This window comes from Xylanibacter ruminicola (assembly GCF_900107775.1).
Lineage (GTDB): Bacteria > Bacteroidota > Bacteroidia > Bacteroidales > Bacteroidaceae > Prevotella > Prevotella ruminicola_C.
The window spans coordinates 1-57,671 of record NZ_FNRF01000003.1 but is presented as its reverse complement, the minus strand read 5'-3'; the positions used below and the strand labels follow the sequence as shown (position 1 = coordinate 57,671).

At 49.7% G+C, this 57,671-nt stretch carries 43 protein-coding genes (1 of these 43 running past the window's edge); 23 read left to right on the top strand and 20 right to left on the bottom strand.

Annotated elements, in window-relative coordinates:
• The 9 genes in view from BLU97_RS07750 to BLU97_RS07710 are tightly spaced (at most 41 nt apart) and all read right to left on the bottom strand, a layout consistent with a single transcriptional unit that may run on beyond the window.
• On the bottom strand, positions 1 to 586 hold the 5' end (the start) of the coding sequence (locus BLU97_RS07750) for a TolC family protein (protein WP_074761000.1). The gene continues 746 nt to the left of window position 1, outside the view; only the first 586 of its 1,332 coding nucleotides appear in the window; the start codon lies at positions 584 to 586; its stop codon lies off the left edge, out of view.
• A 6-nt stretch (positions 587 to 592) separates the two neighbouring features.
• Entirely contained in the window at positions 593 to 1,705 is a 1,113-nt protein-coding gene (locus BLU97_RS07745) for an efflux RND transporter periplasmic adaptor subunit (protein WP_074760999.1), read from the bottom strand.
• 32 nt (positions 1,706 to 1,737) lie between these two features.
• The gene (locus BLU97_RS07740) at positions 1,738 to 2,982 is read right to left on the bottom strand and encodes an ABC transporter permease (protein WP_074760998.1); all 1,245 of its coding nucleotides are present in this window, start codon (positions 2,980 to 2,982) and stop codon (positions 1,738 to 1,740) included.
• Positions 2,983 to 3,015: 33 nt separating this feature from the next.
• Positions 3,016 to 4,272: an ABC transporter permease gene (locus BLU97_RS07735; RefSeq protein WP_074760997.1), complete on the bottom strand. Its 1,257-nt coding sequence runs from the start codon at positions 4,270 to 4,272 to the stop codon at positions 3,016 to 3,018.
• A 5-nt stretch (positions 4,273 to 4,277) separates the two neighbouring features.
• On the bottom strand, positions 4,278 to 4,997 hold the full coding sequence (locus BLU97_RS07730) for an ABC transporter ATP-binding protein (protein WP_074760996.1): 720 nt from the start codon (positions 4,995 to 4,997) through the stop codon (positions 4,278 to 4,280).
• Between the two features lie 41 nt (positions 4,998 to 5,038).
• Complete coding sequence (locus tag BLU97_RS07725) at positions 5,039 to 5,401, bottom strand: GntR family transcriptional regulator (RefSeq protein WP_074760995.1); 363 nt, start codon at positions 5,399 to 5,401, stop codon at positions 5,039 to 5,041.
• Positions 5,385 to 6,227, bottom strand: a complete 843-nt coding sequence (locus tag BLU97_RS07720) for a hypothetical protein (protein ID WP_139208928.1) — start codon at positions 6,225 to 6,227, stop codon at positions 5,385 to 5,387. Before BLU97_RS07720 ends, BLU97_RS07725 begins: the two co-directional genes overlap by 17 nt.
• 5 nt (positions 6,228 to 6,232) lie before the next feature.
• Positions 6,233 to 7,033 (bottom strand): hypothetical protein, encoded by an 801-nt coding sequence (locus BLU97_RS07715; RefSeq protein ID WP_139208926.1) that lies wholly within the window; start codon positions 7,031 to 7,033, stop codon positions 6,233 to 6,235.
• 33 nt (positions 7,034 to 7,066) lie between these two features.
• Positions 7,067 to 7,882, bottom strand: coding sequence for an ATP-binding cassette domain-containing protein (locus BLU97_RS07710; protein WP_073047408.1), 816 nt, complete (start codon positions 7,880 to 7,882; stop codon positions 7,067 to 7,069).
• A 546-nt stretch (positions 7,883 to 8,428) separates the two neighbouring features.
• On the opposite strand from BLU97_RS07710, the gene BLU97_RS07705 reads away from it, so the two are divergent.
• Positions 8,429 to 9,841 carry a hypothetical protein gene (locus BLU97_RS07705; protein WP_074760992.1) on the top strand — a complete coding sequence of 471 codons (1,413 nt, stop codon included), beginning with the start codon at positions 8,429 to 8,431 and terminating at the stop codon, positions 9,839 to 9,841.
• 91 nt (positions 9,842 to 9,932) lie between these two features.
• Positions 9,933 to 12,542 (top strand): glycoside hydrolase family 3 C-terminal domain-containing protein, encoded by a 2,610-nt coding sequence (locus tag BLU97_RS07700; protein WP_074760991.1) that lies wholly within the window; start codon positions 9,933 to 9,935, stop codon positions 12,540 to 12,542.
• Here the strand turns inward: BLU97_RS07700 and BLU97_RS07695 are convergent, their stop codons facing one another.
• Positions 12,543 to 13,427 carry an NAD kinase gene (locus BLU97_RS07695; RefSeq protein WP_074760990.1) on the bottom strand — a complete coding sequence of 295 codons (885 nt, stop codon included), beginning with the start codon at positions 13,425 to 13,427 and terminating at the stop codon, positions 12,543 to 12,545.
• Between the two features lie 106 nt (positions 13,428 to 13,533).
• On the opposite strand from BLU97_RS07695, the gene BLU97_RS07690 reads away from it, so the two are divergent.
• The 6 genes from BLU97_RS07690 to BLU97_RS07665 all read left to right on the top strand — a co-directional run bounded on the left by BLU97_RS07690 (position 13,534) and on the right by BLU97_RS07665 (position 20,245).
• A complete protein-coding gene (locus BLU97_RS07690) occupies positions 13,534 to 14,106 on the top strand; it encodes a DJ-1 family glyoxalase III (RefSeq protein WP_074760989.1) in 573 nt (190 codons plus the stop codon).
• Positions 14,106 to 14,768 (top strand): 2-C-methyl-D-erythritol 4-phosphate cytidylyltransferase, encoded by a 663-nt coding sequence (locus BLU97_RS07685; protein WP_074760988.1) that lies wholly within the window; start codon positions 14,106 to 14,108, stop codon positions 14,766 to 14,768. The genes BLU97_RS07690 and BLU97_RS07685 overlap by 1 nt, the downstream gene beginning before the upstream one ends.
• A complete protein-coding gene (gene recG / locus BLU97_RS07680) occupies positions 14,768 to 16,861 on the top strand; it encodes an ATP-dependent DNA helicase RecG (RefSeq protein WP_074760987.1) in 2,094 nt (697 codons plus the stop codon). The genes BLU97_RS07685 and recG overlap by 1 nt, the downstream gene beginning before the upstream one ends.
• An 89-nt stretch (positions 16,862 to 16,950) precedes the next feature.
• Positions 16,951 to 17,499, top strand: a complete 549-nt coding sequence (locus tag BLU97_RS07675) for a C40 family peptidase (RefSeq protein WP_013064209.1) — start codon at positions 16,951 to 16,953, stop codon at positions 17,497 to 17,499.
• Positions 17,500 to 17,659: 160 nt separating this feature from the next.
• Positions 17,660 to 18,595, top strand: a complete 936-nt coding sequence (locus BLU97_RS07670) for a M23 family metallopeptidase (protein ID WP_074760986.1) — start codon at positions 17,660 to 17,662, stop codon at positions 18,593 to 18,595.
• A 75-nt stretch (positions 18,596 to 18,670) separates the two neighbouring features.
• Entirely contained in the window at positions 18,671 to 20,245 is a 1,575-nt protein-coding gene (locus BLU97_RS07665) for a helicase HerA-like domain-containing protein (RefSeq protein ID WP_074760985.1), read from the top strand.
• A 25-nt stretch (positions 20,246 to 20,270) separates the two neighbouring features.
• Here BLU97_RS07665 and BLU97_RS07660 read toward each other — a convergent pair whose 3' ends face one another.
• Both BLU97_RS07660 and rmuC read right to left on the bottom strand, forming a co-directional pair.
• The gene (locus BLU97_RS07660) at positions 20,271 to 20,831 is read right to left on the bottom strand and encodes a 4'-phosphopantetheinyl transferase family protein (protein ID WP_074760984.1); all 561 of its coding nucleotides are present in this window, start codon (positions 20,829 to 20,831) and stop codon (positions 20,271 to 20,273) included.
• 9 nt (positions 20,832 to 20,840) lie between these two features.
• Complete coding sequence (gene rmuC, locus BLU97_RS07655) at positions 20,841 to 22,142, bottom strand: DNA recombination protein RmuC (RefSeq protein ID WP_074760983.1); 1,302 nt, start codon at positions 22,140 to 22,142, stop codon at positions 20,841 to 20,843.
• A 653-nt stretch (positions 22,143 to 22,795) separates the two neighbouring features.
• Here rmuC and BLU97_RS07650 point away from each other — a divergent pair.
• The 7 genes from BLU97_RS07650 (at position 22,796) to BLU97_RS07620 (ending at position 34,985) form a co-directional block, all read left to right on the top strand.
• Positions 22,796 to 25,981 carry a SusC/RagA family TonB-linked outer membrane protein gene (locus BLU97_RS07650; protein WP_074760982.1) on the top strand — a complete coding sequence of 1,062 codons (3,186 nt, stop codon included), beginning with the start codon at positions 22,796 to 22,798 and terminating at the stop codon, positions 25,979 to 25,981.
• A 21-nt stretch (positions 25,982 to 26,002) separates the two neighbouring features.
• Positions 26,003 to 27,595, top strand: a complete 1,593-nt coding sequence (locus tag BLU97_RS07645) for a RagB/SusD family nutrient uptake outer membrane protein (protein WP_074760981.1) — start codon at positions 26,003 to 26,005, stop codon at positions 27,593 to 27,595.
• A 30-nt stretch (positions 27,596 to 27,625) separates the two neighbouring features.
• The gene (locus BLU97_RS07640) at positions 27,626 to 28,993 is read left to right on the top strand and encodes a hypothetical protein (protein WP_139208924.1); all 1,368 of its coding nucleotides are present in this window, start codon (positions 27,626 to 27,628) and stop codon (positions 28,991 to 28,993) included.
• A gap of 58 nt (positions 28,994 to 29,051) precedes the next feature.
• The gene (locus tag BLU97_RS07635; protein WP_081352919.1) at positions 29,052 to 30,017 is read left to right on the top strand and encodes a family 16 glycosylhydrolase; all 966 of its coding nucleotides are present in this window, start codon (positions 29,052 to 29,054) and stop codon (positions 30,015 to 30,017) included.
• An 83-nt stretch (positions 30,018 to 30,100) separates the two neighbouring features.
• Entirely contained in the window at positions 30,101 to 31,477 is a 1,377-nt protein-coding gene (locus BLU97_RS07630; protein WP_081352918.1) for a CotH kinase family protein, read from the top strand.
• Positions 31,474 to 32,715, top strand: a complete 1,242-nt coding sequence (locus BLU97_RS07625; protein WP_074760977.1) for a glycoside hydrolase family 5 protein — start codon at positions 31,474 to 31,476, stop codon at positions 32,713 to 32,715. Before BLU97_RS07630 ends, BLU97_RS07625 begins: the two co-directional genes overlap by 4 nt.
• Positions 32,716 to 32,759: 44 nt before the next feature.
• Complete coding sequence (locus tag BLU97_RS07620; protein ID WP_074761463.1) at positions 32,760 to 34,985, top strand: glycoside hydrolase family 3 C-terminal domain-containing protein; 2,226 nt, start codon at positions 32,760 to 32,762, stop codon at positions 34,983 to 34,985.
• A 264-nt stretch (positions 34,986 to 35,249) separates the two neighbouring features.
• On the opposite strand, the gene BLU97_RS07615 is transcribed toward BLU97_RS07620, so the two are convergent.
• The 4 genes from BLU97_RS07615 to gltB form a co-directional block, all read right to left on the bottom strand.
• Positions 35,250 to 37,463, bottom strand: a complete 2,214-nt coding sequence (locus BLU97_RS07615) for a glutamine synthetase III (RefSeq protein WP_074760976.1) — start codon at positions 37,461 to 37,463, stop codon at positions 35,250 to 35,252.
• 196 nt (positions 37,464 to 37,659) lie between these two features.
• Positions 37,660 to 38,463 (bottom strand): diaminopimelate epimerase, encoded by an 804-nt coding sequence (dapF, locus tag BLU97_RS07610; protein WP_074760975.1) that lies wholly within the window; start codon positions 38,461 to 38,463, stop codon positions 37,660 to 37,662.
• A 2-nt stretch (positions 38,464 to 38,465) separates the two neighbouring features.
• On the bottom strand, positions 38,466 to 39,821 hold the full coding sequence (locus BLU97_RS07605; protein ID WP_074760974.1) for a glutamate synthase subunit beta: 1,356 nt from the start codon (positions 39,819 to 39,821) through the stop codon (positions 38,466 to 38,468).
• 91 nt (positions 39,822 to 39,912) lie between these two features.
• Positions 39,913 to 44,442, bottom strand: coding sequence for a glutamate synthase large subunit (gene gltB, locus BLU97_RS07600; RefSeq protein WP_074760973.1), 4,530 nt, complete (start codon positions 44,440 to 44,442; stop codon positions 39,913 to 39,915).
• A gap of 746 nt (positions 44,443 to 45,188) precedes the next feature.
• Here gltB and BLU97_RS07595 point away from each other — a divergent pair.
• Positions 45,189 to 46,781 carry a CTP synthase gene (locus BLU97_RS07595; protein WP_074760972.1) on the top strand — a complete coding sequence of 531 codons (1,593 nt, stop codon included), beginning with the start codon at positions 45,189 to 45,191 and terminating at the stop codon, positions 46,779 to 46,781.
• A 3-nt stretch (positions 46,782 to 46,784) separates the two neighbouring features.
• Positions 46,785 to 48,533, top strand: a complete 1,749-nt coding sequence (locus BLU97_RS07590; RefSeq protein ID WP_074760971.1) for an amidophosphoribosyltransferase — start codon at positions 46,785 to 46,787, stop codon at positions 48,531 to 48,533.
• A gap of 33 nt (positions 48,534 to 48,566) precedes the next feature.
• Here the strand turns inward: BLU97_RS07590 and BLU97_RS07585 are convergent, their stop codons facing one another.
• A complete protein-coding gene (locus BLU97_RS07585) occupies positions 48,567 to 49,799 on the bottom strand; it encodes an LL-diaminopimelate aminotransferase (protein WP_028907010.1) in 1,233 nt (410 codons plus the stop codon).
• A 315-nt stretch (positions 49,800 to 50,114) separates the two neighbouring features.
• Here BLU97_RS07585 and BLU97_RS07580 point away from each other — a divergent pair, with 315 nt between their 5' ends.
• The 4 genes from BLU97_RS07580 (at position 50,115) to asnB (ending at position 54,284) form a co-directional block, all read left to right on the top strand.
• Complete coding sequence (locus tag BLU97_RS07580) at positions 50,115 to 50,462, top strand: P-II family nitrogen regulator (protein WP_013065263.1); 348 nt, start codon at positions 50,115 to 50,117, stop codon at positions 50,460 to 50,462.
• A gap of 75 nt (positions 50,463 to 50,537) precedes the next feature.
• Positions 50,538 to 51,794: an ammonium transporter gene (locus BLU97_RS07575; RefSeq protein ID WP_013064493.1), complete on the top strand. Its 1,257-nt coding sequence runs from the start codon at positions 50,538 to 50,540 to the stop codon at positions 51,792 to 51,794.
• Between the two features lie 60 nt (positions 51,795 to 51,854).
• Positions 51,855 to 52,562 (top strand): hypothetical protein, encoded by a 708-nt coding sequence (locus BLU97_RS07570; protein ID WP_074760970.1) that lies wholly within the window; start codon positions 51,855 to 51,857, stop codon positions 52,560 to 52,562.
• 57 nt (positions 52,563 to 52,619) lie between these two features.
• Positions 52,620 to 54,284: an asparagine synthase B gene (gene asnB / locus BLU97_RS07565; RefSeq protein WP_074760969.1), complete on the top strand. Its 1,665-nt coding sequence runs from the start codon at positions 52,620 to 52,622 to the stop codon at positions 54,282 to 54,284.
• 74 nt (positions 54,285 to 54,358) lie between these two features.
• On the opposite strand, the gene BLU97_RS07560 is transcribed toward asnB, so the two are convergent.
• Entirely contained in the window at positions 54,359 to 54,856 is a 498-nt protein-coding gene (locus BLU97_RS07560) for a hypothetical protein (protein ID WP_074760968.1), read from the bottom strand.
• Positions 54,853 to 55,575, bottom strand: coding sequence for a hypothetical protein (locus tag BLU97_RS07555; RefSeq protein WP_074760967.1), 723 nt, complete (start codon positions 55,573 to 55,575; stop codon positions 54,853 to 54,855). The genes BLU97_RS07560 and BLU97_RS07555 overlap by 4 nt, the downstream gene beginning before the upstream one ends.
• Before the next feature lie 205 nt (positions 55,576 to 55,780).
• Between BLU97_RS07555 and BLU97_RS07550 the strand changes: the two genes are divergently transcribed.
• Both BLU97_RS07550 and BLU97_RS07545 read left to right on the top strand, forming a co-directional pair.
• Complete coding sequence (locus BLU97_RS07550) at positions 55,781 to 56,635, top strand: LytR/AlgR family response regulator transcription factor (RefSeq protein ID WP_074760966.1); 855 nt, start codon at positions 55,781 to 55,783, stop codon at positions 56,633 to 56,635.
• Between the two features lie 25 nt (positions 56,636 to 56,660).
• A complete protein-coding gene (locus BLU97_RS07545; RefSeq protein ID WP_081352917.1) occupies positions 56,661 to 56,855 on the top strand; it encodes a GNAT family N-acetyltransferase in 195 nt (64 codons plus the stop codon).
• A gap of 73 nt (positions 56,856 to 56,928) precedes the next feature.
• On the opposite strand, the gene BLU97_RS07540 is transcribed toward BLU97_RS07545, so the two are convergent.
• Positions 56,929 to 57,648 carry an alpha/beta hydrolase gene (locus BLU97_RS07540; RefSeq protein WP_081352916.1) on the bottom strand — a complete coding sequence of 240 codons (720 nt, stop codon included), beginning with the start codon at positions 57,646 to 57,648 and terminating at the stop codon, positions 56,929 to 56,931.
• Between the last annotated feature and the right edge of the window lie 23 nt (positions 57,649 to 57,671).

Below are 57,671 nucleotides of genomic sequence, written 5' to 3'. Positions count from 1 at the left end.
TCAGCTTACTGTTAGCCAAAGTAGCTTTCTGCTGTGAGAGTTCAACACCACTGGCCTTACCATTATCCACAAAAGCCTGAAGTCGAGCCACCTGAGCAGAGTCGATTTCAATCTGGCGATGAGCCACATCAGCCATCTCCATATCGTACAGAATCTGCACATAAGCCTGAGCCACCTGCATGCGGATATCGTTCTTAGCCTTCTCCAAATCAGCTGTAGCTGCTTCGAGATTCAGCTGATTCAGCTTAATCTGATTGGGAATCTCGAAACCTGTGAACAATGGCATACTGGCAGTCAACTGCAGCGATGTGCTACTGGTATTCTTGTTGGTATAGGTATTATCCATTGTCAAACCACGTCCGAAAGAGAAGTTCTGACTGACACTACCGCTCAAATCTGGCAAACGCGAGTTCTTGGCAGTAGAGAGTTGAATTTCCTGCTGGCGGCACTGGTTCTGCTGCTGCTTAATGCCGATGTTATGCTCCACAGCATATTCACAGCATTCACGCAAGCCCCATGCCTTCTGGGCACTAGCTGTACCAAGGCCCAGCGAACCAATCATCAATGCAAAAACATATCTTTTCATAATCGCTTACTTTTCTTTATCATCTGCAATAATCTCTGGGCCACGAACCTTATCCTTGGTTGTAACGCCCTTCTTAATCTCGATATTCACACCATCAGAGAGTCCTGTCTCCACATAGGTACGATCGTAGGTCTTGTTCTTGCCTGCGCCCTTGATAACATAAACAAAGGTGCTATCGCCACTGAACTCGATGGCACTCTCGGGTACAGTAAGAACCTTATCGGCCTTAGCCAGCACAATCTCGGCATTGGCACTGTAGCCAGCACGAATCTTACCACCCTCGCTAAGCTTTACAGCAGCTTTAATCTCAAACTGGTTGGTACCATTGCTCTCAACAGCCTTTGGCGATACATACTCCAAGGCAGCATCAAATTTCAGGTCCTGAAGGGCACCGATAGTAATCTTCATGTTCATGCCGTTTACCAGCTGTCCAACCTCAGTTTCGTCGATATTTCCACGGAAAATCAGATCCTTCATATTTGCCACGGTAGCAATCGTGGTACCATCGTTAAAGGTATTCGACAGGATAACCGAATTACCCACCTTAACTGGGATATCGAGAATAATACCACTGATGGTAGAACGGATGAGGGTAGAAGAAGCCTTAGCATTCGACTTTGACACACCGTCGCGTACTACCTCGAGTGCATCCTGAGCAGCAATCTTCTCGTGCTTGGCCTGACTCAGGCTCATCTTAATCTTATCAAACTCATCTGCACTTACCAGTTTCTGGTTAAAGAGGTTCTGCTCGCGCTCAAAATCAGTCTGAGCCTGCTTCAGGTTGATCTCGGCCAGACGTACACGCATCTCAGCACTCGAGAGCTGGGCCATATCGGGTATCACCTTTACCTTAGCAATTACATCGCCAGCGTTTACATAGTCGCCAGGCTCCTTCAGCAGTTCGCTGATGATACCAGAGATCTGAGGCTTGATGTTAACCTCGTTACGAGGCTCGATTTTACCTGTGATAATGGTGGTTTTCTGGATGCTGTCGAGTTTTGGGGTGAACTCGTTGTAAACCACTTCCTTGGGTTGGCTCTTCTGCCACAGGAACACGAATGTTCCGATGAAAATCAGCGCTACGATAGCGGCGATAATCAGTTTGCTGTACTTTTTCATATTTTTATAGTTTTTATTTTGTTTCTAATTAATTACTCATCTCGCATGGCATCAACAGGTTTAATGCTCATGGCTCTGGCTGCTGGGGCTAAGCCTGCCAGCACACCCAGCGTACTTACCACTACGGCACAGAATATGGCTGTCCAGAATCCTACCTGGAAGTGGGTCTGTATGATGCCATCCTCGGTATTTGCCATCTCCAGCATCTGCAGTATCATTACCGCGAACAGGATGCCACTCATACCCGCCACTAAGGTTAGCACAATACTCTCTGAAATAATCTGCGAGAGGATCATCTTGGGGGTGGCACCTATGGCGCGGCGGATACCAATCTCGGTGGTACGCTCCTTAACGGTTACCATCATAATGTTCGACACACCGATGGCACCAGCCAACAGGGTTCCTAAACCTACCAACCAGATCAGGATGTTTACGCCCTTAAACACATTACTAATCATCTGGAACATCAGCTCGGTATTAAACATGCCCACACCTTGTTCGTCGGTAGGATCGATATAATGGGCTCGAGCCACAGTTTCGCGCATACGGTCGGTAATCTTACTCATCAGCACGCCAGGGCGACCAACGGCAGCAATCATATCAACCGAGTTTCCGCGATTATAGGCAGCCTGCATTAGGGTAAGTGGCATGGTTATGCGCTCCTCGGCACGACCACCTAACGAAATACCACCCGATCGATAATCAACACCTACCACCTCGTAGTAAGTAGAATCAACACGGATTTTCTTGCCGCAGGGGTCGCCACCTTCCTTAAACAGTTCCTTATATATCTTTTTACCAATCACACACACCTTGCGCTGCTCGCGTACATCCATATCGTTTATGTAACGTCCGTAATACATCTTAGGTGTTTCAATCTTGGTCATCTCAGGTAGCGTACCTTGTATTCTGGGTGTAGTCTTCTGGTCGCCATAGTAGGCGGTCGAACCACGTCCCATCAGTACTGGTGCCACAGCATCCAGTTCAGGCACTTGCTGCTTCAGGCGTTCTACATCCTTGTAATCCATATACCAGCTACGTCCCTTTTTAAAGCCTTTATAGGGCTTCGTAGTTTCCGATGCTCCCATCAGCACGGTGTTCTGCGCAAAGCCTTCGAAGTTGTTATACAGCATCTCCTTCATGCCTTGTCCCCCTCCCATCAATGCTACGAGCATAAACACGCCCCAGAACACACCGAATCCGGTGAGGAACGAACGCGACTTATTGCGAGTCAGCGTATCGATGATTTCTCTGTAACTATCTATATCTATTCTCATAATTATCTAGTATTTCTAGTGATTCTAGTATGTCTAGTCGGCGCGAAGCGCTTCAATAGGACGAATACGGCTTGCTTTATAGGCAGGGATGAGTCCTGCGATAGTACCAGCTATCACCATCACCAGCGTGGCCTCGATACATACATCCAGTCCTACTGTAGGATCAACAAACAGGGTTATCTTCTCCACACCCAGGTCGGTCACCTCGTGACCCAGTGTGGCATCCATATACTCGTTGGCAAATATGCCGAACAACATACCTAAGTAACCAAAGATGGTAGTGATAATCACACTCTCGATAATAATCAGTCGCAATATGCTCCATGGCTTGGCACCAATGGCCTTGCGGATACCGAACTCGTGGGTACGCTCCTTCACAGTAATGAGCATGATGTTTGATACACCTACGACACCTGAAAGCAACGTAAACAATCCGATAACCCAGAGGAAAGTATGGATGATGTCGATACCAGTATTCATTTGCAGGCTCTGTGTATAGTTGTTCCACATCCAGATGGCACGCTTATCGTCGGGATGAGCCTGATGTGCACCATTCAAACGTCTGCGATAGCCCTTTTCAAAGTCATCGTTTGCCTTATCGGTTTCCAGCCCGTGGAAGGTAAACTCAATGCTACCTATGCTAGGTGTATTGGCACCATAGATGCTCTTGATGGTAGTGTACGACGAAAAAGAGTTACCCCACCCCTCGTTGTTACCTTTATAGATGCCAACTACCTTAAACTGGATATCACCCACCTTCACATTCTTACCAAGCAGTGTCTTGTAATCCTTGGGCTCCAGCTCTTTAGCGTGACTATCGGCAAGCACCAGTACCTTACGACGCTCCTTCACGTCGATATCGTTGATGAATCGTCCACAAATCAGATGTGTTTTTACAATCTGGGTATGAACAGGCGTAACGCCTGCTATCTGAATACTCTTATAATTCTCGCCGTTGGTTACTATGGCGGTGGTATAATAACAGGTTCCCACTTCGTCGACATTCTCAGTAAACTCAGTTTCTGTAGCTTCCATATCGTGCCTGTTCAGCTGAATGTAACGCCCCTCCTTCATTCCCTTATAGGGCATCGTGGTGCATCCCCCATCCACCTCCATCGAATTGGTCAGGTAGTCGCTGTTCATCTTCATAGTGGCATTAATGAGGCCGTTTCCAGCTCCAAGCAGCACGATGATCATAAAGATGCCCCACGCCACAGCAAATCCTGTGAGCGTAGTACGCAGCTTATTGCGCCGTGCCGTCTGCCATATTTCTGTTAGTATATCATGCATAGTAATTACTTCATCATGCCGTTAATACCGAATGGACTGGCGTCGTGGTTCAGGTTCTCCTCAATCTGTCCGATGATGCCATCCTTAATGTGTACTATCTTATTAGTCTCGTTAGCCACACCGCTCTCGTGAGTTACCACCACGATGGTCATGCCATCCTCCTGGTTCAGCTTCTTCAGCAGCTGCATCACCTCCACAGATGTCTTCGAGTCGAGTGCACCTGTAGGCTCATCGGCCAGGATAATCTGTGGACGGGTGATGAGTGCTCTGGCTATCGCCACACGCTGTTTCTGTCCTCCCGACAGCTCATTGGGGTAGTGCTCAGCCCAGTCGGCCAAGCCCAGCTTATCCAGATACTCCATCGCCATCTGGTGACGCTTTTTCCTGGATACCCCTTGGTAGAATAATGGCAACTCAACGTTTTCCACGGCGGTCTTGAAAGAGATGAGATTAAAGCTCTGGAAAATAAAACCTATCATCTTGTTGCGATACTCAGCCGCCTTACGCTCTGAGAGGTTCCAGATGGGAGTTCCGGCGAGCTCGTAGCTCCCACTGTCGTAGTTATCCAGAATACCTAAGATATTCAGCAGTGTACTCTTACCTGAGCCCGAAGCACCCATGATGCTGACGAACTCACCCTTTTCAATATCGAGCGAGATACCCTTCAGCACATGTAGTGGCTGGGCACCCTGATAGGTTTTGTTGATGTCTTTTAAATGTATCATTGTTATTTTTACCTTAGTTGATTTTTACAGTTTGACGTAGCTTACTCGCCAAAAGTTGCATCATACGCATTTTTAACATCTTCTAACGTGATGCCTAACAGCTGCATCTGGCGGAACAATTCTGGCAGTCGCTCTTTCATAAACTCCTGCTTGCGCGCCTTCAGAATCTGCTGTTTGGCACCTGGAGTAACAAAGTATCCCAGTCCACGCTTGTTGTAGATGATTTCCTCGCGTGCCAATTGTTCGTAGGCTTTTACAGCGGTATTAGTATTCACCTCGAGCAGCACGGCATACTCACGTACGCTGGGGATGCGATCATCGTCTTTATATACACCCGAGAGGATCTCCTCGCAAAGGCGATCGGCCATCTGGATGTAAATCGGTTTATCATTTGTAAAAGTCATAATTCATCCACTTATTAGTAATTAACTCAAATCCTTTGAAGATACGGAACGATAACCAGTAATTTACAACAGAGAAGACAGCGAAGAATGCTGTAAGTACATAGGTCATGGCGCCAACCCCCTCTTCCATCACATCTGCTGTATAGTAAGTATAAAACATGCTTCCACCATGATGACGCTTAAACCATACAAATGCTGTAATGCCTGCCACAAGTACAATGCTACTGATTACGAATGCATACTTGCGAAACAGTGTGCCACCAAGGGTGTAGAAAGAGTGCACCCAAGTAAGACCGCATACCAAGAATACCAGTCCCATCAGGCGATAGCCCAAGGTGTGATGCACCCCTATACCATCAAACGTCATCATCTTTACAAACTCTGAAACCACGAAAGAATTCCACGATTCACCATAGAACAGGGCACGGAACGCTACACGCAGCGTATCGCCTACGATAAACGACAGGTGCATCATCACAAATCCTGATACGGTAGCAAAAACGGTTGCTGCCAAAAACTTCTCTAAGTTGGTAGCAGGCAGCATGAGGAATGCCTGGCGACGGGGTTTCTTATCCAGCTCAACAAACAGATTACAAACACTTACCGCAACACCAATTATCACGTAAATCACAAAGAATCCTGCCAAGACGTCAGTACTATGATTCATCTCCTGTGGCGTAGTAGCATGCATCATAGCGCGCACCATCATCTCGCCCATAGCAACACCCAGTGTGAGTCCCAAGGTCCACATCAGCAATGAGCGGAAGTTTACGCTAATCATCCAGCGCAAGGCCCTCCCAAATCTATTAATATCGAAACTATTCATAACCTTCAAATGTTTACAAATTTACCAATGTTCTGAGTTCTGCAGAATATCTTGTACGACAGCCAGTAGTTAACAATACCCCAAATACCGTAAACGGCATCAGAGATATAAAGCAGCGTAATAGCATCACCGTGAATCATATCAAACTGATTTTCGTAAGAAATAGGGAACAACCATGACTGTACCATCGACAAGAAGATGAGCACCAATAAGGTGAGAATCCACGAGTACTTGTGCGAACGGAAGAAGGTGGCACCAAGGGCGAAACACGACTGCGTCCAAAGAAATAAAATAATCAGGGCGTTAATAACCGTAACCTTCTTTGAACCAATGGCTTCCCAATTAACTATGGGAGGATTTAAGCGACCGAACAGAGCGCCTGTTACAAACTGCGGATTGTTACCTATCAGCCAGTTAAAAACATACTGCACCAAGTCGGCTCCAAAGAAAGCTACAAACGTAAGACCCAATACATATATCCAAGTGGTGTAGCGCATCAGGTATTTCTCGAAATTCGAGGCTGGCAACAACAACAGAGCATGCATATCGTGTTTCCCTTTCATGCTGTTAAACATCATCGCTGGGCCTAAGGCTACTTGAATAAAAAACATCATCACTACAACCACGCAACAGGGTCGATAGCCCGTATCAGCTCCTCTCAGCCAATAAAAACTTGTGGTAAAAAACAAGAACATCAGCGTAAGCAACACAAACATCTGGAGCAGCGTGCGCACGTAGAAACTCTTGTCGTTAGTGAGCGACCAGCGAGCCACCATGGCAAACCTATGTATATTAAACTGTATCATAAGATTTAATGTTTAATCTTTAATGTTTAATCTCTAAATTTTACCCTCGTTGACCGCATTAAACAGCAACTCCAAATTAACCTGAGTTTCAGCACTATCCTCCTTGCGTGGTGCAATCACGGCATTACCCTGAAGCGAAGGCTCGGCATAGAGCACATCGTCCATCTCGGCAGGTGTGCGATACTCAAAGGTAAACTTCTCCTGGATATCAGCCACACTGGCATTCAGCAACAACTTCTGTGGACTCAAGATAAGGATATGATCCAGCAACGATTCAACATCGTGTACCTGATGGGTAGAGATAATGAGCGTACGATCGCCAGTCATATACTGGGTAACCACCTTACGGAACTGACTCTTCGAAGGGATATCCAGTCCGTTGGTAGGCTCGTCCATCAGCAACACACGGGTGTTGGTAGCCAAGGCAAAAGCCATAAACACCTTTTTCTTCTGTCCCATCGAGAGGGCATTCAGCTTCAAGTCGCTACTCAACTCAAAATCCTTCAGACAGCCCTCCAGAACGGTTGTGCTGAACAAGGGATAGAAGGGACGGTTGATCTTTACATACTCATCGAGCGACATAGCAGGCAGGTCGAACTCCTCAGGAACGATAAAGATATCCTGCAGTGTTTCAGGGCGACGCAGTTTGGTCTCGATACCATCAAAGCTTACAGTACCCTTCTTGGGGCGCAGCAGTCCAGCAATCAGGTAAAGCAGTGTACTCTTACCTGTACCGTTCTTACCCAGCAGACCATAAATATTATCCTGCTTCAGTTCCAGACTGAAATCATCGAATACCAGGTTCTTACCACCTGCGTACTTAAAACTGATGTTGTTTACCTCGATCATAATTCTATTTAATTTTAATGTTCAATGTTACGTGTTATAGTGTACCACTTTAATAGTACACTGCAAAAGTAGGATAAAAACAAATACGCTCCAAGCTTTTATGCAAAAAACTTTGAATTGTTAACACTATTTAGCACTACAACCCTCACGCGTACATAACTAATAAACAGGGAGAAAGTACGGCACTATCTATGAGATACTCGTAACTTATCTGCCCACGAAGTTACGGCTATTATTAATGGTAGCGATTGCTACATTTAATGGTAGCAAAAATTCCCATTAATGGGAACAATGGCAGCACAATGTAACACTGTAACATACGACAGGAGAGAGAAAATATATGGTCAAGATAGAACAAGTAATAGCTTATAAGATTATTTATATATTATAATATATAAATAATTAATATATAATATTATTATAATAATAGATATTATACAACCATGACCAAACTTTTTTTCGTTCCTGTCGTAAAATTAACGTTACACTCTTGGTAGATTGAAATATTTTTTGTACCTTTGCAGTGTAATCTTAAAAGACTGAATAATGACAAAAGAGACTAACTTAAATGACCGTTCAATCATCGAACGACAGATGCTATTCGCAGGTAAAGAAATCGAGAAGCTGATGGATGTATATCCCTGCTTACGCGAGGTGTGCAAGGGCCTTAAAACCGAGGCCTACCCTGCTGCTATGTTTGCATCGTCGGCCTTTCTGGGCACACTCATGACGCGTTGCACCTATCGTTTTTACCATCGTCCTCAGGAGTTACGTCGCCTTAACTATAGCGTGTTCATCATTGGCGACCCTGGTTCAGGAAAATCGTTTGTAACCAATCTCTACGAACTTTTAGCCGGTCCTATCCGCAAAGTATCGAAGGAGGGGCAGAATGCCGAGAATCGCTATCGTCGCAAATACAAGGAGTGGCTGGACAACGGACAGAAAGGCGATGGTCCACAGAAGCCCCAGGTAATTATCCGTACCCACCCCGCCCGTACATCCAACAAGGTGTTTATCGAAGACATGAAGCATGCCGTTGAGATGGTGGATGGGCAGGAGATGCACCTGCACATGCTCTCGTTCGACACAGAGCTCGACAATGCCATCAATCAGCAGGGCGAGGCATGGAGCAACAAAACCTATCTGGAATTGAAGGCTTTCCACAACGAGGAGGATGGACAGTTCTTCTCGAACTACGACTCAGAGCTTTGCAACTTCAATGTGTATTGGAACTTTGTTTATACAGGCACACCCCACGCTCTGAAAAACAAGGTGAATGCCAACAACGTAGGCAATGGATTCTCAACCCGACTGGCAGCCATTCCCATGCCCTCAACCCACTTCGAGATGCTGAAACGTGAGGAGTTGGAAGATGCGAACGTAGAGCCTGAGGAGCACAAAACCCTGCGCATGTGGGCCGAGCGATTAGACTCTACCCATGGCGAACTGCCCATTGGCAAACTGGTAGAAAGCACCTACGAATGGGCCAAGGAGCACATGGAAGAAGCCGAGGAGGACCAGTCGAAAACCGACGAACTATTGCTTAAGCGTGTACCCTACTATGGCATCGCCGTAAGCGTACCTTTCATTATGATGCGCCATTGGGATGAGTGGCAGCAGCACCACACCCTCACTCTCGACGACACCGACCTGTACTTGTGCCGTTTGGCCATGAACATCCAGTTTGCATGCCAGCGCCATTTCTTTGGCAAGTATTGGGATTACTACTTTATGCAGCAGGCTAACTGCATTAGCTACCCCACCCGCAAGCGCCACACCAAACTGATGCGTTCGCGTTACAGTGTTCTACCTGATGAGTTCAGCGTGCCTTCCATGCAGATATTCCTAGGCGTGCCCCAGCGTACCGCCGAAAAGATGATAGAGCGCTGGCTCAGCGATGGCTACATCAAACGCATAGAACCCGGCAGGTATCAGAAATTATATCTCGAGCTAACATAATTGCTTATTGCAATTAAACTTTCTACCACTTACAACATCTAAGATTTACAGCATTATCTAACAATTACAACTATATCAAACAAACAGTGAAATGAAAAGGCTTTTAACTTTAACCATCGCGGCGATGATGGGGGCAAGTGCTTTTGCCCAGGTTAAGTATCCGTATCTGGATACAAAGTTATCAAACAAAGAGCGCGTTGAGAACTTGCTGAGTCTGCTCACGCCCGAGGAAAAGGTGGGACTGATGATGAACAAGTCGATCTCGATCGACCGTCTGGGCATCCCCAGCTACAACTGGTGGAGCGAGGCTTGTCATGGTGTGCGTCAGGATGGCTATACGGTTTATCCACAGCCCATCGGTATGGCAGCAGCCTTTAATTCGCAGCTGTTCTACGACGTATTCTCGCAGGTTTCTGACGAGGCACGCGCCAACTGGAACCGTACCGACCACAACGATCCTAAGCTGTTTAACGTGCCCATGGGTGTTACCTACTATCCTGGTAACCCTGAGCTTACGTTCTGGTGTCCGAATGTAAATATCTTCCGCGATCCACGTTGGGGACGTGGACAGGAAACCTGCGGCGAGGACCCCTATCTGAATGCCGTATTGGGTGTACAGACCGTGCTGGGTATGCAGGGCAACAACGACAAATACTTCAAGACCCACGCCTGCGCCAAGCACTATGCCGTACACAGCGGACCAGAGCCCTTGCGCCACTCTATGAACGTAGAGCCAACCAACCGCGACCTTTGGGAAACTTACCTGCCAGCCTTTAAGGCACTGGTAAAGAAAGGTAATGTACGCGAGGTGATGTGCGCCTACCAGCGTTTTGAGGGTAAGCCCTGCTGCACCAGCGACCGTTTGTTGATTGATATCCTGCGTAACAAGTGGGGCTACGATGCCATCGTACTGACCGACTGCGACGCTATCAACAACTTCTTTAATCGTGGTCAGCACGAAACCCACAAGGATGGTTTGTCAGCCTCGGTTGATGCTGTGCTGAACGGTACCGACCTGGAGTGTGGTAAGGTTTTCATGTCGCTGGTTGAAGGACTTAAGAAAGGTCTTATCAAGGAGAGCGACCTTGACAATCACCTGCGTAAGACCTTGATGGGCCGCTTTGAGTTGGGTATGTTCGATCCCGCCGACATGCTGCCTTGGGCCAAACTGGGTGCCGATGTAATCAGTAGCGAGAAGAACGATGCGATGGCTGTTCAGGCTGCACGCGAATCGATGGTGCTGCTGGAGAACAAGGCTGGTATCCTGCCACTCTCAAAGAGCATCAAGACACTGGCTGTGCTTGGTCCTAATGCCGACGATGTGAACATGCTGAACGGTAACTATGGTGGCACACCTACCGCCGCCCACCAGCACTCACTGCTCTCAGGCATCAAGGCAGCAGTGCCAGGCGCTAAGATTATCTACAACAAGGCCTGTGAGTTGAACGACGAATATACCACCATCCACCATCTGCAGGACTTTAACGATGGCAAGGGCGTGAAGGTGGAGTTCTGGAATAATCGTGAACTCGAAGGCGAACCCGCCAAGACTGATTACTACAACGAGCTTAACTTCTCGACCTTTGGCGCCTGGGGATTTGCCCAGGGCGTGAATCGCGACACCCTCAGTGTTCGCATCAGCGGTAAGTACACATCTACCTTTACTGGCGAGATGAAGTACACCCTGACCACCGACAATGGCTACGTGCTGAAGGTAAATGGCGAGGTAGTAGAAGAGGCTCAGGCAGGTGGCCGTCGTGGTTTCTTCGGATTTGGTCGCAAGCCCCAGTACAAGTCGTTCCCTGTTGAGGCAGGTAAAACCTACGACGTAGTAATCGAGTACAAGCATGGTAACGGACAGTTTGCTATGCTGCGTGGCGATATCTGCGAGCGCAACTTGGTTGACTTTACCGACCTGGCCAACCAGGTGAAGGAAGCTGATGCAATCGTGATCATCGGTGGCATCTCTGCCCAGATGGAAGGCGAAGGCGGCGACAAGCAGGACATCGAGCTGCCAAAAGTTCAGCAGATGTTAGTAAAGGCTATGCACAAGACTGGTAAGCCGGTTATCTTTGTGAACTGCTCTGGTTCAGCCATTGCCTTTGGTAGTGTTGAGGGCGAGTACGATGCTCTATTGCAGGCCTGGTATGCTGGTCAGGGTGGTGCTAAGGCTTTGGCCGAGGTGCTGTTTGGCGATTACAACCCTGGTGGAAAACTGCCCGTAACCTTCTATCGCTCTAACAACGATCTGCCCGATTTCCTCGACTACTCGATGAAGAACCGAACCTATCGTTACTTTACAGGTGTGCCTCAGTATGCATTCGGCTACGGTCTGAGCTACACCACCTTTGCGCTCGGCGATGCCAAAATCTCCGCCAAGCAGATGAAGAAGAATGGCAAGGTAACCCTGACTGTGCCTGTAACCAACACTGGCAAGCGCGAGGGAACTGAGACTGTTCAGGTATATGTAAAGCGTCTCGACGATGCTGGCGCACCAATCAAAGCCCTGAAGGGATTCCAGAAGTTGAACCTGAAGGCAGGCGAGACACAGAAGGCCACCATCACACTGGATGGCGAGGCATTCGAGTATTACGACGAGATGATCGACGAACTGGCCACAAAGGCAGGTCGCTATCAGATTCTTTACGGTACCTCATCAATGGATAAGGACCTGAAAACCATCGATTTTGTAGTTAAGTAATCAGCGTGTATCAGCACCCCACATCATTTTCTCACGAAGGGTATTGAAATAACGATGATCGGAACGCTTAACAACCTTGATATCATAGGGGGCACGACGGAGCACAATCCTCGTGCCCTCTTTGCATTTCTCCGATCGACCATCGATAGCCACCAGGAAGTTATGCGAGCGGCTCTCTACATCGAGCTCAATCACCGACGAATCGGCCAGCACAATGGGGCGCACATTCAACGAATGGGGCGCAACTGCCGTCATCGAGAACACCTTGGTACCTGGCACGATGATAGGGCCGCCATTTGAGAGCGAGTAAGCCGTTGAACCGGTAGGTGTTGAAATCACCAGTCCATCAGCCTGATAAGTATTCAGATACTGTCCGTTAACACTGGCACGTATCGAAATCATCGATGCCGTATCGCGTTTCAGGATGGCCACATCATTCAGGGCATAACTGCACTCACCCAGAGGTGCGCCATCAGCCTCAACCTGTATCAGTGCACGACTCTCAACAGCATAGTCGTCGTTATACAGCGCCCGCAAGCAATGCTCGATATCATCAGGACTGATATCGGCCAGGAAGCCCAAGCGTCCCATGTTTACGCCTAAGATGGGGATATTCTTCTTGCCCACACGGCAAGCCGCCTTCAGGAAGGTACCATCGCCACCCATCGAAATCACAAAGTCGGCATCAAAGTTATTGTCAGAGAAAACCTTAGTGGCCTTCACGTCCAAACGCTGATGATCCTTCAGGAAGTAATAGTACTCCATGTCTACGTAGAGCTCCGCGCCATAGTTGGCAATCGTTGAGAGCACCTTCTGGATACTGGCCGATTTGCGGGCCTGATAAATATTGCCCAATAGGGCAAACCTGAGTTTACGATGTTCCATTCTTGTATCTTTTGGGTGCAAAGATATAAAAATTCGTGCAATTCGTGTAATTCGTGCCAAAAAATTTGTATCTTTGCCGTCAGAATAACAAATTATCGTAAATATTATGGCTAAAGTTTATGTTTTCCTAGCAGAAGGTTTCGAGGATGTAGAGGCCCTGATTCCTATAGATGTATTACGTCGTGGAGGTGTTGATGTAACCACCGTTAGCATCTCTGAATTTCCTTTGGTAACGTCGGCCCACGGTGTGAATATCGAAGCCGATATTCTGTTTGAGCAGGGCGAGTTCGACAATGCCGACCTGCTGATGCTGCCAGGTGGCATGCCAGGCGCCAGCAACCTGTTCAACCATTCTGGTTTGTGCGAAGCCCTGAAGGCTCAGTACCAGGCAGGCAAGAAGATATCTGCCATCTGTGCTGCTCCAGGCGTAGTACTCGCCCCACTGGGTATTCTTGAGGGTAAGCAGGCTACTTGCTATCCAGGCTTTGAGAAAGCATTAGCCGAGAATGGTGCCCGCTATACAGGCGACCTGGTAACCGTAGATGGTAACATCACCACCGCCGAGGGTCCTGCAGCAGCTTTCCCCTACGCCTACGAACTGCTCGGACAGTTGGTTGACAAGCAAACTGCCGACCAGATTGCCGAGGGTATGCGCTTTAAACATTTAATGCAGAAATAATGGATTATATTATCATAGTAGCAGGCGGTAAGGGCTTGCGCATGGGGTCGGACATCCCTAAGCAGTTCCTGCCCATTGGTGGCAAGCCCGTGCTGATGCGCACACTGGAGCGATTCCGCGAGTACTCTAAGGACATCCAGATTATCCTGGTATTACCCGAAGCCCAGCAGGCCTATTGGCATCAGTTGTGCCAGGAGTACCATTTTGATGTGGAGTACACCTTAGCCAATGGCGGACAAACACGCTTCCACTCCGTACAGAACGGACTGGCCAAGGTACCCGATGACGCCATCGGCGTGGTAGGTGTGCACGATGGTGTGCGCCCCTTCCCCAGTATCGAGGTGATTCGTAACTGCTATACGACAGCAAGAGAAAAAAAGGCCGTCATTCCAGTCATCCCCGTTGTTGAGACCGTACGCCATCTGGAAGGCGAGCAATCCAATACGGTGCCTCGCGATGCCTACCGACTGGTGCAGACACCTCAGACCTTCGACATCCAGTTATTGAAGGCTGCCAATCGTCAGCCCTATAACGACGGTTTTACTGATGATGCCTCGGTAGTTGAAGCTTTCGGCTACGACATCACCTTGGTTGAAGGCAACCGCGAAAACATCAAGATTACCACTCCCTACGATTTAAAAATCGCAGAGGTTCTTATATAATGGACATACTCAATCAGGATATCAAATACCTACCTGGCGTGGGACCTAACCGTAAGAAGATGCTGAGCAACGAGCTTGGCATTGAAAGTTACGGCGACCTACTGGAATACTACCCCTACAAATACGTCGACCGCTCGAAGGTGTACACCATCCACGAGCTTACGGGCGACATGCCGTTTGTACAGGTGGTTGGTCATATCCTGAGTTTCGAGACCTTTCCGATGGGCCCGCGTAAGGAGCGCGTAGTGGCACACTTTACCGATGGCACCGGCATTTGCGACCTTACCTGGTTTAATGGCGGAAAATACGCCAAGCAGAATTATAAGATCGGTACCCAGTATCTGGTGTTTGGCAAACCCACTGTGTTTAACAACCGCATCAACTTCACCCATCCCGACTTGGATGATGCTTCTAAGGTTGATCTCACAGCGATGGGACTTCAGCCCTATTACAACACCACCGAGAAGATGAAGAAGAGCGGACTGAACTCGCGTGCCATCGAACGCCTTACCAAGACGCTCATCGAGAAACTTCCGCCCCAGCCCGAAACCATCCCCGATTTTATCTACCAACCCTTGCATCTGGTAGGTCGCGACGAGGCCTTGCGCACGGTACACTACCCACAGAACGCCAAGGACCTGGAGCGCGCCCGATTGCGTTTGAAGTTCGAGGAACTGTTTTTTATACAGCTTAATATATTAAGGTACGCGAGCGATCAGCGTCGCAAGTTCCGTGGGTATGTATTCCCCACCATAGGCGATGTGTTCAACACCTTCTACAGTCAGTATCTGCCCTTCCCACTCACAGGTGCCCAGAAGCGCGTAATCAAGGAGATACGCAAGGATATGGGTTCTGGCCGCCAGATGAACCGTCTGTTGCAAGGCGATGTAGGTAGCGGTAAAACACTTGTGGCACTGATGTCAATGCTGATTGCCATCGATAACGGCTATCAGGCCTGTATCATGGCCCCAACCGAAATCCTGGCCGAACAGCATCTGCAAACCATCATGGGATTCCTCAAGGATATGAACCTGCGCGTAGCCCTGCTTACCGGTATGGTAAAGGGGAAACGTCGCGAAGAGGTGCTCGAAGGTCTGTTGGATGGTACCATCAACATTCTGGTGGGCACCCACGCTGTCATCGAGGATACTGTGCAGTTTGCCCGATTAGGCTTTGTGGTGGTCGATGAGCAGCACCGCTTTGGTGTGGCCCAGCGCGCCAAGCTTTGGAGTAAGAGCACTAACCCACCCCACGTATTAGTGATGACTGCCACGCCTATCCCACGCACCTTAGCCATGACTCTGTATGGCGATCTCGACGTGAGTGTTATCGACGAGTTGCCTCCAGGCCGTAAGCCCGTACAAACCACACATGTTTTCGATTCGCGTATGACGTCGCTCTACGATGGCATCCGTCGGCAGATTAACGAGGGCCGACAGGTTTACATCGTTTTCCCCCTGATCGAAGAGAGTGCCAAGAGCGACCTAAAGAACCTTGAAGATGGCTTTGAGGTACTGCGCGAAGCCTTCCCCGAATTCAGACTCAGCAAGGTTCATGGACGCATGAAACCTAAGGACAAAGAGGAAGAGATGCAACGCTTTGTACGTGGTGAAACACAGATACTTGTGGCAACAACGGTGATCGAGGTAGGTGTGAATGTTCCTAACGCCTCGGTAATGGTTATTCTCGAGGCCCAACGCTTCGGACTGGCCCAGTTGCACCAGCTCCGAGGTCGTGTAGGTCGAGGTGCCGACCAGTCGTATTGCATTCTCGTCACCCCCTTCAAACTGAGCGAGGACACCCGCAAGCGTATCGACATTATGTGCGATACCAACGACGGTTTCCGTATAGCCGAGGCCGACCTGAAACTCCGTGGTCCTGGCGACCTGGAAGGCACCCAGCAGAGTGGTATGGCTTTCGATTTAAAGATTGCTGACATAGCCCGCGATGGACAGATTGTGCAGATGGCCCGCGACGAGGCACAAAAGATTATTGACGAGGACCCAGAATGTAACTCTGAGAAATTCAGCATGTTATGGAACCGACTGCGCCAATTACGTAAAACAAATATTAATTGGGCGGCTATATCCTAAAACTATGTTAACTTGTACTGTTATCGCGCACGTAGTTTAAAAAAAATTACTACCTTTGCAGCAGAAATCTTTTTCTATTGCAAACCATTATGAAGAAATTGTTTATATTTGCCCTGATGTTGATGCTTTCTATGAGCGACCTCGCTCTTGGAAAGGTTAACCCTGACCAGGCTCCAGACGAGGAGGAGATTGGCAACTTCGACTTCATTTATGGAACACAAGACGATTTGAACGAGGCATTCGAGAAGACCGAGATGATTATGAGCGAGGCTTTCTCACACATGGGTGCCCGCTACCGCTCAGGTGGTAAAGGTCCAAGCGCTTTCGACTGCTCTGGCTTTACCAGCTATGTTTACAAGCAGCAAACCGATTTGTTTATCGGTGCTTCATCAAGAGATCAGTATGCACGCAATATCCCCATCACCCGCGATGAGTTGCAGAGTGGCGACCTGGTATTCTTTACCAGTCCACGTTCTGGTCGAGGTGTTGGCCATGTAGGTATCGTGGTTGATGTAGATCCCATCAACAACACCTTTACCTTCATTCATGCCAGTACCAATAACGGTATTACTATCAACAGTTCTACCGATTCGGGTTATGCCCGTCGTTACATCGGTGCACGTAGAGTGCAGCAGTAAACGGAAATCGACACATTTAGCCATATTAACATGAAAAAACAACAAAATATCGGCGAAAGTGTTAAAAGTGAACAAAAAACACCAATATATTTCCGTTTTTCATGCAATATTAGTACCTTTGCACCGGATTTTTTAATTTGATATTAACTCAACTAAGGATATGAACATTAAAAGCTTTAAGAAAATAGCTGTTTTGGCATTCTCAGTTTTTGTTGCAGCCCCCGCGTCTGCACAGGATCTGTTGGCTAAGCAGGCACCAGTCGATCGCAAGATGAAGGCAGTTGACTCGATGGTTCTCAAGCGAATCATTGAGCAGGAGGAGAAGTACAACCCCTCAGCCGACCTCTACGAAGACTGGAATAATGTATATGCCCACCGCGAAACAGTACTCCCCGACTCATTCCGTATCGACCTGAGAGGTTTCCACATGCCTACCAATAGCCGTGTGCTCACCTCAAACTTCGGCGCACGTTGGGGACGTCAGCACAAGGGCCTCGACATCAAAGTATATATTGGTGATACCATCCGTGCCGCTTTCAGCGGTAAGATCCGTATCGTAAAATATGAGCCTAAGGGGTATGGTAAGTACGTAGTTATCCGCCACCACAATGGTCTGGAGACTATCTACGGTCACATGTCAAAGCATCTGGTAGTTGAGAATCAGGAGGTTAAGGCTGGTGATCCTATCGGATTGGGTGGTAACACTGGTCGTAGTACTGGTTCGCACCTGCACTTTGAGACACGTCTTTGCGGTGTAGCCCTGAACCCAGCTCTGCTGTTCGACTTCCGCAATCAGGATGTTGTAGGCGATTTCTACATGTTCCGTCGCAACAAGTACGCTGCTGAGTCGGCTATGGCCACTCGTCTGCGTGGTGTTGGTGGTGTAACCGCTGGCGACAACGATCAGGACGACGAGCTCGAGATTGCAACAGCCCCACGTACATCATCTAATGTACACTTCCACAAGGTTAAGAAGGGCGATACCTTGCAGGCCATTGCACGCAAGCACCGCACCACGATTGCTAAGCTCTGCGAGCTGAACCACATCGGCAAGAACATCCGCTTGCGCCCAGGACAAATTTTGAAATACAACTAAAAAAAAATATCAGGAATCCCGTCAACATGACGGGATTTTTTGTATCTTTGCGCCATAAACTTAAAACAAAAGCGTATGTACGACAAGGAAAGAGGGCTTTACATAGCCCACTGCTCTAATGGAGCACTGAGTATTACAGGTAAGATGGCCAATCGTCATGGTTTGATTGCAGGTGCCACTGGTACAGGTAAAACCGTAACCCTGCAGGTGATGGCCGAGACCTTCTGTCAGGCAGGCGTACCCTGTTTCATGGCTGATATGAAAGGCGACCTTTCGGGTATCTCGCAGGTTGGTAAGCTGAGTGGTTTTATCGAGAAGCGCATGCCTGAATTCGGCATCGAGAATCCTGAGTTCCAGAGTTGTCCTGTACGCTTCTTCGATGTGTTTGGCGAACAAGGCCATCCCATGCGTGCCACCATCTCACAGATGGGTCCACAGTTGCTCAGTCGCCTGCTCGACCTGAACGAAACACAGGATGGTGTACTGAACATCGTGTTCCGCATTGCCGATGAACGCGGACTGCTGATTCTCGACCTGAAGGACCTGCGCGCCATGCTCGACTATGTATCACAGCACGCCAAAGAGTACACCACTAAATACGGCAATATCTCAACAGCTTCGGTAGGTGCCATCCAGCGCGCCTTGTTGCAGTTGGAGAACCAAGGCGCCAACCAGTTCTTTGGCGAGCCATCGTTCGACATCTTCGACCTGTTGCAGACCGAAGGTGGCAAGGGTATCATGAATGTGCTGGCAGCCGATAAGCTGATGATGCAACCCAAGCTGTACTCTACATTCCTGTTGTGGCTTTTGAGCGAGCTTTACTCTACCCTCCCCGAGGTAGGCGATATGCCGCTACCTAAGCTGGTGTTCTTCTTCGACGAGGCACACATGCTGTTCGACGGTACATCAAAGGCATTGCTCGATAAGATTGAGCAGGTTATCCGTTTGATTCGTTCAAAGGGCGTGGGCATTTATTTCATCACCCAGAGTCCTACTGATATTCCCGAAAACATCCTCGGACAGTTAGGCAACCGTGTACAGCATGCCCTACGTGCTTACACACCAAAAGATCAGAAGGCTGTAAAAACAGCTGCCGATACCTTCCGTCCTAACCCAGCATTTAAGACCGACGAGGCTATCATGAATCTGGAAACAGGCGAGGCGCTTGTCAGTTTCCTCGACGAGAAAGGTGCACCCAATATCGTGGAGCGTGCAAAGATTCTGTTCCCGCTCTCGCAGATTGGCGCCATCACCGAGGGCCAGCGCCTCGACGTCATCAAGCAGAGTCGCATCTATGGAAAGTACGACACGCCAGTGGATCGTGAGAGTGCCTTCGAGGTACTGATGGCCGAAGCCGATCGCGCCCTGCAGGAGCAGGAGCAGACCGAGGTTGAGATACCACAGGCCGAAGCTAAGGCAGAGAAAAAGAAGTCGGGCATATTGGCAAAGGTAGGCAAGGCCATTCTGACCGCTATCACCTCAACCCTGGCTGCTATGTTAGGCACCTACGTAAGCGATAAGGTTACGGGTAAGAAGACCAAGAGTCGCACCTCGGCAAAAGGTCGCGTAGTGAAAAACGCCACCAGTGCCGCCACACGAACGATTACCAAGGAGCTTACAAGAGATATCCTCGGAAATCTTATCAAGTAATTTTGAAGCCGTGTTAATCCGTGCCTTATAAATATTCGCACACGGTATAGGTGTACTTTGCTTTTTCGGTTGTAGTGTATTTGTATTGAGCGGGGTTGATGAGCGATTTCACATCGTGGGTGATGCCGGTGCCTATGAGTTTGGCGGTGGCCTCTTTCATGGTCCAGAGACGGATGAAAGTAGCTTCGGGCTTATCCGACTTTGTTATTTCAGTTTTCTCCTCATCGTTCATGGTGTAATTTACCAGGCTATCCTTGAATTCGCGGATACACTCCACATCTACGCCAACGGGCTTATTGCTGATAACACAGATGACAGCCTCCTTACAATGGCTCAAATTAAAGAATATCTCCGGATGACCCACGATGCTAGGCTTGCCATGCTCGTTATACTCAAAGATGGGGTTATCCGTTATGCCATATTCCTTACGCAAGCCTTCCTTCAGTAACTGGTAAGCCAGCACGCACAAGCGCTGACCCTGTTCGTGTTTAAACTTCAGGGCCTGCTCTCTGCGCTGCTCCGAGATCTCAGCCAGCGCCGCCTGCAAATCAAAATCATAGATATGTTCGCTTACCAGAGTAATCATAACTTTCAACTATTCGAGCCCTATCTCAGGTGTAGGGATTTTGCGGTTGGGATTCTCCTTGGCACCTAAGGTGATTAGTTCTTGGGCCTTTTGGGTAACGCTTTGGCGACCAGTTATCAACTTATTGTTGGTATTGTCGTAAGCCTTCTGCACAGCCTCAATCTTACTACCCAGGTCGTTATAGCGCTGCACAAAGTCGCCTAAGCGATCCAACAACTGCTCAGCCAAGCCAAATACTTTCTCCTGATTCTCGGCCTGCTGGTTCTGCACCCAGGCAATGTGTATCATGTGCAGAATGCCCAACAGGTTCTGCTCGCCCGTTACAAACACCTTCTTTTCGAATGCCTCGCGCCACAACGTAGGATCATTGGCCAATGCCAACTGCAGCGACGACTCGAAGGGTACGAACATAATCACGAAATCAACCACATCGCGACCATTCTTCACGTATTTCGAATAGTCCTTACGTGCTAACTCGTTTACATGCTGGCGCACACTCTTGATGTGGTCCTGCAGGTAACGCTCCTTATCCTCGGGTGTCTCGGCATTCACGTATTTCTCGTAGGCTACCAACGATACCTTCGAATCGATGATAGCATCCTGCCCCTGTGGGTAATGCAGAATCACGTCGGGCTGCATCTCGCGACCAGTCTCATCGTGTTTCATGGGACGTCCGAGTTCATCGCGCAAACGGGCCTGCACCTCGTAGTGGATGCCCTCCGTCAGACCCTGACTATTCAGCAGGTCGCCCAGAATAATCTCGCCCATGTTACCACTCACCTTGTTATCGCGTCGTAACACGTTCGTCAGACTCTCTGCTTTCTCGCCCAACTGCTGTGTCTGCTGCATCATCAGCAGCATCTGCTCACGAAACGAAGCCGAATGGGCTGCACTCTCCTTCTGGTTATCGCTGATGGCCTTCTGCATGTTGGCGATGGCATCCTTCAATGGTTGCGTGATGCCAGATATTGTTTCGGTATTCGACTGCTTCAGTTTCTGGGCACTCTGCTCCAGCAGTTGCTGAGCCATATTCTTAAAGCGCTCCTCATGGCGCTGCGACTCTTCAGCCATCTGCTGATGCAGCAACTGCAACTCTCGCATCTGAGCTTCGGCACGTGCATGCAACTCACGGTTCTCACCCTCCAAGTGGCGCACTCTGCTGGTGCTATCTGCCAACTGCTCATTCTTCAGTTTCAGCTCCATGCCAGTTTTGCCACCCTCTATACGGAGGTGATCCATTTTGCGATCCATCAGCAGGTAAAGCGCTACAGCCCCCACTATGATACCTATTATAATATAAAGTACAATCATAAGTCTTATTGTTTTTATTTTGCTGCAAAATTAAGCAATTTCTTCGTAATAAGGACCAAATGAACCTATAATTTTGCACAAAAAAATGTGCATTCATTCGTTTTTCGAAATCACGCACATTTTCACTCGTTCCGTATATTACTTCATGTCAGATTAAAGGTAAACTAGATCAGATTGTTCAATAAAACTTAAAAAACTGTTGTTCGAGTACAAAAGTACGCATTTTAATCTACCAAACCAAATCTTTTCTCCATTTTCTTTACTTTGTTAACTCTATTTAACTTTAAAAAGAGGTTGTGTTCGTCCACACAACACGAAAAACACACTAACTATGACTGTTTCTTTGCTTGGAACGTATAACCATGATTGACGACCAATGCAGTGAAAGACGTTTTTGACTAATTAAAGCGAATTTTTGGTTAAAGAATCTGTAAAATGTACGTTTTACACCTCTATATCTCGTCCACTCTTTTTAGATTTTTTAAAAATCTTATCACACTGTGTATCAGCGCTTTAGACATTTTGAGCGTGTCATTTCGTCCACTTTTCGCTCTGTGCTGCCAAATGCGAGCATTAAAATTAATTATCTTTGCAGCAGAAAATCCTAATAGGGTATATTCTAACTTAACATTAACATTTAATAAAACCAAAGTATGAAGAAAAGCAGGTTTGTAATGATGTTCCTGGCACTTATGGTGACCATGACATCTTGGGCCCAAGGAATCGTGGGCACTGTGATTGACGACCAGGGCGAAGCCGTGATCGGCGCCTCAGTCGTTGAAAAAGGTAATCCTCAGAACGGTACTATTACCGACTTTAATGGTCAGTTCACCATCAACGTGAAAGAGGGTACACCTATTACTATTAGCTACATCGGCTATCTTACTCAGGAGGTGAAGGCCACCAGCAACATGCGCGTGACCCTGCGTGAGGATGCTCAGACACTGCAGGACGTGGTGGTGATCGGCTACGGTGTTCAGAAGAAGAGCGTGGTGACCGCCGCCATCTCGAAAGTGAACGGCGACGACCTAAACCTAACCAAACCCTCACGTATTGAGGACGCCTTGAAAGGTAAAATATCGGGCGTACAAATCACTCAGTCGTCAGGTCAGCCAAATTCTGATTCGAAGGTGCGCATCCGCGGTATCGGATCGGTAAACAGCTCTGAACCTCTGTATATTGTTGACGGGATGCCTGTAGGCGGTGGTATCAACTACCTGAATCCTACGGATATCGAGTCGGTCGAAATTCTGAAGGATGCTGCATCTGCAGCCATCTATGGTAGCCGTGCAGCAAATGGTGTTGTGCTGGTTACGACCAAGAGCGGTAAGGCAGGTAAAACCAACGTAAGCTACGACTTTAGTTACGGCTGGCAGAACCCTTGGAAGAAAAAGGCTGTGCTCAATGCAAAGGAGTATATGACGATTATGAACGAGGCTCAGGTGAACGATGGCAACACGCCACGCTACTCTGCCGATTTCATCAACAACTATAATGGTCCAGATACCGACTGGCAGGACGAAACCTTTAATTACAACGCCCCTGTGATGCAGCATCAATTGAGCATTAACGGCGGTAATGAAAAAGCCACTTACTTCCTTTCAGTAGGCTACTTCAAACAGGAAGGTATCGTAGGCGGTAACTACGATCGCTCAAACTACGAGCGCCTGAGTGCACGTAGCAACTCGACTTACACGGTATTCGAGGACACAAGCCGCAAATTCCTGAACAAACTGAAAGTGGGTGTGAACATCGGATATACACGCGATACATCTACAGGTATTGAAACCAACTCTGAATATGGTTCAATTCTAGGTAGTGCCATAGCGTTCTCACCATTGGTTAGTCCCTATGCTACTGATGCGGAAGCAGCTCAAATTCTTGCAGAACACCCCAATGCAGTAACAAAGAACGGACGCGTATTCTCACTTCCCCCATCAGGATTCCAAGAGCTCACCAATCCACTGGCTCAGCTGAATCGCCCTAGTGCAGGCAAGAACAACTCTGATAAGATTGTAGGTTCATTCTATGCAGAACTAGACATCCTGCCAGGCTTGAAGTTCCGCAGCACTTATGGTATTGACCTCGCATTCTGGGGTTATGACGGCTATGGCTACGAGGACTATCTTGGCACCATGTCACACACTGACCAAAGCTGGGTTCAGAGCCAAATGAATCGTGGCATGCGCTGGCAGACTGAGAACTACTTCACATACAGCAAGACATTCGCTGAAGTACACAATCTGAACATCGTACTCGGACAGTCAGCTTCACGCTACGAATCACGCAACCTTGGAGGTAGTGATTCACAGTTGTTTGACCACAATCCTTTACATGCTCATATCGACTCAGCCATCGCACCTGAGACAGAATCATCTGTATGGGGCGGCAATGGTGGTGTAACCCACACCTCACTGGCCTCTTACTTCGGCCGTATCGACTACAACTTTGCCGAACGCTATATGGTACAGTTCACCATGCGTCGTGATGGTAGTTCGCACTTCGGACCTAACCACAAGTGGGGCACATTCCCATCATTCTCACTGGGTTGGAACGTATGGAACGAGCCTTACCTGCAGAAAGTGAAGCCAACTTGGTGGGATGTACTGAAGATTCGCGCCAGCTGGGGTCAAAATGGTAACGAGTCAATCCCTGACTTCACATATCGTGCTCTGATGAACGGTGGACAGAACTACTACTTCGGTGGTAGCTACACTGTGAACCCTGATCCCACACAGCCTGGCGTAGAAGCCGGAAAAATGGTGTATGGAACATCGCCTGCACGTGCTGCCAACCCTGACATCAAATGGGAGACATCTACTCAGACCGACCTTGGTATCGACATGCGCTTCCTAAGCAATCGCCTGAGCTTTAGCTTCGACTATTACTTCAAGAAAACTACCGACATGCTATTCGAGTTGAACGTGCCTACTTACATCGGCCAGTCAAAGCCTTACGGCAATCTTGGAACCATGGAGAACTGGGGTCTGGAGTTCGAATTCGGTTGGAAAGACAGCATAAAGGATCTCACATATTGGTTTAATGCCAACGCTTCGTATGCCAAGAATAAGCTCGTTGAGCTGGGCAACGCATCAGGCGAGCAGAACTACGAAAGCGCAGGTGCATCAGGTGTAGGCGACTATGTACACGCTAAGAATGGCGAGGTTTGGCCTTATTTCTATGGCTACAAGACCAATGGCTTGTTCCAGAATCAACAGGAGGTTGACAACTATGTAAATGCTCAGGGCGAAAAGTTGCAACCATCAGCACAACCAGGCGATGTACGCTTCGTTGACTTCAACGGCGACGGTAAAATCAGCGATGAAGATCGCACTAAGATTGGTAAGGGCATGCCCGACTGGACCTACGGATTCTCATTTGGCGCAGAATGGAAGGGGATAGACGTAAGTTTAGCTTGGCAAGGCACCATCGGCAACGATGTATTCGACTTCGCACAGCGTGGCGACGTACCAGCTATGAACCGCCCATCATGGATTATGGATCGCTGGCATGGCGAAGGCACATCCAACAAGATTCCCCGTATGACATCAGCCAATCCAAATGGTAACTGGAAGTCATCTGACCTCTATATCCACAATGGTTCTTATCTGCGTTTGAAGAATGCTCAGATTGGTTACACACTGCCTGCCAATCTCACTCGTATGGTTTCTATCCAGCGTCTGCGTGTATATGTGGGCGCAGAAAATCTGTTCACCTTCACCGGCTATGAGGGATTCGACCCAGAACTTGCTTCTGGTGGCTACACTACACTCGGTGTTGATAAGGGAATCTATCCACAGGCACGTACTATCACTGTTGGTGCTAACGTTACATTCTAATTCACATTAATATATACGACAATGAAAAATTTTAAATTATATATTGCAGTAGCGGCTTTGTCATCAGGTATGGCGCTCACATCGTGTGGCGACTCATTTCTGGAACCTGAGCCCACTACACAGGGTGCAGCTGGTGCTGCTGGCGACCCTCTGAATATCAATTCCGGTTTGGCAGCATCATACCAAATTCTGGGTTTCGACTCATATGCTAACGGCTCTTACGAGTCATCAGTATATATTGCCGATATACAATCGGACGATATTTGGAAGGGCGGCGGCGATGCCAACGATGGTATGAACGGCATGAACCTGGCCGTATCTATGTTCAACACCAGCGGTAACCTGACCTTGAATGGCACATGGAACATCTATACCTCTGGTATCACACGTGTAAATAGCGCACTCGGACTGGTTGAAACAGCAACAACCGACAATCCTGCAGAGGTTGCACTCATCAAGAAATATAAGGCTGAAGCCCTTTTCCTGCGTGCTTACTACCTCTATATGCTCTGGCGTAGCTTCGGTGCAGTGCCATTCCAGGAAAATCTTTTTGAACCGCCCTATGTATGTCGTCAGTTGACTCCCGATGAGGTTTATGCTCAGATTATTAAGGATGTTGATGGTTCTATCGAAAACTTCACCGATGCAGAGATGAATACTAACGACGGTACAAATAACGGTCGCGCCAGTCTGGCTGCAGCCTACATGCTGAAAGCACGTGCCGTGATGTACCAAAAGGACCAGAACAGATATCAGGAAACTGCCAAGGGACTGGCAGCCATCATCAAGAGTGGCAAATACTCGCTGGTTGACGACTATACAAGCATGTGGCTACAGGAAGGTGAGTTCGGACCTGAGTCAATCTTTGAGGCTAACATGATTCCTGGTTCAAAGGACTGGGGTACAGCCTGGAACAGTGGCGGCACCAACTTACCCTCTTACATCTCACCAAACGGTCTAGGTGGCGATTCAGGTTTTGAAGGCGGATGGGGATTCGGTCCTGTACGACCAGAGGCATACGCCATGTTTGACGAAGGCGACCAGCGCCGTGACGCATCTATCCGTGACCTACGTGGTGATGCTACCGGCGGCAACGTTGGTGATACAAACAAGACACCATGGGGTTCATCATACACCATTCGTTTCCAAGACACTGGTTTCTTCCTTGCCAAATATGCTGCACGCACTGGCTATCACAAGCCAACCGGTACTGGCGACCTGAACTGGAGTAATAACCTGCGTATATTCCGCTATGCAGAAACATTGTTAGCTTATGCAGAACTGACTCTGACTACTGGTGATATAGATGGTGTGAGTGGTGCAGACTGCTTGAACCAGGTACGCGACCGTGCCTTTGGAGACCAAAACCATCGTGTGCCTCTCACACTCGAGAACATTCAGAGAGAGAATCACTTGGAATTTGTGGGCGAGGGACACCGTTATTACGACGTGGTTCGATGGGGTATCACAAATGTGCTGCACGTTGACAACGTACCAGGTCTGAACACTTCACGCGACTGGAAAGAGACAAACAAGTACGTAGCCATCCCACAGGCTGAAATAGATGCCACAAAGGGTACAGAGTTCGAACTGCAGCAGAATCCCGGCTATTAATTTATTATTCAACAATCAAAGAATACACTTATGAAAAAGTTTATTTATAGCACAATGTTAATTGGCCTTGCAATGGCAGGACTGGTTTCTTGCGATCCACAAGATAACGATGACCACAGTCTAGGTGGCACATCTGTAAATGCTGCTGCACTGGCTGTTACTGCAAATGTCTCGACAGATGAGACAGGCCAGCCCAATCTTGTAACCATCACCAATGCTTCACAGGCACAGGATGGTGTACGCTACTACATCAGTACTGACGGCAAGTCGTTAAAAGAAACACCTGCCGGACAATCTATCTCACAGATTATCAAAAAGCAGGGCGACTACACCGTACAACTGTATGCCTTCTCTGCTTGCGACCAACAAATGGTTACCACCAGCTTCAATATCGCATCAAACTGGAAAGATCCAAACGCAGCCGATGAGCCCGAAGGATGGATGGGATTCACAGCTGGCACTGACCTGTTGGCTGACTGGCAGCCTGAATACAGCCACTGGTTCTCACCTTCCGACTGGTCAGGTGGTTTGAACCCCAACCTTGATGGTGACATTCATAGTGGTCTGACATTCACCATCCCAGAGGGCATGGGTGGAGATCAATGGCAGGGACAGGTTCATATCCAGCAGAATGGTCCGACTCTGAGCGCAAGCAAGACCTACGATTTCTCTATCGCCATCATTGCTGGTACAGGCAACATCAAGGTGACAGTCAAGCCACAGAAAGACGGCGACGACAACACTTATTTTACAGCTGACCAGTTCCCTCTGCACGAAGGCTTAAACGTGATTGCATTGAGCAACGTTCAGGGATTTGATGGGCAGTTCAAACTTGCCCTCGACTTTGGAGGTGCGCCTGCTGGCACTGAGTTCACTATCGCTCGTGTATTCCTGAGTGAGCATAATGATGCCAACATCCCTCCATTCGACTTCAACGATGGCAAGAACATCCTTAAGGATCAGCCTTTCGGTGCAGACTTCCGTTTCTGGTTCTCACCTTCTGACTGGTCAGGTGGTCTGAACCCAGACCATGAGGGCGACTCACCTGCACTCTTCAAGCTCACCATTCCTGAGGGAATGGGTGGAGACCAGTGGCAGGGACAGGTTCATATACCATTCGATGGTGTAACCCTGAACGCAAACAAGAAATATAATTTCTCGATGATTGTCATTGCCGATCAGAATGTCCCAGGCATGACTGTTAAGCCACAGAACGACAACGACGATAATACTTACCTCTCAGCCGACCGCCATGCGGTAACTGCCAACGTACCAACAGCCATAGTATTGAAGGGCTGTGCAGGTTTCGACGGAAAGTTCCGGCTCTGTCTCGACTTTGGTGGTACACCTGTTGGTACCAATATCACCATTGTTGATATGTATCTCGCTGAAGAGTAAGAAACGCTTCCCCCACCCTTGACTACAAGGGAGGGGGATTTATAATATAAAAATCAATATGACAAAATCTCTACTCGCTACTTCGATATTCTGTTTAAGCTCAATGCTTGCTTCCGCAGAGACCCAGCCAAGTCTGCAACCCACACACGATGAATCGGGCTACGTTCCTGAAGGTTATACCAAGGTGTGGAGTGATGAATTTGACAAAGGCACAGAGCTGAATGCCGATGACTGGACACACGAAGTGAAACAGCCAGGATGGGTAAATCACGAAAAACAGTACTATCTAGACCACAAAACGCCAGGCGGCAAGTTCGTAACAGAGATCAAAGACGACGCACTTATCATACGCTGTCTGAAAGAAAGCGGGCGTATCTGCTCTGGTCGTGTATATGCACACGCTTCGACAGGCTGGACATACGGCTATATTGAAGCACGCATCAAACTGCCAAAGGGCAAGGGTACATGGCCTGCCTTCTGGATGATGCCAGTGAACTTCCGTTCATGGCCTGCTGATGGCGAGATTGACATCATGGAAGAAGTGGGCTACCACCCCGACTACGTATCGTCGAGCTTGCATGCCAATGCACATGTACACTCGAACAACACCCAGGTGACACACGAGATGAAGTGTGACGGAGCAGAAGATGAATATCATATCTACAGCATAGAGTGGACCAAACAAAAAATCACTACCTATGTAGATGGTAACAAGCAGCTCGAGTATGTCAATCGTGGACTGGGCCGTGATGACTGGCCTTATGATGATCCATTCTACATCATTCTAAATCTTGCTTGGGGAGGTGACTGGGGAGGTGCACAAGGCGTTGATGAAAAAGCACTTCCTGCAGAGATGCTCATAGACTATGTACGCGTGTATCAGAAAAAAGGAGAAACAGCAAACATCAGTCCAATTACTCATACTACTGCTACCGACGATATTACCTACAATCTTGCAGGTCAACGTATCAAGGCGTCAGCAAAAGGATTCTATATCAAAAACGGTCGTAAATACATCAAATAATATAAATAAAAAAACAATAATGTAATTATGGAGTTACACTCTCGAAACTAGAATATTAACGTGCGTGTATTCCAGAAGAAATAATGAACTTGAAATTAATACTCTCAACTTTGTTGTTTATTGCTGCGGCCAGTCCTGCCCTGGCCCAGCAATATAAACAACTTACCGATGTACCCACGGTGTATATCGAGACGGAGAACGGTCAGAACATCACCAGTAAGGAAGAGTACATCATGTGTACTTTTACGATGGTGGATGGCGACAACACGCTCCGACTCGAGAACACACAGATAAGAGGACGAGGCAACTCATCGTGGTGGAACTCTGACAAGAATCCCTACCGAGTTAAGTTCGACAAAAAGCAAACACTGTTAGGTGAGGACTTTGCGAAAGCCAAAAGTTGGACGCTGCTTGCCAATCACGGCGACAAGACCATGATCCGCAATGCCCTGACTTACCAACTCGGACGTTTCATCGGCATGAGGTTCTGTCCAGCTGCCAAGTTCATCGATCTTTATCTTAATGGCAAATACCATGGCACCTACCAGATAAGCGACCAGGTGCAGGTGCACAAAAAGCGCGTGGAGGTGGATGAGGACAACGGTTGGCTGCTGGAGGTGGCCAACGAGAACTCGCGCGAGGAGCCATATATCACGTCCACACGCTATGGCATCATCTATAATATCAAGAACCCTGATGACGACCTGCTCACCGCGGATAAGCGCACCGCCATCGGACAGTGGATAGAGGCTTTCGAGCAGGCGGTGGCCAGCAACGACTATCAGGATCCGGAGAAGGGCTATCGTGCCTATATCGACGAGACTGACTTTATCAACTGGTACGTGGGTGCCGAGATCACGGGCAATATCGATGCGCTCTACAGTATCTATATGTATAAGGAGGCCGACGAACAGAAGATGCACTTCGGACCGCTGTGGGACCTTGACTTGGGCTACGACAATAGCTCGGAAAAGAGTCTGCTACGCAATATGGAGGCCTACTTAGGCTTGTGGAACCGTCCCTTCGAGAAGATTCTGCAGCGACTGTGGCAAGACCCTTGGTTTGCCAAGGCTTGCAACGACCGGATGAACCAGTTGGTAGAGGCTGGACTGGAGCAGCACTTGTTGACGGCTATCGACAGTTTGCGTGGTGCCATCTGGCAGTCGCAGACAGAGAACTTCAAGGTGTGGCCCATCAACCAGCAGGTGTACAGCTTCGAGAAGCACAAGTACCACAACGACTACGACAGCTACATCAGCGACCTGAAGGCGTTTGTGAGCACTCATATCCCCTATCTGCAACAGGCCTTCGCCCAGAAGTTGAGTGCCACCGGCATCACACCTGCCAAGACAACTGAAAAGAACAGCAGCACCCTCTACGACCTGCAGGGCCGAAAGGTGCAGCAACGCCATAAAAAAGGAATATACATCCAAAACAGACAAATAATAACAAAACAATGAAGAAAGCATTCGTTTATCTCTTTGCACTCCTGCTGGTGGCCTGCAACGTGGGCAAGCAGAACGAAACCACTGGGTTTGTGACCATCAATGGGCACGACCTCATCAAACCTAACGGTGAGAAACTCCTGATTCAGGGCACCAATCTGGGCAACTGGTTGAACCCCGAGGGTTACATGTTCGGTTTCGGACGTACCAACTCGGCATGGATGATCGATCTCATGATGAAAGAGGCCGTGGGGCCTGATGCTACAGCCAAGTTCTGGCAGCAGTTCAAGGATAACTACGTGACACGCAAGGATATCGACTTCATTGCCCATCAGGGGGCAAACACCATCCGATTGCCATTCAACTACAAGTTGTTCACCGATGAGGACTACATGGGACAGACGGGCAAGAAGGATGGCTATGAGCGTATCGACTCGGTGATCACGTGGTGCAAGGCCAATGGTCTGTATCTGATTCTGGACATGCACGACTGTCCTGGTGGACAGACGGGCGACAATATCGACGACGGACATGGCTACCCCTGGCTCTTCGAGAGTGAACAGAGTCAGCAGTTGTTCTGCAAGATATGGCGCGAGATAGCCTATCGCTATCGCGGCGAGACCACCATCCTGGGCTACGAACTGATGAACGAGCCTATCGCTCACTATTTCGAGAACAGATACGAGCTGTATCAGAAGTTGCAGCCGGTATATAAAAAGGCGGTAGAGGCCATCCGCCAGGTGGACAGAAACCACATCATCCTGTTGGGCGGTGCCCACTGGAACAGTTTCTTTTGGATGCTGAACGACACCACCTACGATGATAAGCTGATGTACACCTGTCATCGCTACGGCGGTCCGGCCACCAAGGAGGCTATCACCCACTACATCAACTTCCGCGACTCGGTGAACCGCCCCATGTATATGGGTGAGTTCGGACACAACACCATGGAGTGGCAACGCGACTTTGTGAAGGTGCTGAAGGAGAACAACATCGGTTACACCTTCTGGCCTTATAAAAAGGTAGATGAGTCGTGCATGATGGGCATCAAGCGCCCCGAGGGTTGGGATAGCATCGTGGTGAAATATGCCGAGACATCACGCAACACCTATCAAGAATGGCGCGAGGCACGCCCCAATCAGGCTCAGTTCCGCCAGCTGCTCAAGCAGTTTGCCGAGAACTGTCGCATCGAGAACTGCAAACCACAGGCGGAGTATATCCAAAGCATGGGGATGGGGAAATTGAAAAATTGAAAAAACAAAAAGGTGAGAAAATGAACAATAAAACTAATTATAGAATGAAGAAATTTATCATGTCAGCACTACTGATTGGCGCTACTGCAGCGGCACAGGCTCAAAGCACACCTGTGTATCTCGACGAAAGCAAGCCTATCGAGCAGCGCATCGACGATGCACTGAGTCGTATGACTCTCGAAGAGAAGATTGCCGTGATACACGCGCAATCCAAGTTTTCAAGTCCTGGTGTTAAACGCTTGGGATTTCCTGACCTGTGGACCGACGACGGTCCCCACGGTGTTCGTCCCGATGTGCTGTGGGACGAGTGGGAACAGGCCGGTCAGACCAACGACTCGTGCGTGGCCTTCCCTGCCCTCACCTGCCTGGCAGCAACATGGAACCCGCAGCTGGCCCGTTTGTACGGCGAGAGTCTGGGCGAGGAGGCACTGTATCGCAACAAGAATGTGATGCTGGGCCCTGGCGTGAACATCTATCGCACCCCACTGGGTGGTCGTAACTTCGAGTATATGGGCGAAGACCCCTGGCTGGCCTCGCGTATGGTAGTGCCTTACGTGCAGGGTTTGCAGTCGAAGGGTGTAGCTGCGTGTGTCAAGCACTATGCCCTGAACAACGACGAGGAGTATCGCCATCAGGTAAACGTGATTGTGAGCGACCGTGCGCTGCACGAGATTTATCTGCCTGCCTTCAAGGCTGCTGTGCAGGAGGGTGGCGCCTGGAGCATTATGGGTGCCTACAACCTGTACCAGAACCAGCACAACTGTCACAACGCCACCATGCTGAACAAGATTCTTAAGAAAGACTGGGGCTTTGATGGTGTGGTGATTAGCGACTGGGGCGGCTGCCATGATACCGAAGAGGCTATCAAGAACGGTCTGGATCTGGAGTTTGGTTCGTGGACCGACGGCTTGACGATGGGTGCCACCAACGCTTACGATAACTACTACATGGCCCTGCCTTACAAGAAGCTAATCAAGGAGGGCAAATATACCACCAAGGAGCTCGACGAGAAGGTTCGCCGCGTGCTGCGCCTGTTCTATCGCACCACGATGAACCGCCACAAGCCTTACGGATTCCTGTGCTCCGATAATCACTATGCCGCTGCGCTCAAGATTGCGCAGGAGGGTATTGTGCTGCTGAAGAACGACAAGAACCTCTTGCCTTTCGACCTGCAGAAAACCAAGAAGATATTGGTGGTGGGCGAAAATGCCATCAAGATGATGACCGTAGGTGGTGGTTCTTCGTCGCTCAAGGCCCAGAAAGAGATTCTGCCTCTGGATGGCATCAAGGCACGCTTTGCCGATGCAGAGGTGGATTACGCCCGTGGCTACGTGGGCGATACCATTCAGAGCTACAACGGTGTAACCGTAGGTCGTTCGCTGTACGAAACGCGCCCCCAGGCCGAGCTGACTGCCGAGGCTGTTGAGAAAGCCAAGCAGGCCGATGCCGTGATTTTTATTGGTGGACTGAACAAGAGCGACCATCAGGATTGCGAGGGTCACGACCGCAAGAGTTACGACCTGCCTTACGCCCAGAACGAGGTGATTGAGGCTATCCTTAAGGTAAACCCACGCTTGGTATATGTAAACATCTCGGGTAACGGTGCTGCCCTACCCTGGATTAACAAGGTGCCCGCTGTGGTGCAGGCCTGGTTTATCGGCTCCGAGGCTGGCGAGGCCATCGCCTCAGTACTGGCCGGCGATGTAAACCCATCAGGCAAGCTGCCATTCACCTGGTACGCATCACTCAGTCAGTGCGGCGCCCATGCCACAGGTAGCTACCCCGGCAACTGGCGTGAGGATTATAAGATTATCGATGAGGAGTACAAGGAGGGTATCTACGTGGGCTACCGCTATACCGACCACAAGGGTCTGAAACCCCTCTTCGCATTCGGTCATGGCTTGAGCTACACCACCTTTAAGGTTGGTAAAGCAACCGCCGACAAGCAGGAGATGACAGCCGAGGGAAAAATTTCCCTCGTCGTACCCGTAACCAATACCGGCAAGGTGGCTGGTAGCGAAACGGTGCAGCTGTACATCGCCGCCAAGCAGAGCAAGGTTGATCGCCCTGTCAAGGAGCTCAAGGCCTTCCAGAAGGTGTATCTGCAGCCAGGCGAAACCCGCAACGTAACACTTACCATCGGTGCCGATGCCGTAAGCTATTACGACGAGACTGCCAACGGCTGGTGCGCCGAGCCAGGCACTTACGAGGTCCTGATTGGTACAGCTTCAGATAAGCTCCCAACCAAGTACACATTCAAACTGAAGTAGATTCATGCGTTATTTTTAAATATTTAGGTACACATATAGTTGATATTAGTTAGTAATTAGTAGTTCCAAAATGATTGTTTTACCAGGATTAACACAAAAAGGAGCCGGCAGCAATGCTGGCTCCTTTGCTAATTAACTAACACAAAATTATCAAATAAAAGAGGGATTCAATACTCTCACAGTATCAAATCCCCCACGCAAACTTCAATAAATCGCAATTTGCGATTTTCAAACAACCAAAAAAAGAATTGTTTGATTTATCGATTATCGGATGAACAGCAGTTCTCTGTACTTAGGCAGTGGCCACAGAGCATCGTCGACAATCAGTTCGAGCTTATCGATCTGATAACGGATCTCGTCAAGTTTTGGCTCTACCTTATCATGATAAGCGATAGCCTTCTCATGCTCGTCCTCGATCTTGTTGGCCAGCTTGCGGGCGTTAACCAACTCCTCAACACCCTTCTCGATGGCAGATGTGCGCTCGGCAATCTCCTCGATAATCTTCAGGTTACGGGCGTTCAGCTTCTCGGCCTTGTCAACGGGGAATACAGCCACCATATTCTCTACATTCTTCAGCAGCTGGCTCTGATAACTGGTAGCCACTGGAATGATATGGTTCATGCTCAGGTCGCCCAGTACGCGAGCCTCAATCTGAATCTTCTTGGTGTAGGTCTCCCACTTCACCTCGTTACGTGCCTCGAGCTCCTTCTTGGTCATTACACCCAGACTCTCGAACATCTTAACGCTGGCGTCGTCGAGGTAACGCTCAAAGATCTTTGGACAGCTCTTCTCAACGTCCAGACCGCGCTTCTCGGCCTCGATCACCCACTCGTCTGAGTAGCCGTTGCCGTCGAAACGGATAGGCTTACAGGTCTTGATATCCTCGCGGAGCACGTCGATGATAGCGTGGAACTTAGCGCTGTGCTCAGTACCAGCAAGCTTCTTCTCGAACTCAGGAATGCGAGCATCGACACGCTTCTTAAAGTCAACCAGAGCCTCGGCTACGGCACTGTTCAGGGCAATCATGGCACTGGCGCAGTTAGCCTCACTACCTACAGCACGGAACTCAAAGCGGTTACCTGTGAATGCGAATGGTGATGTACGGTTACGGTCGGTGTTATCGATGAGCAGCTCAGGAATCTCGGGGATATCCATCTTCAGTCCCTGCTTGCCAGCCATAGCGAGGAAGTCCTTATCGGCAGTCTCGATGTGGTCGAGCAGCTCAGAAACCTGCTTACCGAGGAACGAAGATACGATAGCTGGGGGAGCCTCGTTAGCACCCAGACGGTGAGCGTTGGTAGCACTCATGATGCTGGCCTTGAGCAGACCGTTGTGCTTGTAAACACCCATCAGGGTCTCAACAATAAAGGTAGCAAAGCGCAGGTTGGCCTCGGGAGTCTTGCCAGGAGCGTGCAGCAGTACACCGTTGTCGGTGCTCAAGCTCCAGTTGTTGTGCTTACCCGAACCGTTGATGCCAGCGAATGGCTTTTCGTGCAGCAGCACGCGGAATCCGTGCTTACGGGCTACACGCTTCATAACCGACATCAACAGCATATTGTGGTCAACAGCCAGGTTAGTTTCTTCAAAGATTGGTGCCAGCTCAAACTGATTAGGTGCTACCTCGTTATGACGGGTCTTGCAAGGAACGCCGAGTTCCAGAGCCTGAATCTCAAGGTCGCGCATAAAGGCAGCCACGCGCTCGGGGATTGAACCAAAGTAGTGGTCGTCCATCTGCTGGTTCTTAGCACTGTCGTGTCCCATCAGGGTACGACCGGTAAGCAGCAGGTCGGGGCGTGCAGCATACAGTCCCTCATCTACCAGGAAGTACTCCTGTTCCCATCCGAGGTTTGAGGTTACTTTCTTTACTGTGGGATCAAAGTAATGGCAAACATCAGTAGCAGCCACGTTAACTGCATGAAGAGCACGCAGCAGAGGTGCCTTATAGTCAAGGGCCTCGCCGCTATAACTGATAAATACTGTGGGGATACAAAGCGTATCGTCTATAATAAATACTGGAGATGTGGGATCCCATGCAGAATAACCACGTGCCTCGAATGTAGAACGGATGCCACCAGAGGGGAATGAAGAAGCATCAGGTTCCTGCTGAACGAGCAGCTTTCCGCTGAACTCTTCAACCATACCGCCCTTACCATCATGCTCGATAAACGAGTCGTGCTTCTCGGCAGTACCTTCGGTCAGGGGCTGGAACCAGTGAGTATAGTGAGTTACGCCATTCTCGGTAGCCCACTGCTTGATACCAGCAGCTACAGCGTCGGCAACAGTACGATCCAAACGTGCGCCATTATCAATTACGTCGACCATTTTCTCGTACACGTCCTTTGGCAGGTACTTGTACATTTTCTCACGATTAAAGACCTTCTTGCCAAAATACTCGCAAGGTCTCTCACTTGGTGCTTTTACGTCGAGTGGCTTCTTCTTAAAAGCCTCGCCGACAACCTGAAATCTTAATGCTTCCATAATTACTGTTTATGTTGTTATACAATTTGCTTACACTTTGCTATGATTCCGATGCAAAGGTACTACAAATTGAAAGTAAATTACCTATTTTATCGACATTTTTTATCTTGTTTTTATCTCAAAATTACAAATTGTAAGTTCTATATATGTATTTTCTTACAGATTGTAATCAAAATGCAGGGTTTAGCTAATACCTTTATAAAGCTATTTCGCCATCACACACAAACTCGGCCGGACCAGTCATGTACACATGGTTGTCCTGTTCGCTCCACTCGATGGTAAGCGTGCCGCCATCCATCACAATCTGCGATGTGCGACTGGCCTTACCTGTAAGTGCGGCGGCCACAGCGGTAGCACAGGCGCCAGTACCACAAGCCTGGGTGATACCACTGCCACGCTCCCACACACGGGTGCGGATACTACCGTCAGCCTCAACACGGGCAAACTCGATGTTGCAGCGCTGGGGGAATGCAGGGTGATGCTCCAGGGCCTTACCCGTTTCGCCTACCTGATCAACATCATCGGTAAATATCACGTAGTGGGGATTGCCCATCGATACGAATGTGCCATGACCAGGGTTACGTGTTGGCAGGAACTGCGACTCGTTTTCAAGTACAGGATCGCCCATATCTACAGTAACACTCTCTACAATACCATTGTTTACATGCAGACTGAGCACCTTTACACCCGAGAGGGTGAGCAGACGAATCTCGGTCAGGTCGGTCATGCCGCGCTCGTAAAGGTACTTACCAATACAGCGACTGGCATTACCACACATCATGGCCTCGCTACCGTCGGCATTAAAAATACGCATGGTAAAATCAGCCTCGGGTACGGTAGATTTGCCAATGAGTACCAGTCCGTCGGATCCGATGCCCTTGTGGCGGTGGCTCCACTTGATGGAGGCCGCCTCAGGGTCGGGGATATTGTACTGCGTGGTGTCAACATAGATGTAGTCGTTACCACAGCCGTGCATCTTGGTAAAATGGATCGTACTCATACTTACTTATTCTTTGAAAGGAATGCGTTCACCTTCTGGGCTGTCTGGCGGCCGCTGGCCATAGCGCGCACTACAAGAGAGGCGCCATTGGCCGCATCGCCACAAACAAACACATTATTACCATAAGCGGGATGCTCTGGCTTCAAGAATCCCATGGCCAACAATACCAGTTCAGCTTTTATAATCTCGGGCTTGCCCTTCTCAACCATGATGGGGCGACCGCCTTCGGGATTTGGTTTCCAATCTATCTCCTGTACCTTTACGCCAGTCAGCTTACCGTCCTTACCCAGGAACTCAAGGGTGTTGATGTTCCAACGGCGGGTGCAGCCCTCCTCATGACTCGATGTAGTCTTCAGGGTGCGAGGCCACTCTGGCCAAGGGTTCTGTGGGTCTTCGGGACCCTCAACGGGCTTAGGCATAATCTCAATCTGGGTAACGCTCTTACAACCCTGACGATGGGCTGTACCAATGCAGTCGCTACCTGTATCACCACCACCGATTACCAGCACATCCTTGCCTTTGGCTGTTACGCGCTCGTCCTTACTGAACTCCATACCTGCCAGCACGCGGTTCTGCTGCGACAGCATGTCGAGGGCGAAGTGTACGCCCTTGAGTTCGCGGCCAGGAGCCTTCAGATCGCGGGCTGTTGGAGTACCGGTTGAGATAACCACGGCGTCGAACTCCTTGGCAAAGGCGTCGTTCACCTCTACAGCCTGACCGTACTTAAACTCGATACCCTCCTGCTCCAGCAGGGCGATACGACGATCGATAACGGCCTTGTTCAACTTAAAGTTAGGGATACCGTAGCGCAGCAATCCGCCTGCAGCTTCGTTCTTCTCAAACACGGTAACGGTATATCCCATGTGGTTCAGGTCGTTGGCAGCAGCCAATCCGGCAGGGCCGGCACCAATCACAGCCACCTTCTTTCCGTTGCGTGCGATATCGGTCTTAGGCTGGATAAAGCCCTCCTGGAATGCCATCTCGGTAATGGCGCACTCATCTTCGCGGTTGGTGGTTGGCTCATGGTTAAAGCGGTTCAGCACACAAGCCTTCTCGCACAGTGCAGGACAGATACGACCAGTGAACTCGGGGAAGGGGTTGGTGGTGTTCAGCAACTGGTAGGCCAACTCAAAGTCGCCTTTGTACAGGGCGTCGTTCCACTCGGGTGCTTTGTTACCCAGCGGACAGGCCCAGTGGCAGAAGGGCACGCCGCAATCCATACAGCGGCTGGCCTGCAGTTTACGTTCGCGAGTGCTGAGCGTCTGCTCTACCTCGCCAAAATCGTGGATTCTATCGTGAATCGGACGGTAACCCGCCTCCTGGCGGTGTATCTCTAAAAATGCTTTTGGATTTCCCATTGTGTAAAATTTAAAAATTTAAGAATTTAAAAATTTAAAAATGAAATGCGACAACTTTTACATTATTACATTTTCTAATTTTTACATTTTACTAATAGTCGCGCTGGATGTCGGCGATTTTTTCGTGCAGGCGCGCCATCTTCTCTTCTTCGAGCACGCGTTTGTACTCGATAGGCACAACCTGGATAAAGTCCTCGATGTAGCGGTGCCAGTCGTCGAGCATACGTCCTGCCAGGGCCGAGCCTGTGTGCAGATAGTGCTCGCGAATCAGCTCAAGCAGTTCTTTGCGCGATACGCTGTCCTCAACCAGCGAGAGTTCAACCATATCCATGTTGCAGAAGTAGTCGAAGGTGTGATCGGGGTCGTAAACATAGGCCACACCACCACTCATACCGGCAGCAAAGTTACGGCCTGTCTTACCCAGCACTACCACACGTCCGCCAGTCATGTACTCGCAACAGTGGTCGCCGGCACCTTCAATCACAGCGATGGCACCCGAGTTACGCACTCCGAAGCGCTCGCCTACCTTACCATTTATATAGAGTTCGCCCGATGTAGCACCGTAAAGTCCGGTGTTACCTGCGATAATATTTTCTTCAGCCTTAAAGTCGTCGCTGCGACGAGCAGGAGGCAGAATAGAGATGCGACCGCCTGAAAGACCCTTACCAAAGTAGTCGTTGGTCTCGCCCTCGAGGCGCAAATCCAGTCCCTTCACGGCAAAGGCACCGAAACTCTGACCAGCCGAGCCCTTGAACTTAATCTTGATGGTTCCGTCGGGCAGTCCTTCCTCGCCGTACTTCTGGGCTATCACACCACTCAGCATGGTACCCACGGCACGGTCGGTATTCTTGATGGCATAGTCGAGAGTTACCTCTTCCTGGTTCTCGATGGCCTTCTGTGCAGCCTTAATCATCTCCTCGTCCTTCACGCCTGTTACCTTGGTGTAAGCACCGCGATCCCAGAACAGAGCCTTGTCGGTTGCAGGCTTGTGCAGCAGTCGCGCAAAGTCGATAGTCTTCTGCTTGTCGGTAGCGTTCTCGGTGTTCACCTCAATCAGTTCGGTGTGTCCGATAATCTCCTTCAGACTCTTCACACCGATTTCACTCAGGTATTCGCGTACCTGCTCGGCCAGGAAGGTAAAGAAGTTAACCACGTACTCGGCGCGACCCTCAAAGTGCTTGCGCAACTCGGGGTTCTGAGTAGCCACACCCATAGGACAGGTATTGGTATTACACTTACGCATCATCACACAGCCCAATACTATCAGGGGCAGTGTTCCGAACGAGAATTCGTCGGCACCAAGCATCGCCATGATAATCACGTCCTTGGCAGTCTTCAGCTGTCCGTCGGTCTGCAGGCGAACCTGGTTACGCAAGCCGTTCATCACCAGCGTCTGCTGGGTCTCGGCCAGTCCGATCTCAGGACTGATACCTGCAAATCGCATACTTGAAGCAGGGCTGGCACCTGTACCACCCTCGGCACCACTGATAACAATCAGGTCGGCCTTGGCCTTTGCCACACCAGCGGCAATGGTTCCTACACCGCTCTCGGCCACCAGCTTAACGCTTACGGCAGCTGTGGGGTTGATATTCTTCAGGTCGAAGATAAGCTGTGCCAGGTCCTCGATACTGTAGATATCGTGATGAGGTGGAGGCGAGATGAGCGAGATACCGGGGATGGCGTTACGCGTCTTGGCGATAATCTCGTTAACCTTAAAGCCAGGCAGCTGTCCACCCTCACCAGGTTTTGCTCCTTGTGCCACCTTAATCTGTATCTCCTCAGCATTCACCAGGTACTCGGCAGTTACACCGAAACGTCCACTGGCAATCTGCTTGGTCTTCGAGCTCAGACTTACACCGTCAACCTCCGAGTGGTAGCGGGCGTTATCCTCACCACCCTCACCGGTGTTACTGCGGGCGCCCAGCTTGTTCATGGCCAGTGCCAATGCCTCGTGGGCCTCGATGCTCAGGGCACCGAAACTCATGGCACCTGTAACAAAATGCTTAACAATGCTTTCTACGCTTTCAACCTCGTCGATTGGGGTTGGCTTAGCAGCCTTCTTGAATCCGAAGAAGTCGCGGATAAAGATGGGGCTCTCCTTCTGGTCAACCAGCTTCGACCACTGCTTGAACTTTTCGTAGTTACCCTGACGGGTAGCCAACTGCAACTTGGCAATGGTCTCGGGGTTCCAGGCGTGCTTAATACCATCCTTGCGCCATGCAAACTGGCCGTTGTTGGGCAGGACAGTATCATTTTTGCCCCCCTGCGGAAGCCATCCCCCCGTTTGGCGGGGGGATTCCGCATGAAGCGCAATGGCATCGCGGGCAATCTCCTTCAAACCCACACCACCAATGGTGCTCACCTCGGTACCGAAGTAGCGACGCAGCAGATCCTCGCTCAGTCCGATGCTCTCAAAAATCTTGGCACCGCGGTAGCTGCGGATGGTACTGATACCCATCTTACTCATAATCTTCTTCAGACCCTTGTCCACGGCCTTGATGTAGTTCTTCTCGGCAGTGGCGTACTCCTCCTGAATCTTGTGATGCTTCACCAGATCGTCGAGCACGGCAAATGTCATGTATGGGCACAGGGCGCTGGCACCGTAACCCAGCAGCAGGGCAGCGTGCATTACCTCGCGAATCTCACCGCTCTCAACAATCAAGGCTGTCTGCACGCGCTTACCTACGCTAATCAGGTAGTGGTGAACAGCACTAACGGCCAACAGCGATGGGATGGCAGCATGGGTATCGTCCAGGTCGCGGTCGCTCAGAATAATGTAGTTCACACCCTCGTCTACACTGGCTTCGGCCTGGTGGCACAGATCGTCGAGTGCCTGGCGCAAGCCTTCCTCACCCTTGGCCATCTCGAACACGATAGGCAACTTCTTGGTGTTGAAGCCCTTGTAGCGGATGTTACACAGTATATCAAGTTGTGTGTTGGTTAAAACTGGCTGCGGCAAACGTACCATTTTGCAGTTCGATGCATCGGGGGTAAGAATGTTGGTACCCACAGCGCCGATGTACTCCGTGAGGCTCATTACAAGTTCCTCGCGGATAGGGTCGATGGCAGGGTTAGTAACCTGTGCAAACTGCTGACGGAAGTAGTTGAACAGCACCTGTGGACGGTCGGAAATGACAGCCAGCGGGGTGTCGTTACCCATCGCAGCTACAGGCTCCTGTCCGGCTGTAGCCATAGGGATAATGGTCTTGTCGATATCCTCCTGACCAAATCCGAAGGTAACCAGCTTCTGCTGCAAGTCGCTCACGCCGTTATCCACCTTACGTCCGCTCTTCAGTTTCTCAAGCTGCACGCGGTTCTCGGCCAGCCACTCGCGGTAAGGATGGGCCTTGGCCAGCTTCTCCTTAATCTCACCATCGTAGTAAATCTTACCTTCCTGCGTATCAATCAGCAGAATCTTTCCTGGCTGCAGACGTCCCTTCGAAACCACGTCGCCGGGCTCAAAGTCCATCACGCCAACCTCAGAGGCTACCACCATCATACCTTGCTTGGTGATGGTGTAGCGGCTGGGGCGCAGGCCGTTACGGTCGAGCATTCCGCCTGCGTAGCGACCATCGCTAAACAGCAGTGCGGCAGGACCGTCCCACGGCTCCATCAGGATAGAGTGATATTCGTAGAAGGCTTTCAAATCTTCTGAAATAGGGTTCTTATCGTTAAAACTCTCAGGCACCAGGATGGCCATGGCCTGTGGCAACGAGAGTCCGCTCATCATCAGGAACTCGAAAACGTTGTCCAAGCTGGCCGAATCGCTCATGCCGTCCTGCACAATGGGGCGCAGGTCCTTGATGTCGCCCAGCGCCTCACTGCTCAGCACACTCTCTCTTGCCTTCATCCAGCCGCGGTTACCACGAATGGTGTTAATCTCACCGTTGTGGGCCAGCAAGCGGAAAGGCTGTGCGAGTTTCCATTTAGGGAATGTATTAGTTGAGAAACGCGAGTGAACCAAGGCCAGTCCGCTCGTGAAGTAATCGTTCGAAAGATCAGGGAAGTAGCGTCGCAGCTGTCCGCTGGTAAGCATTCCCTTGTAGATAATATTCTTGCTCGACAGCGAACAGAGATAAAAATCCTCATCATCTATGCGGTTCTCTATGCGCTTACGTACTTTATATAATATACGCTCAAACACGGGCACGTTATCCTCGGATACGCCCGTTACAAAAATCTGCTTAATGTCGGGTTCCACCTCGCGAGCAGCCACGCCCAGCACCTCAGGGTTGGTGGGCACCGTGCGCAGATGCATCAGTTGCAGGCCCTCGCGCTCAATCTCCTCAATCATCACGCTCAGTATCTGCTGCTGAGCCTTCTCGTCCTTAGGCAGAAAAACCAGACCTGTGCCGTACTTACCCTTTTCAGGCACGGGGATACCCTGTAACAAAATAAACTCGTGGGGTATCTGTACCATGATACCCGCACCATCACCGGTCTTGTCGCGTGTCTCGGCGCCACGGTGTTCCATGTTCTCAAGCACCTTCAGTGCATTGTCAACCAGATCATGACTTTTTCCGCCGTGTATGTTAACCACCATACCCACGCCGCAAGCATCATGCTCATAGTCACTCTGGTAGAGTCCTTTTTTGGTTTGAGTTTGCTTTCTTTTTGTCATATTATCCTTTGTTAATCTTACATTTTGTCCGATTTCGACCGCAAAGGTATAACGTTTTGCTATCAAACAAGCCAAAACGCTGACGTTTTTATCTACATTTTTGCAAAAAATAACAATCTGTAAGCAAATCACATCGAAATGCTTACAGATTGAAACTAATTTTTCTTTTTCTTATTAACATTTAATGGTGTACCATGCGGAAAGGCTACGCTATAGGCACTATCGATGGGGGCAAATCGCACGCTACGCGCTACAGTGCTACAGTGCTACAGTTAGAAATCATGTCACCCAACACCCAACATAAGTCCCTATATTAATATATATTATATATAAATATAGAAGTATTTTTGTATGTGCGATGGGGCGAAAAACAACTGTAGCGCTGTAGCGCGTAGCAACAGGATGAAATCTGTTTCTATTAATAGTAGCAATTGTTACCATTAATAGTAGCAACTGTTACCATTAATAGCAGCAACCTGCATAATTAATACCACATCCGAACTCATCGAGCACTGGGGGCAACCAGCGGCATGGGCATGTGAACGGATCGGCATGGGCATGTGAACGGAGCGGCCATCAATCAACGCGATTGGTGGCTGTTTTTGTTTTAATCTGTAAGCAAAATAAAATCGATTGCTTTCAGGTTGATAGTTGAAGCCAAAATGAAGATTTAAAATTATGCCCTAATATTGACTAGAAACGGGAAAATGCTTACCTTTGCAGTCCATAAAAAGGATAAGGTTTTTATGGAAACAAAGTACATTTTCGTAACAGGTGGTGTGGTTTCCTCATTAGGCAAGGGAATCATATCGGCCAGTATTGGCAAATTGCTGCAGGCACGCGGCTACAAAGTAACTATACAGAAATTCGACCCATACATTAACATCGACCCGGGCACGCTGAACCCCTACGAGCACGGCGAGTGCTACGTAACAGCCGACGGCTTTGAGACCGACCTGGACCTGGGACACTACGAGCGATTTACAGGCATACACACAACACGAAACAACAGCATAACAACAGGACGCATTTACAAAACGGTAATCGACCGTGAGCGTCGCGGCGACTACCTGGGTAAGACGATCCAGGTAGTGCCACATATCACCGATGAGATTAAGCACCGCATGCTGCGCGAGGGTCTCGACGAGGGCTTCGACTTTATCATTACCGAGGTGGGTGGAACCATCGGCGACATTGAGAGTGCCCCATTTATGGAGGCCATCCGACAGCTGCGCTACCAGCTGGGCCGCAACGCCGTATGCGTACACCTCACGTACGTACCTTACTTAAAGGCCGCCGACGAGTTGAAGACCAAGCCCACACAGCACAGCGTAAAAGAGTTGCAAGGAATGGGTATCCAGCCCGATATCCTGGTTCTGCGCACCGAGCGCCATCTGGACGACGGCATGCGCATGAAGGTGGCATCGTTCTGCAACGTGGATCTGGAGTGCGTGGTACAGAGCGAGGATCTGCCAAGCATTTACGAGGTACCGGTGAACATGCAGCATCAGGGACTGGATGCAGCCATCATGCGTAAGATTGGTATTCCCGTAGGCGAGACACCTGCCATGAAGCCCTGGCGCGACTTCCTAGACAAGCAGCGCCGTGCCACCAACGAGGTACACATCGGACTGGTAGGAAAATACGACCTGCAGGATGCTTACAAGAGTATTCGCGAGAGCTTGAACCTAGCCGGTATCTACAACGATGTGAAGGTAAAAATGCACTTTGTGAACAGCGAGGAGATTACCAAGACCAACGTGGCCGAGAAGCTGAAGGGGCTGGCTGGTATCGTGGTTTGTCCGGGATTCGGACAGCGTGGCATCGAGGGAAAGATCATTGCCGCCGAATACACCCGCACCAACGATATCCCCACATTCGGTATCTGCTTAGGCATGCAGATGATGGTGATTGAGTTTGCCCGCAACGTGCTGGGCTACAAGGACGCCAACAGCATGGAGATGGACGAGAAGACGCCCCACAATGTGATCGACATTATGGAGGAGCAGAAGAATATTACCGAGATGGGCGGCACCATGCGTCTGGGCGCTTACGAGTGCGAGCTGGTCAAGGGCAGCCGCGTGTACGAGGCCTACGGCGAGGAGACACTCATCAAGGAGCGCCACCGCCACCGCTACGAGTTTAACAACAAGTACCAGGAGGAGTACGAGGCCAAGGGCATGAAGTGCGTAGGTATCAACCCCGATGCCAACCTGGTAGAAATCGTAGAGATACCCGAGAAGCGATGGTACATCGGTACCCAATTCCACCCCGAATACTCATCAACGGTACTGAACCCACACCCATTGTTTATGAGTTTCATCAAAGCCTGCAAATAACCTATGGAGCAACTGAAGCATGAGTGCGGCGTGGCAATGATTCGCCTACTGAAGCCACTGGATTACTACGAGAAGAAATACGGCACCTGGGCCTATGGTTTTAACAAGCTGTACCTGATGATGGAGAAACAGCACAACCGCGGACAGGAGGGCGCCGGCATAGCCAGCGTGAACCTGAACAACAAGCCCGGAACCGAGTATATGTTCCGCGAAAAGGCGGAGGGCAAGAATGCCATTACCGAGATATTCAGTCGCGTTACCGAGGAGATGAAGGGCGAGCTGTTGATGGGCCACCTACGCTACTCGACAACCGGCAAGAGCGGACTGACGTTTGTACATCCCTTCCTGCGTCGAAACAACTGGCGCGCCAAGAACCTCTGTCTGTGCGGCAACTTTAACATGACCAACATCGACGAGGTGTTCGACTTCCTGACCGCCCAGGGCCAGAGTCCACGTATCTACGGCGACTCGTACATCACCCTGGAGCTGATGGGCCACCGACTTGACCGCGAGGTGGAGCGCCTGTACCAGGAGGCCACCGCACAGGGTCTGACGGGCATCGACATTACCAACTATATCGACGACCACATTGAGATGGCCAACGTACTGCGCACCACCATGCAGCACTACGACGGCGGTTTTGTGATGTGCGGACTCACGGGTAGTGGCGAGATGTTCAGCGTGCGCGACCCATGGGGCATCCGACCCGCCTTCTACTACCGCGACGACGAGATCATCGCCCTGGCTAGCGAGCGTCCCGTGCTGCAAACCACATTTGATATTGATAGTAACGACGTGCATGAGCTGCTGCCAGGTCAGGCACTGATAGTACATAAAAACGGCGAAAGCCGACTGGAGCAGATAATGCCTGCCCAGAAACTGAGCGCCTGCTCGTTCGAGCGCATCTACTTTAGTCGCGGTTCCGACTGCGACATCTACCAGGAGCGCAAACGACTGGGCGAACAGCTGACTCAACCCATCTTAAAGGCCATCGACGGCGATGTACCCCATTCAGTTTTTTCCTATATCCCTAACACCGCCGAGGTGGCCTTTTATGGGATGACAGATGGATTCCGTAAGCTGCACGGCGATGTACGTACCGAAAAAGTAGTGTGGAAGGACATTAAGCTGCGCACCTTTATTACCGACAACAGCGAGCGCAACGATCTGGCTGCCCACGTTTACGACATCAGCTACGGCAGTCTGCAGGCTGGTGTGGATAACCTGGTGATTATCGACGACTCGATCGTGCGCGGCACCACGCTGAAGGAGAGCATCTTTAAGATCCTGGACCGTCTGCACCCCAAGAAGATTGTGATGGTATCGAGCTCGCCACAGATCCGTTACCCCGACTACTACGGTATCGACATGGCCAGACTGGAGGAGTTCTGCGCCTTCCGTGCCACCATGGCCCTGATTGAGGAGCGCGGCATGTGGCAACTGGTAAACGACACTTACCTGGCCTGCAAACGCGAGCTGCAGAAACCCAAGGAGGAGATGCAGAATTGCGTGCGCGCCGTGTACGAGCCGTTTACAGTAGATGAGATTAATAAGAAAATTGTTGAGATGTTGCGACCAGCCGACATGCAGGCACCCATCGAACTGGTTTTCCAAAGTATCGAGGGCCTGCACAAGGCTTGCCCCAACCACCCAGGCGACTGGTACTTTACAGGCCACTACCCCACTCCAGGCGGCGTAAGGCTGGTAAACCAGGCGTTTATAAACTATGTAGACAAGGTAACAAAAAAGTAGGTCCCGAAAAGGAACCTACTTTTTTTTCGTCCATTACTTTTTTAACCAGTTCTCGATGCGGTGCAGCGCCTCGTCGGTTTGTTCGTGACTGCCGAAGGCCGTGAATCGTACGTAACCTTCGCCCGATGGACCGAAGCCCACACCCGGCGTACAAACCACATGGGCACCGTACAACATCTCTTCGAAGAACTTCCACGACCCCGAAATGCCTGGCGTCTTTGCCCAGATGTAAGGGGCATTCTCGCCACCGTAACACTCAAAGCCTAAGCCACGCAGGGTGGTAAGCATCTTCTTGGCATTTTGCATGTAGTAGTTGATAGTTTCCTTAACCTGCTGCTTACCCTCGGGGGTATAGATGGCTTCGGCAGCACGCTGCGAAATGTAGCTGGTACCATTAAACTTGGTACACTGGCGACGGTTCCACAGAGGGTTAAGAGGGATGCGCTCGCCATCGAGCGTGGCAGCCGTAACCTCCTTAGGCACGATGGTGTAGCCGCAGCGCACACCGGTAAAGCCTGCCGTCTTGGAGTACGAATGGAACTCGATAGCGCACTTGCGGGCACCACGAATCTCGTAGATGCTATGGGGAATCTCATCGTCCTGGATGTAAGCCTGATAAGCAGCATCGTAGAAGATGAGTGTATCGTTCTTAAGCGCGTAGTTTACCCACTTGCGCAGCTCGGCCTTAGAGATAACGGTACCTGTGGGGTTGTTAGGATAGCACAGGTAGATCACGTCGACACGGCGGTCGGGCAGCTGGGGCACAAAACCGTTCTCGGCATTACAAGGCATATACAGCACATTAGACCAACGACCATTCTCCTGAACTCCCGCACGACCAATCATCACGTTCGAATCGATGTAAACAGGATAGATAGGATCGGTAACGCCGATAGAGTTATCCCAGCGCACCAGTTCCTGAATGTTACCCGTATCGCTCTTGGCACCATCGTTGATAAACACCTCGTCGCGATCCAGATGGATACCACGTGGCAGGAAATCGTTCTTCAAGATAGCATCACGCAAGAAATCGTAGCCCTGCTCAGGTCCGTAGCCACGGAACCCCTGACGGGTGGCCATTTCGTCGGCAGCCTTGTGGATAGCCTCGATAACGGCTGGTGCCAGTGGTTGCGTTACATCGCCTATACCCAGCGAAATGACATCCACTTTGGGATGCATGGCCTTAAAGGCGTTTACCTTTTTTGCAATGTCGGCGAACAGATAATTGTTCGGCAGCTTCAAGAAGTGGTCGTTTACTAATGCCATATAATATAAACCTATTTAATTTCGGGTGCAAAGGTAGCACTTTTTGAAAGAAAATTCAAAAAATACTTAGCATAATCACCTTCGATTTAATGAAAAGTAACAATTCGTAAGCATTAATAGTAGTTTTGCTTACAATTTAAAAGTAAAACACTGTTAACGCTAACAAAAAGATAACGATATAAAATCTTTTATAACAAAATGAAACAAAAAGCGCTTGTTTTACTTACAAAATGCATTAACTTTGCACCCAAGAAATGACAAAGTGTCATCAATTTAACAATTTATTATAATAATTAGGTAAAAAGTTTAAGAGGTATGAAAAAGATTGAAGCGATTATCCGAAAGACTAAGTTCGAGGAGGTGAAAGCTGCTTTGCTATCATCCGACATCGACTGGTTTGAGTACCACGACGTTCACGGCATTGGTCAGAGCCGTCAGGAGCGCATCTATCGTGGTGTACAGTACAGTACCGACGTGATCGAGCGTGTGGCCATCACCATTGTGTGCCGCGACATATTCCTCGATCCAACCGTAAAGGTTATTCTGCAGGTAGCTCACACAGGTGAAATCGGCGACGGTCGTATCTTTGTAAGCGATGTGATTGACACTTGGAGCATTCGCACAGGCGAGAACGGCGACACCGTATTGAGAGATAAGAAATAGTTCATTGAACATTGAACATTGAACATTGAACATTGAACATTGAACATTAAGAATTAAATTAAAATTTTCAGGATTATGAACGAAATTGGAATTTCACTCGATACCGTATGGATGCTATTGGCAGCTATGCTGGTTTTCTGGATGCAGCCAGGTTTTGCGCTGTGTGAAGCTGGATTTACACGCAGTAAGAACACCGCTAACATCCTGATGAAGAACTTTGTAGATTTTATGTTCGGCTCGCTGCTGTTCTTCTTCCTTGGCTTCGGCTTTATGTTTGGTGGCGACGTGCTGGGCGGTTTTATCGGTATGCCTAACTGGGGCGACCTGAGCTTTTACGAGAGCGACCTGCCTGTAGAGGGTTTCCTGATTTTCGAAACCGTATTCTGTGCCACTGCCGCAACCATCGTTAGTGGTGCTATGGCCGAGCGCACAAAGTTCTCTATGTATCTGGTTTACAGTGCAGTTATCTCACTGATTATCTACCCTGTCGAGGGTCACTGGACATGGGGTGGCGGCTGGCTTTGCAACGATGCTGCCGATAGCTTTATGATGACCACCTTTGGTGATGTGTTCCACGACTTTGCCGGTTCGGCTATCGTACACAGCGTAGGTGGTGTGCTGGCCCTGGTAGGTGCTATCGCCCTTGGTCCCCGTGTAGGCAAGTATGATGAGGACGGCAAGAGCCGCGCTATTCCTGGTCACAACCTGGCCATGGCTGCTCTGGGCGTATTCATCCTGTGGTTGGGATGGTTCGGATTCAACCCCGGTTCACAGCTGGCTGCCAGCGGCGAGGTTAACCGCATTGCCATCAGCCACGTATTCCTTACCACTAACCTGGCTGCTGTAGCTGGTGGAACTGCTACCATGTTCCTTACCTATATCAAGTACGGCAAACCATCACTCTCACTCACCCTTAACGGTGTGCTGGCAGGATTGGTTGGTATCACCGCCGGTTGCGACCTGGTATCACCCTTCGGCGCAGTTATCATCGGTCTTGTTTGCGGTATCGTACTGGTTTACGCCATCGAGTTTATCGATCACAAGCTGCACATCGACGACCCTGTAGGTGCTTCTTCAGTACACGGTGTTTGCGGTATCCTGGGTACCCTGATGACCGGTCTGCTGTCAACCTCAAACGGTGCTTTCTACGGTCACGGTTTCGGTTTCTTCGGTGCTGAGCTGTTCGGTGTTCTGGTTATCGACCTCTGGGCTGCTGCCTGTGGTGTAGTATTATTCTACAGCATTAAGAAGATTCACGGCCTGCGCGTTAGCAAGCGTATCGAGGAAGAGGGCTTGGATATCTACGAGCACGGAGAGATGTGCTACAACTAAGACATAATTATATAAAGAGAGAGATTTTACCATTAGTTAAAAATTAAAAGTGAACGGATTATGAAAAAGATTGTTTTAATGGCGCTTATGTTCGCCGCAGGAATGGGTGCTTCGGCACAGGATGAAGGAGTAGAAACCACAGTAGCTGCAGATGTAGTAAGCTCGTATATCTGGCGTGGCCAGGATTGCGGAAGTGCAGCCATCCAGCCTACACTGGGCATTGGCTACAAAGGCCTCTCGCTCACAGCATGGGGCAGCTACGGACTGGTTGACACCAACGATGCCAAGGAGTTCGACCTGACACTGGCCTACACTGCAGGTGGTTTCAACATCGGCTTGACCGACTACTGGTTCAACGCCGGACAGGATCCTGAGGGTCGCTACTTCAAGTACGATGCCCATGGCACCAACCATATCTTCGAAGCCAACATCGGTTACGACTTTGGTGCCGCCAGCATCCAGTGGTTTACCAACCTCTCGGGTAACGACGGTGTAAACAAGGATGGTAAGCGTGCCTACAGCTCGTACGTAGAGCTGGGCGTGCCCTTCAAGGTAGCCGCAGTAGATTGGAGCGCCACCGTAGGTGCTGTGCCTTACGCCACCAGTTTCTATGGTACCGATGGTTTTGCCATCACCAACCTGGCACTCAAAGCTACAAAGGATATTAAAGTAACCGATTCGTTTAGCATCCCAGTGTTCGCCCAGGTGGCTGCTAACCCATGTGCCCAGAAGGCATACTTCGTCTTTGGATTCACGCTTCAGCCGTGAGTCCAAGGACTCTTTTAAAAAAGCAAACATTCAAAACAACTAAAAAACAATAATATTATGTGTGGAATAGTAGGTATTTTCAACGTAAAAGAGCAGTCGCAGCAAATGCGACAGAAGGCTTTGAAGATGAGTCAGAAAATTCGCCATCGTGGTCCCGATTGGAGTGGTATCTACTGTGGCGGCTCGGCTATCTTAGCCCACGAGCGATTAAGTATTGTTGATCCAGAGTCGGGTGGTCAGCCCCTGTTCTCGCCCGACCACAAACAGGTGCTTGCCGTTAACGGCGAGATTTACAACCATCAGGAGATACGTCGCCGCTATGCTGGTAAGTACGATTTCCAGACGGGCAGCGACTGCGAGGTAATCCTGGCCCTGTACCGCGAGAAAGGAATCGACTTTCTGGAAGATCTGAGCGGTATCTTTGCCTTTGCCCTTTACGACCAAGAAGCCGACGAATTCCTGATTGCTCGCGACCCTATTGGCGTTATCCCACTGTACATTGGTTGCGATGCCGACGGAAAGGTGTACGTAGCCTCGGAACTGAAAGCCCTCGAGGGCCAGTGCGAGCACTACGAGCCTTTCCTGCCCGGCCATTACTACTGGAGTGCCGACCCAGGACAGAAGCGCTACTACAAGCGCGACTGGATGGAGTACGATGCCGTGAAGGACAACCCCGCATCGGTAGAGGCTATCCACGACGCACTCGAAGGTGCCGTTAAACGCCAGCTGATGAGCGACGTGCCTTACGGTGTGCTGCTGTCGGGCGGACTCGACTCGAGTGTTATCTCGGCCATCGCCGAGAAATACAGCGAGATGCGTATCGAGGACGACTCGAAAACCAAAGCCTACTGGCCCCGCCTGCACTCGTTTGCCGTAGGACTGAAGGGTGCACCCGATCTGGCCAAGGCCAAGCTGGTGGCCGACCACATCGGTACCGTTCACCACGAAATCAACTACACCATACAGGAAGGTCTGGATGCCATCCGCGACGTAATCTACTTTATCGAGACCTACGACGTGACCACCGTACGTGCCTCAACACCTATGTATCTGCTGGCGCGTGTCATCAAGTCGATGGGTATCAAGATGGTGCTGAGCGGCGAAGGTGCCGACGAGATTTTCGGTGGCTACCTGTACTTCCACAAAGCCCCAACGGCCAAGGACTTCCACGAGGAAACCGTCCGTAAGCTATCAAAGCTGCACCTCTACGACTGCCTGCGTGCCAACAAGAGTCTTTCGGCATGGGGTGTTGAGGGTCGTGTGCCATTCCTCGACAAGGAGTTCCTGGATGTGGCCATGCGCACCAACCCCGAAGCCAAGATGTGCCCAGGCAAAACCGTTGAGAAGAAGATTGTACGCGAGGCCTTTGCCGACATGCTGCCCGAAGCCGTAGCCTGGCGCCAGAAGGAGCAGTTCAGCGATGGTGTAGGCTACTCGTGGATCGACACCCTGAAGCAGATTACATCCGAGGCCGTTACCGACGAGCAGATGGCCCACGCCGCCGAACGATTCCCAATCAACCCACCCAAAAATAAAGAGGAGTATTACTACCGCTCTATCTTTGCCGAGCACTTCCCCAGCAATTCAGCTGCCCTGAGTGTGCCCAGCGAGGCCAGCGTAGCATGCTCTACCGCCATCGCCCTGGAATGGGACGAGGCCTTCAAGAACTTAAACGACCCCAGCGGTCGTGCCGTTAAAGGCGTGCATGAACAAGCATACTAAGAATAACAAACCTTTTATACTTACCCAATATGGGAAGGGCAACACGCGTAGCACAAGTGCTGTTGCCCTTATTTTTATAGATTGATACCCAACCGCAGGGTAACGGTATGATGGCTAAGCTCTTCGCGATAAGCCGAAACAAAATGGGGCGTTTCGTTCTGCTTGATGCGTCTGAGCGATTGAGACTCGTAGCCCACCGACAGGTGGTAACGACGGTAGTTGACGCCCACCGACGGGGCCACATAGCCGCCAGCGTGGAGTATGGTACCGCCCACATTGGCCTCGGCCGTGAACGAAACGTTACCCCAGCGTGCCATCCGATAGTTGGCATGCGCAAAGATTGGGATCAGCGGTTTTTCGTAAAGCGAGAAACCCGTGCCCACACCAAGCGCCCAGTGCTTGGATAGCTGCTTGGCGGCGATAAACTGGGTAAGTACAGGTGTGGTTGCAGGCACATCGAGTGCTATGCCCGTACCAACGGTGGCACGCAACGTATAGTTGCGTTGCTGCGCCCGGGCGGATGTGGCCAGCACCAAGGCACACGAAATCATGATGATACGAATCGTCTTCATTGGATAGTAATCTTTATTTGTTTAACAATCTGGAGTGCCGACGTCAGACGGCTGGTATCGGCATACACCTTGCCATCGCTACCATCGGCACTACTGTGACCGATGAGATGGGCCACAAACGATTTCTTGCCAGAGGTGGTATCAACAATGGCGGCATAAACCACAGCAGGCTGTCCGCTACCCTCCGTACCACCCGAATAGTTGGCATCGCCCACCTTGGCATGCTTGGGATAGGCATCGTTCCAATCGATAGAGTGATTAAACTCGGCCTTAACCACAAACTGGGCAGGCATCTGCTTTGGATGCATGCTCACCTCAAAGTCGGCCCGAGGTGTGGCACCCGTCAGGCCATCGGCCATCGGCTGATCCTTGGTGGGCAGATACAGTCCATCGGCATACACCACACCGCGCTGATGGCACCAGTGGGGCAATGCCTCCTTACGGCGGTTGCCTTTAGCCCCCTGCCATCCCTGCGTGCCCGCCTTATACGACACGTATAGCGTAGAGAGGTAGCGCCCATCCATGTCCTCTACCCACACAGCCACCTGCGGCGGATTCTTCTTGTTAATACCAAGAATCAGCGGATAGTCGTGGAGCCAGTTGGCGCCTTTTTCCACCTCCACCTTCACATCGCCGGTTACATACTCCATGCGTTCTTTCTCGCATCCCGAGAAAAGCATCATCGCACATGCTAATAATAATGTAGTCATCTTCTTCATCTTATTAAAAATTAAAATGATTCATGCCGCAAAGTTACGGCTGATGACCGAAACCTGCAATAGCCAGTGATACTTGGTTAACAATCTGTGATACAAATCACGCTTCTGGGATGAAATGTTACGCTGCAGGGATAAAATGCAACGATATTATTTGTTCAGGCACAAAAAACACCGTATCTTTGCAGCCGAAATTAAACTGTAAATCATGAAACAATTATCAAAAGAGCTGGCTACCATAGCCCTGGCTGTTATCTTTCTGTTATCGTTTCTGCAACCGTTTGGTATCGACCAGATGAGCCATAACCGCATGCTGCTGATTATGGGTGGTGCGATACTCGCCGTGCTATCATCGGCGGTATCGTTCGCTATTGTAAAAAAGCTGTTCCATTGCGACTGGCACGATACACAGGGATTGCTGCTCATGCACGCCGTAAACATTCCGTTGCTATCGGCCCTCACCCTTTCGCTGGTTTCGTGGTTTACATGGGATTCGTTTTCTAAGGCCTGGTACTGCACAGCCGGCGAGTTCTCGGTTATCAACTATCTCAAGGCATGCCTTGAGGTAACGCTTATCTCGTTCTTTATCTTCATCCTGCAGCTGTATCGCATGCGCAACAACCGCCTGCAGCAGGAACTCGACGAGGTGAGAGCCATCAACCAACTACTTGACGACCGACAGACCGACGAGCCGAGGAAAGCCGACAGCGAGCCCTCTGCCCCATGCACGCTGACAGGCAATGCCAAGAACGCTATACTGGAAGTGGTGCCGGAGCGTATCATCTACATCGAGTCGATGTCGAACTATGCCAACATCTGCTATCTCGACGGCGATACCCTCCAGCACCACACCCTGCGTATTACCATGAAGCAGCTCCGAGAGAGCCTGGCCGCCTACACCTTCCTGGTGCCCTGCCATCGTGCGTTCCTGGTTAATCTCAACTTCGTGGCTTCCATCTCCGGTCGTCCCTCAACAGGCTGCACCCTCCAGATGTTCCAGGTTGAAAAGACAATCCCCGTATCCCGTTCGTACACCCAGGAAATCCACGCCCGCCTGCTGTAATGCGGCGTAACATACAGAAGTAAAGATGCAGGGCATCCTGAACATGAATGCCTGCATCTCCTTTATCGAGCCCGAAGACGAATACCTGACTCAGGACAGTGTTCGTTTTCATGAGCGCCTTGGTTACCAAAAAGTTGCTCACTTCCACCAGTGCGGCAAGAAATTCAATCGATGGTACGACATGATCTGGATGGAGAAAATGATTGGCGAGCACTTATAAATGAGCGGGCGTGTTCGATGCAAGGGCATCGAGACGAATTCTAATTTCATTTTCTTATTTTTTTTAAATCTTTTTATTTTGCATAAAACATAAGATATTCCTCCAAATGAGCTTTGATATAATCAATGGTATGATGTCCTTCGTTTAAATGATTCTGAACCAGAACGCCACGGACTGCCAATCTTTCTGCCAGTTGCGCACATCCTCGATAAAATCCACCTTCGTCCTCACTTCCTGCATCAAGATAAATCTCCATAGTTAAAGGCAAAGTACACTTCTGAACCAGGAAAAGCGGATTATTTGCTTTCCATTGCTCACTGGTTCCGAAATAATGCAGGTCGTCATCATCCAATACGTCTTCGATGGCAGGCATGTGACCGCCTACTCGCTCAAATAAATAAGGATGGCGGAAAGCGTAGTTCAAGGCAATGAAGCCTCCAGCCGAAACCCCTCCAATGCAACGTACACTCGTTTTGTATTTTTTCTCTACAATTGGCATCACCTCGTTAAAGAAATAATCTTCGAAAGCACCTAATCCTAGCGCATCTTCCATCCTTGGGCAGACAATTAGCATTGGTTTTACCCTGCCATCGGCAATCATTCTGTCTGCAACGGTTTGTATATCCAAAGCATGAATAATAGACTCGTCGCCACTACGCCCGTGCATAAAATAGAGAACAGGTAATCCCTCGCAAAAATTGGTTGGCACATAAATCGTAACAGCCATAGTCTTACCTAGAGTTCGGCTTTGTATTTCTATTGTATCAATTCTTGATTTAATCATCCTCTTCATAATTATTCAATTACAAAACTAGT

Bases quoted from the DNA above. Each gene is read 5' to 3' on its own strand.
- BLU97_RS07745 (WP_074760999.1), bottom strand. From the start codon at position 1,705: ATGAAAAAGTACAGCAAACTGATTATCGCCGCTATCGTAGCGCTGATT.
- BLU97_RS07740 (WP_074760998.1), bottom strand. From the start codon at position 2,982: ATGAGAATAGATATAGATAGTTACAGAGAAATCATCGATACGCTGACT.
- BLU97_RS07735 (WP_074760997.1), bottom strand. From the start codon at position 4,272: ATGCATGATATACTAACAGAAATATGGCAGACGGCACGGCGCAATAAG.
- BLU97_RS07730 (WP_074760996.1), bottom strand. From the start codon at position 4,997: ATGATACATTTAAAAGACATCAACAAAACCTATCAGGGTGCCCAGCCA.
- BLU97_RS07725 (WP_074760995.1), bottom strand. From the start codon at position 5,401: ATGACTTTTACAAATGATAAACCGATTTACATCCAGATGGCCGATCGC.
- BLU97_RS07720 (WP_139208928.1), bottom strand. From the start codon at position 6,227: ATGAATAGTTTCGATATTAATAGATTTGGGAGGGCCTTGCGCTGGATG.
- BLU97_RS07715 (WP_139208926.1), bottom strand. From the start codon at position 7,033: ATGATACAGTTTAATATACATAGGTTTGCCATGGTGGCTCGCTGGTCG.
- BLU97_RS07710 (WP_073047408.1), bottom strand. From the start codon at position 7,882: ATGATCGAGGTAAACAACATCAGTTTTAAGTACGCAGGTGGTAAGAAC.
- BLU97_RS07705 (WP_074760992.1), top strand. From the start codon at position 8,429: ATGACAAAAGAGACTAACTTAAATGACCGTTCAATCATCGAACGACAG.
- BLU97_RS07700 (WP_074760991.1), top strand. From the start codon at position 9,933: ATGAAAAGGCTTTTAACTTTAACCATCGCGGCGATGATGGGGGCAAGT.
- BLU97_RS07695 (WP_074760990.1), bottom strand. From the start codon at position 13,427: ATGGAACATCGTAAACTCAGGTTTGCCCTATTGGGCAATATTTATCAG.
- BLU97_RS07690 (WP_074760989.1), top strand. From the start codon at position 13,534: ATGGCTAAAGTTTATGTTTTCCTAGCAGAAGGTTTCGAGGATGTAGAG.
- BLU97_RS07685 (WP_074760988.1), top strand. From the start codon at position 14,106: ATGGATTATATTATCATAGTAGCAGGCGGTAAGGGCTTGCGCATGGGG.
- recG (WP_074760987.1), top strand. From the start codon at position 14,768: ATGGACATACTCAATCAGGATATCAAATACCTACCTGGCGTGGGACCT.
- BLU97_RS07675 (WP_013064209.1), top strand. From the start codon at position 16,951: ATGAAGAAATTGTTTATATTTGCCCTGATGTTGATGCTTTCTATGAGC.
- BLU97_RS07670 (WP_074760986.1), top strand. From the start codon at position 17,660: ATGAACATTAAAAGCTTTAAGAAAATAGCTGTTTTGGCATTCTCAGTT.
- BLU97_RS07665 (WP_074760985.1), top strand. From the start codon at position 18,671: ATGTACGACAAGGAAAGAGGGCTTTACATAGCCCACTGCTCTAATGGA.
- BLU97_RS07660 (WP_074760984.1), bottom strand. From the start codon at position 20,831: ATGATTACTCTGGTAAGCGAACATATCTATGATTTTGATTTGCAGGCG.
- rmuC (WP_074760983.1), bottom strand. From the start codon at position 22,142: ATGATTGTACTTTATATTATAATAGGTATCATAGTGGGGGCTGTAGCG.
- BLU97_RS07650 (WP_074760982.1), top strand. From the start codon at position 22,796: ATGAAGAAAAGCAGGTTTGTAATGATGTTCCTGGCACTTATGGTGACC.
- BLU97_RS07645 (WP_074760981.1), top strand. From the start codon at position 26,003: ATGAAAAATTTTAAATTATATATTGCAGTAGCGGCTTTGTCATCAGGT.
- BLU97_RS07640 (WP_139208924.1), top strand. From the start codon at position 27,626: ATGAAAAAGTTTATTTATAGCACAATGTTAATTGGCCTTGCAATGGCA.
- BLU97_RS07635 (WP_081352919.1), top strand. From the start codon at position 29,052: ATGACAAAATCTCTACTCGCTACTTCGATATTCTGTTTAAGCTCAATG.
- BLU97_RS07630 (WP_081352918.1), top strand. From the start codon at position 30,101: ATGAACTTGAAATTAATACTCTCAACTTTGTTGTTTATTGCTGCGGCC.
- BLU97_RS07625 (WP_074760977.1), top strand. From the start codon at position 31,474: ATGAAGAAAGCATTCGTTTATCTCTTTGCACTCCTGCTGGTGGCCTGC.
- BLU97_RS07620 (WP_074761463.1), top strand. From the start codon at position 32,760: ATGAAGAAATTTATCATGTCAGCACTACTGATTGGCGCTACTGCAGCG.
- BLU97_RS07615 (WP_074760976.1), bottom strand. From the start codon at position 37,463: ATGGAAGCATTAAGATTTCAGGTTGTCGGCGAGGCTTTTAAGAAGAAG.
- dapF (WP_074760975.1), bottom strand. From the start codon at position 38,463: ATGAGTACGATCCATTTTACCAAGATGCACGGCTGTGGTAACGACTAC.
- BLU97_RS07605 (WP_074760974.1), bottom strand. From the start codon at position 39,821: ATGGGAAATCCAAAAGCATTTTTAGAGATACACCGCCAGGAGGCGGGT.
- gltB (WP_074760973.1), bottom strand. From the start codon at position 44,442: ATGACAAAAAGAAAGCAAACTCAAACCAAAAAAGGACTCTACCAGAGT.
- BLU97_RS07595 (WP_074760972.1), top strand. From the start codon at position 45,189: ATGGAAACAAAGTACATTTTCGTAACAGGTGGTGTGGTTTCCTCATTA.
- BLU97_RS07590 (WP_074760971.1), top strand. From the start codon at position 46,785: ATGGAGCAACTGAAGCATGAGTGCGGCGTGGCAATGATTCGCCTACTG.
- BLU97_RS07585 (WP_028907010.1), bottom strand. From the start codon at position 49,799: ATGGCATTAGTAAACGACCACTTCTTGAAGCTGCCGAACAATTATCTG.
- BLU97_RS07580 (WP_013065263.1), top strand. From the start codon at position 50,115: ATGAAAAAGATTGAAGCGATTATCCGAAAGACTAAGTTCGAGGAGGTG.
- BLU97_RS07575 (WP_013064493.1), top strand. From the start codon at position 50,538: ATGAACGAAATTGGAATTTCACTCGATACCGTATGGATGCTATTGGCA.
- BLU97_RS07570 (WP_074760970.1), top strand. From the start codon at position 51,855: ATGAAAAAGATTGTTTTAATGGCGCTTATGTTCGCCGCAGGAATGGGT.
- asnB (WP_074760969.1), top strand. From the start codon at position 52,620: ATGTGTGGAATAGTAGGTATTTTCAACGTAAAAGAGCAGTCGCAGCAA.
- BLU97_RS07560 (WP_074760968.1), bottom strand. From the start codon at position 54,856: ATGAAGACGATTCGTATCATCATGATTTCGTGTGCCTTGGTGCTGGCC.
- BLU97_RS07555 (WP_074760967.1), bottom strand. From the start codon at position 55,575: ATGAAGAAGATGACTACATTATTATTAGCATGTGCGATGATGCTTTTC.
- BLU97_RS07550 (WP_074760966.1), top strand. From the start codon at position 55,781: ATGAAACAATTATCAAAAGAGCTGGCTACCATAGCCCTGGCTGTTATC.
- BLU97_RS07545 (WP_081352917.1), top strand. From the start codon at position 56,661: ATGCAGGGCATCCTGAACATGAATGCCTGCATCTCCTTTATCGAGCCC.
- BLU97_RS07540 (WP_081352916.1), bottom strand. From the start codon at position 57,648: ATGAAGAGGATGATTAAATCAAGAATTGATACAATAGAAATACAAAGC.